Origin of the sequence: Sphingomonas sp., from assembly GCF_019746665.1 — a bacterium.
In the GTDB taxonomy this organism is placed as follows: domain Bacteria; phylum Pseudomonadota; class Alphaproteobacteria; order Sphingomonadales; family Sphingomonadaceae; genus Sphingomonas.
On sequence record NZ_JAIERS010000022.1, the window covers coordinates 1 to 48,695 of the forward strand.

44 protein-coding genes, 1 tRNA gene and 1 pseudogene are annotated in these 48,695 nt (G+C 65.9%); 25 read left to right on the plus strand and 21 right to left on the minus strand.

Translation table 11 applies throughout. From position 1 onward, the window contains the following. Positions 1 to 394: hypothetical protein (locus K2X73_RS13390; RefSeq protein WP_294111617.1), on the plus strand; the 394-nt coding region annotated here is incomplete at its 5' end. A 191-nt stretch (positions 395 to 585) separates the two neighbouring features. Here K2X73_RS13390 and K2X73_RS13395 read toward each other — a convergent pair. Further along, on the minus strand, positions 586 to 1,575 hold the full coding sequence (locus K2X73_RS13395) for an SDR family NAD(P)-dependent oxidoreductase (RefSeq protein ID WP_294111619.1): 990 nt from the start codon (positions 1,573 to 1,575) through the stop codon (positions 586 to 588). Positions 1,576 to 1,638: 63 nt separating this feature from the next. On the opposite strand from K2X73_RS13395, the gene K2X73_RS13400 reads away from it, so the two are divergent. Continuing rightward, entirely contained in the window at positions 1,639 to 2,244 is a 606-nt protein-coding gene (locus K2X73_RS13400; protein ID WP_294111620.1) for a TetR/AcrR family transcriptional regulator, read from the plus strand. A gap of 203 nt (positions 2,245 to 2,447) precedes the next feature. Here the strand turns inward: K2X73_RS13400 and K2X73_RS13405 are convergent, their stop codons facing one another. The 8 genes from K2X73_RS13405 to K2X73_RS13440 form a co-directional block, all read right to left on the minus strand. After that, positions 2,448 to 4,811 carry a TonB-dependent receptor gene (locus K2X73_RS13405; RefSeq protein WP_294111621.1) on the minus strand — a complete coding sequence of 788 codons (2,364 nt, stop codon included), beginning with the start codon at positions 4,809 to 4,811 and terminating at the stop codon, positions 2,448 to 2,450. A 253-nt stretch (positions 4,812 to 5,064) separates the two neighbouring features. Then, positions 5,065 to 6,204 (minus strand): aspartyl protease family protein, encoded by a 1,140-nt coding sequence (locus K2X73_RS13410; protein WP_294111622.1) that lies wholly within the window; start codon positions 6,202 to 6,204, stop codon positions 5,065 to 5,067. 331 nt (positions 6,205 to 6,535) lie between these two features. After that, the gene (locus K2X73_RS13415; RefSeq protein ID WP_294111623.1) at positions 6,536 to 7,165 is read right to left on the minus strand and encodes a hypothetical protein; all 630 of its coding nucleotides are present in this window, start codon (positions 7,163 to 7,165) and stop codon (positions 6,536 to 6,538) included. Between the two features lie 22 nt (positions 7,166 to 7,187). Next, positions 7,188 to 7,943, minus strand: a complete 756-nt coding sequence (locus tag K2X73_RS13420) for a hypothetical protein (RefSeq protein WP_294111624.1) — start codon at positions 7,941 to 7,943, stop codon at positions 7,188 to 7,190. A gap of 123 nt (positions 7,944 to 8,066) precedes the next feature. Next, positions 8,067 to 8,492 (minus strand): hypothetical protein, encoded by a 426-nt coding sequence (locus K2X73_RS13425; protein WP_294111626.1) that lies wholly within the window; start codon positions 8,490 to 8,492, stop codon positions 8,067 to 8,069. A gap of 41 nt (positions 8,493 to 8,533) precedes the next feature. Further along, positions 8,534 to 9,271, minus strand: coding sequence for a hypothetical protein (locus K2X73_RS13430; protein WP_294111627.1), 738 nt, complete (start codon positions 9,269 to 9,271; stop codon positions 8,534 to 8,536). Between the two features lie 97 nt (positions 9,272 to 9,368). Further along, positions 9,369 to 11,504, minus strand: coding sequence for a peptidase domain-containing ABC transporter (locus K2X73_RS13435; RefSeq protein ID WP_294111629.1), 2,136 nt, complete (start codon positions 11,502 to 11,504; stop codon positions 9,369 to 9,371). Then, positions 11,501 to 12,844 (minus strand): HlyD family efflux transporter periplasmic adaptor subunit, encoded by a 1,344-nt coding sequence (locus K2X73_RS13440; RefSeq protein ID WP_294111630.1) that lies wholly within the window; start codon positions 12,842 to 12,844, stop codon positions 11,501 to 11,503. Before K2X73_RS13440 ends, K2X73_RS13435 begins: the two co-directional genes overlap by 4 nt. Between K2X73_RS13440 and K2X73_RS13445 the strand changes: the two genes are divergently transcribed. From K2X73_RS13445 to K2X73_RS13480, 8 genes are all read left to right on the plus strand, one after another. Next, on the plus strand, positions 12,834 to 13,388 hold the full coding sequence (locus K2X73_RS13445) for a hypothetical protein (protein WP_294111632.1): 555 nt from the start codon (positions 12,834 to 12,836) through the stop codon (positions 13,386 to 13,388). The genes K2X73_RS13440 and K2X73_RS13445 overlap by 11 nt on opposite strands. A 286-nt stretch (positions 13,389 to 13,674) precedes the next feature. Then, positions 13,675 to 14,226, plus strand: coding sequence for a MarR family winged helix-turn-helix transcriptional regulator (locus K2X73_RS13450; protein ID WP_294111634.1), 552 nt, complete (start codon positions 13,675 to 13,677; stop codon positions 14,224 to 14,226). A gap of 97 nt (positions 14,227 to 14,323) precedes the next feature. Beyond that, positions 14,324 to 15,514 carry a DUF6817 domain-containing protein gene (locus K2X73_RS13455; RefSeq protein ID WP_365980691.1) on the plus strand — a complete coding sequence of 397 codons (1,191 nt, stop codon included), beginning with the start codon at positions 14,324 to 14,326 and terminating at the stop codon, positions 15,512 to 15,514. Next, positions 15,496 to 16,347 carry a Fic family protein gene (locus K2X73_RS13460; RefSeq protein ID WP_294111638.1) on the plus strand — a complete coding sequence of 284 codons (852 nt, stop codon included), beginning with the start codon at positions 15,496 to 15,498 and terminating at the stop codon, positions 16,345 to 16,347. The genes K2X73_RS13455 and K2X73_RS13460 overlap by 19 nt, the downstream gene beginning before the upstream one ends. Beyond that, positions 16,334 to 17,533, plus strand: coding sequence for an SAM-dependent methyltransferase (locus tag K2X73_RS13465; protein ID WP_294111640.1), 1,200 nt, complete (start codon positions 16,334 to 16,336; stop codon positions 17,531 to 17,533). Before K2X73_RS13460 ends, K2X73_RS13465 begins: the two co-directional genes overlap by 14 nt. A gap of 43 nt (positions 17,534 to 17,576) precedes the next feature. After that, a complete protein-coding gene (locus K2X73_RS13470; RefSeq protein ID WP_294111642.1) occupies positions 17,577 to 18,833 on the plus strand; it encodes an SAM-dependent methyltransferase in 1,257 nt (418 codons plus the stop codon). Positions 18,834 to 18,961: 128 nt separating this feature from the next. Further along, a complete protein-coding gene (locus K2X73_RS13475; protein ID WP_294111644.1) occupies positions 18,962 to 19,480 on the plus strand; it encodes a hypothetical protein in 519 nt (172 codons plus the stop codon). A gap of 154 nt (positions 19,481 to 19,634) precedes the next feature. After that, a complete protein-coding gene (locus K2X73_RS13480) occupies positions 19,635 to 20,519 on the plus strand; it encodes a retropepsin-like aspartic protease (protein WP_294111646.1) in 885 nt (294 codons plus the stop codon). On the opposite strand, the gene K2X73_RS13485 is transcribed toward K2X73_RS13480, so the two are convergent. After that, positions 20,503 to 21,459 carry an NAD-dependent epimerase/dehydratase family protein gene (locus K2X73_RS13485; protein ID WP_294111647.1) on the minus strand — a complete coding sequence of 319 codons (957 nt, stop codon included), beginning with the start codon at positions 21,457 to 21,459 and terminating at the stop codon, positions 20,503 to 20,505. The two genes, K2X73_RS13480 and K2X73_RS13485, sit on opposite strands and share 17 nt — an antisense overlap. A gap of 73 nt (positions 21,460 to 21,532) precedes the next feature. On the opposite strand from K2X73_RS13485, the gene K2X73_RS13490 reads away from it, so the two are divergent. Beyond that, the gene (locus K2X73_RS13490; protein WP_294111648.1) at positions 21,533 to 22,462 is read left to right on the plus strand and encodes a LysR family transcriptional regulator; all 930 of its coding nucleotides are present in this window, start codon (positions 21,533 to 21,535) and stop codon (positions 22,460 to 22,462) included. Positions 22,463 to 22,694: 232 nt separating this feature from the next. Here the strand turns inward: K2X73_RS13490 and K2X73_RS13495 are convergent, their stop codons facing one another. Then, positions 22,695 to 23,585 (minus strand): LysR substrate-binding domain-containing protein, encoded by an 891-nt coding sequence (locus K2X73_RS13495; RefSeq protein ID WP_294111649.1) that lies wholly within the window; start codon positions 23,583 to 23,585, stop codon positions 22,695 to 22,697. 56 nt (positions 23,586 to 23,641) lie between these two features. Here K2X73_RS13495 and K2X73_RS13500 point away from each other — a divergent pair, with 56 nt between their 5' ends. Together K2X73_RS13500 and K2X73_RS13505 are read left to right on the plus strand one after the other, a co-directional pair. Next, positions 23,642 to 24,778, plus strand: a complete 1,137-nt coding sequence (locus K2X73_RS13500; protein WP_294111651.1) for a VOC family protein — start codon at positions 23,642 to 23,644, stop codon at positions 24,776 to 24,778. Between the two features lie 157 nt (positions 24,779 to 24,935). Beyond that, a complete protein-coding gene (locus tag K2X73_RS13505) occupies positions 24,936 to 25,805 on the plus strand; it encodes an MBL fold metallo-hydrolase (protein WP_294111652.1) in 870 nt (289 codons plus the stop codon). A 590-nt stretch (positions 25,806 to 26,395) separates the two neighbouring features. Here the strand turns inward: K2X73_RS13505 and K2X73_RS13510 are convergent. After that, positions 26,396 to 26,998 carry a cation:proton antiporter gene (locus K2X73_RS13510; protein ID WP_294111654.1) on the minus strand — a complete coding sequence of 201 codons (603 nt, stop codon included), beginning with the start codon at positions 26,996 to 26,998 and terminating at the stop codon, positions 26,396 to 26,398. Between the two features lie 90 nt (positions 26,999 to 27,088). Further along, the gene (locus K2X73_RS13515; protein ID WP_365980695.1) at positions 27,089 to 28,294 is read right to left on the minus strand and encodes a PHB depolymerase family esterase; all 1,206 of its coding nucleotides are present in this window, start codon (positions 28,292 to 28,294) and stop codon (positions 27,089 to 27,091) included. Positions 28,295 to 28,468: 174 nt separating this feature from the next. On the opposite strand from K2X73_RS13515, the gene K2X73_RS13520 reads away from it, so the two are divergent. Both K2X73_RS13520 and K2X73_RS13525 read left to right on the plus strand, forming a co-directional pair. After that, on the plus strand, positions 28,469 to 28,999 hold the full coding sequence (locus tag K2X73_RS13520) for a hypothetical protein (protein ID WP_294111655.1): 531 nt from the start codon (positions 28,469 to 28,471) through the stop codon (positions 28,997 to 28,999). A 99-nt stretch (positions 29,000 to 29,098) separates the two neighbouring features. Beyond that, a complete protein-coding gene (locus tag K2X73_RS13525; RefSeq protein WP_294111658.1) occupies positions 29,099 to 29,254 on the plus strand; it encodes a hypothetical protein in 156 nt (51 codons plus the stop codon). 27 nt (positions 29,255 to 29,281) lie between these two features. Here the strand turns inward: K2X73_RS13525 and K2X73_RS13530 are convergent, their stop codons facing one another. Both K2X73_RS13530 and K2X73_RS13535 read right to left on the minus strand, forming a co-directional pair. After that, positions 29,282 to 29,473 (minus strand): hypothetical protein, encoded by a 192-nt coding sequence (locus K2X73_RS13530; protein WP_294111659.1) that lies wholly within the window; start codon positions 29,471 to 29,473, stop codon positions 29,282 to 29,284. Beyond that, positions 29,470 to 29,724, minus strand: coding sequence for a hypothetical protein (locus K2X73_RS13535; RefSeq protein ID WP_294111660.1), 255 nt, complete (start codon positions 29,722 to 29,724; stop codon positions 29,470 to 29,472). Before K2X73_RS13535 ends, K2X73_RS13530 begins: the two co-directional genes overlap by 4 nt. A 473-nt stretch (positions 29,725 to 30,197) precedes the next feature. Here K2X73_RS13535 and K2X73_RS13540 point away from each other — a divergent pair, with 473 nt between their 5' ends. Continuing rightward, entirely contained in the window at positions 30,198 to 31,196 is a 999-nt protein-coding gene (locus tag K2X73_RS13540; protein WP_294111661.1) for a BLUF domain-containing protein, read from the plus strand. A 195-nt stretch (positions 31,197 to 31,391) separates the two neighbouring features. Next, a complete protein-coding gene (locus K2X73_RS13545) occupies positions 31,392 to 31,604 on the plus strand; it encodes a cold-shock protein (protein WP_294111663.1) in 213 nt (70 codons plus the stop codon). A gap of 247 nt (positions 31,605 to 31,851) precedes the next feature. Here the strand turns inward: K2X73_RS13545 and K2X73_RS13550 are convergent, their stop codons facing one another. Continuing rightward, on the minus strand, positions 31,852 to 32,226 hold the full coding sequence (locus K2X73_RS13550; protein WP_294111665.1) for a response regulator: 375 nt from the start codon (positions 32,224 to 32,226) through the stop codon (positions 31,852 to 31,854). Between the two features lie 214 nt (positions 32,227 to 32,440). Further along, positions 32,441 to 36,517, minus strand: a complete 4,077-nt coding sequence (locus K2X73_RS13555; protein WP_294111667.1) for a hypothetical protein — start codon at positions 36,515 to 36,517, stop codon at positions 32,441 to 32,443. Between the two features lie 74 nt (positions 36,518 to 36,591). Between K2X73_RS13555 and K2X73_RS15510 the strand changes: the two are divergent. Continuing rightward, positions 36,592 to 36,678: pseudogene (locus tag K2X73_RS15510) on the plus strand (transposase); the annotation flags it as partial. A 141-nt stretch (positions 36,679 to 36,819) separates the two neighbouring features. Here K2X73_RS15510 and K2X73_RS13560 read toward each other — a convergent pair. The 3 genes from K2X73_RS13560 to katG form a co-directional block, all read right to left on the minus strand. Continuing rightward, positions 36,820 to 37,587, minus strand: coding sequence for a DUF3800 domain-containing protein (locus K2X73_RS13560; RefSeq protein WP_294111669.1), 768 nt, complete (start codon positions 37,585 to 37,587; stop codon positions 36,820 to 36,822). A 269-nt stretch (positions 37,588 to 37,856) separates the two neighbouring features. Then, positions 37,857 to 37,947: transfer RNA gene (locus K2X73_RS13565), tRNA-Ser, on the minus strand. Positions 37,948 to 38,095: 148 nt separating this feature from the next. Further along, positions 38,096 to 40,300, minus strand: coding sequence for a catalase/peroxidase HPI (gene katG / locus K2X73_RS13570; RefSeq protein ID WP_294111671.1), 2,205 nt, complete (start codon positions 40,298 to 40,300; stop codon positions 38,096 to 38,098). A gap of 239 nt (positions 40,301 to 40,539) precedes the next feature. On the opposite strand from katG, the gene K2X73_RS13575 reads away from it, so the two are divergent. From K2X73_RS13575 to K2X73_RS13600, 6 genes are all read left to right on the plus strand, one after another. Further along, positions 40,540 to 41,658 (plus strand): 8-amino-7-oxononanoate synthase, encoded by a 1,119-nt coding sequence (locus K2X73_RS13575; protein ID WP_294111672.1) that lies wholly within the window; start codon positions 40,540 to 40,542, stop codon positions 41,656 to 41,658. Next, positions 41,637 to 42,257, plus strand: a complete 621-nt coding sequence (gene bioD / locus K2X73_RS13580) for a dethiobiotin synthase (protein ID WP_294111673.1) — start codon at positions 41,637 to 41,639, stop codon at positions 42,255 to 42,257. Before K2X73_RS13575 ends, bioD begins: the two co-directional genes overlap by 22 nt. Beyond that, the gene (locus K2X73_RS13585; RefSeq protein WP_294111674.1) at positions 42,254 to 43,495 is read left to right on the plus strand and encodes an adenosylmethionine--8-amino-7-oxononanoate transaminase; all 1,242 of its coding nucleotides are present in this window, start codon (positions 42,254 to 42,256) and stop codon (positions 43,493 to 43,495) included. Before bioD ends, K2X73_RS13585 begins: the two co-directional genes overlap by 4 nt. Before the next feature lie 230 nt (positions 43,496 to 43,725). After that, positions 43,726 to 44,520, plus strand: a complete 795-nt coding sequence (locus K2X73_RS13590; protein WP_294111675.1) for a thymidylate synthase — start codon at positions 43,726 to 43,728, stop codon at positions 44,518 to 44,520. Beyond that, entirely contained in the window at positions 44,517 to 44,984 is a 468-nt protein-coding gene (locus tag K2X73_RS13595; RefSeq protein ID WP_294111676.1) for a dihydrofolate reductase, read from the plus strand. The genes K2X73_RS13590 and K2X73_RS13595 overlap by 4 nt, the downstream gene beginning before the upstream one ends. 50 nt (positions 44,985 to 45,034) lie before the next feature. Continuing rightward, positions 45,035 to 45,967, plus strand: a complete 933-nt coding sequence (locus K2X73_RS13600) for a bifunctional riboflavin kinase/FAD synthetase (RefSeq protein WP_294111677.1) — start codon at positions 45,035 to 45,037, stop codon at positions 45,965 to 45,967. A gap of 128 nt (positions 45,968 to 46,095) precedes the next feature. Here the strand turns inward: K2X73_RS13600 and K2X73_RS13605 are convergent, their stop codons facing one another. Continuing rightward, on the minus strand, positions 46,096 to 46,941 hold the full coding sequence (locus K2X73_RS13605; RefSeq protein ID WP_294111678.1) for a MipA/OmpV family protein: 846 nt from the start codon (positions 46,939 to 46,941) through the stop codon (positions 46,096 to 46,098). A 101-nt stretch (positions 46,942 to 47,042) separates the two neighbouring features. Between K2X73_RS13605 and K2X73_RS13610 the strand changes: the two genes are divergently transcribed. Further along, on the plus strand, positions 47,043 to 48,695 hold a 1,653-nt coding region (locus K2X73_RS13610; protein WP_294111679.1), incomplete at its 3' end, for a class I tRNA ligase family protein.

The window sequence follows — 48,695 nt, forward strand, 5'->3', positions numbered from 1 at the left end:
CCAAAACTCACTCGACAACGCTCACTCCCGATCAATCGGGAGGCTGAATCACATTCCCGCCGCCATAGAAACCCTGTCTATGGGTCCCGGCCCTAAACAGACGATTGACGGTATCGCGACTGTTCATGCCCTCGCGGTGAAGACCTTGAAGCATGTCGCGAGTTACTTCGACATTGCCAATGGGACGTTCAAAAACATTTTGTACCGCGGATGCGACCTGCCGCGCGACGATCCTACCCGTTTCGGTGGCACGCCGCTTGGCCGCCATATCCAAGACAAGGCCGGTCGATACCGACCCAGCGCCAACGAACAACGCGACAGCAATAGCTCCACGCTTGCTCATTATGGTCGCGAGAGTCTGCTTTTTGGTTTCTTTATACAACATGGAACCTGACCCTGGTAGTAATACTGATCATTTTAGCTGATATTAATGATCGCGCTGTCATCTAGTAATCAGCGAGTTTATAATTTTGTATAAAGCTGTTTTATTGAATATTACGTTGGATAATTCTAAAGACCGAGTATTATATTGGCAACAAAGCCCGTAGAAACACGAGTTTTGTTACGAGACGGGGGCGTCAATGCTCAAGCCAATTCTGGGCGAGCTTGATCTTCTGCAACCAGCTCTCGGCACGCGAGCTCGTCTTGCGCGGCGGGCGTTGTTTCCGGCGCACTGTGGCCCATGGCCTTGAGCGTTACGGCCGCCAAGCTGCGACAGGTGAGGACCGCGCTATCCCGCCAAAGCGCGGCGGCGGCGGCATCATCCATCGCCATTTCGGACGGCGTGGGCCAGGTAAGCCGCCCGCGCCGAAGTGCCGCGTAGACCTGGCCCGCCGGAGCGCGCGCACTCGTCGCCAGCTCCGCCAGCCCCCTTCCCGCCGCCTTTACGTCGTTCATGCCCGCAAAGAACGGCGCCAGAATCGGCAGCAGCGGCCAAACCAGATTGCGGACCAGCCATGGCTGGCCGCGAACGAGCCCGGTGCCAGGCGTCAGGCCCGGATCATAGGCAAAGACGGACCATCCCCCCGCGCACGCAGCCTCGCTTGCCGCCAGATACCGCGCGGTCATCAGGTTGCAGAGTTTTGAAGACGAATAGGCGCGCATCCCGCCCACCCGGGGAGGGTCCCGGGTTGGATCGCACTCGGGATGAGCGAGCAGCTCGGCGATCGCATGGCGCGGTGCCGGCACGCCGGTTCTTTCCCGAGGGTCATGAGTCCCGCTCGACGTGATAACGACCCGGGCACCCGGGCTCAGCCGCGGCATCAACAGGCGCAACAACAGGTGGTGAGCCAGATGGTTGGTCGCGAAAGTGGTCTCGATCCCCTCCGCGGTGCGCTTATCAGCCGTCGGAAATTGAACGCCGGCATTCAGGATCAGATGCGTGACTGGCTCATCGGGAAGCGATTCAACGAAGCGCCGGACGCTTTCGAGCGACGCCAGGTCGAGCGGGCGCGACGACCAACCCACCGGAACCTCGGCGCCGTCCCGGGCACCCATTATCTTCGTGCCGCCCAGCTCGATTTGCTGAGCGGCAACTCTGCCGAGCCCTCGCGTCCCACCTGTCATGACAATCATACGGCCAACCAATCCATGCAGTGCAAAGTTTGCACTGCATACATAATGCGCTATGGGCCGTCAATGAGTTCGGAATCCGCGAAGAGCTATCACCACGGCAACCTGCGCGAGGCGCTGCTGAGCGCGGCGCGAGAAGTGCTTGAGCGGGAGGGCGTCGGCGCCTTGTCGCTCCGCGGCCTGGCGCGAAAGGTCGGCGTCAGCGTGATGGCGCCTTATCATCATTTCCCCGATCGCAAGGCTTTGCTCGTCGCGGTCGCGATTTCGGGGTTCGAGGCGCTACAGCAAAGCAAGCTGGCGGTCACATCCCAAAGTGCGACCGCAACAGAGACCCTCATACAAGGGTCCAGGAATTACATTGCGTTCGTGATCAACAATCCCAATTTGTTTCGCCTGATGCAGAGCCCAGAACTGACCGACCGCAAACAATATCCCGATCTGCACCGTGCGGCTACTGAGCCTGCGAAAACCCTTATAAGATCGATTGAAGCACTCTCACGGGAAAATGGATATAGTTCTCTGGACGTGAATAGTTGTGCAAAAACGCTCTGGGGCCTGGCTCACGGCATAGCGATTCTTGCCCTGGACGGTGAAATCTCTGGTGAAGAGGCAATGGTACTCGGCGCCAACGGTGCGGCAGCCGTGATTTCGGGTTGGCGTCGCGATAGTTGATCAACGTTAGAAATCAGCGCGGTCCTCAACCGCCGCAATATTGCCTGAACGCCTGTATGGAAACACACTGAGCACGCCGTTCGCGGTTCCGGCCAGCACCGGGTGAACAGCGCCCCGCGCCGTTCAAGCCATGCCGGGGCATGACCGGCCCGTAGCTTCCCCGCCCGGCCATCCACGCGCTGAACAACGGGGACGGCGGTCCGTCAGCGGAACGCGCTGAGCGAGACGCCGATGATGCGGGGATCGTTGTAGATGCCGGCGCGATAGTTGGAGGTGTCGATCACGCCGATCAGATTGCGGTTGTCGGTCAGGTTGCGCGCGAACGCCGCCAGCTCATAACGGCCGAACGCCACGCCCAGCTTCAGCCCCAGCTCGTTATTGCCGTCGGAGGTATATTCGACGCTCTTGTAGAGCACATAATTGATCTTGCCCTGCAGGTTGAAGTCGGTCGCGACGAACAGCCGCACATCGCGGCGAGTCGGCAGCGGCAGATCATAGCGCGCGGTAAGGTTCAGATTGTAGTCGGGGGCGTTGGGCAGCGCGTTGCCGTCGATCTGCGCGAAGAAGTTGTTGCCCACCCGCACCACCGGGTTGAGCACGGTCTGCGAGACCACACCGCCCGCCGCGCCGACCTGGGCGAAGACGTTGCGATCGTTGATCTCGGTCTTGAGCAGGCTCAGCCCCGCGCTCAGCCGCAGGTTGCGCACCGGGCGCAGTTCCAGTTCGCCTTCCATGCCATAGCCGGTCGCGCGATTGGCATTGAACAGCACCCCGTTGCCGTTGCTGTCATTGGCGTTGAGCTGGATGTTGTCGACATTGTAATAGAAGCCGCTGAGGCTGAAGCGCAGCAGATTGCCGAGCAGCCCGGTCTTCAGCCCCGCTTCATAGCTGGTATTGGTTTCCGAATTGGCGGTGGTGAAGGGCGAGTTGAACACCGCCGAGCGGCCCTGGATGGTCGGCCCGCGGAAACCGCGCGCGACGCGGGCATAGAGGCTGACATCGTTGCTCGCGCGGTAAAGCAGGCTCACGTCCCAGCTCGGCTGCGTGTCCGACAGGGTCACCCGGCGGGCGCCGGTAAAGGTGGAGACGCCGGCGACGGTGTTCGCCGTTTGCAGCAAATTGGTGTCCTTGCTGTCCTCGGTCACGCGCACGCCGCCGGTCAGCGTCAGGCGTCTGGTGATATCGAAGCTCGCCTGGCCGAACACCGCCCAGCTGGTGTTGACGTTGCGCAACACCACGAAATTGTTCGGGTTGGGCGTGGTGCCGAGCACGTTGCTCGTCAGGAAGAAAGCGCGTTGATCGAACTCGGTCGTGTCGCGCGAATCGAAATAGATCGCGCCGACCTGCCATTTGAAGCGGCCGCTGTTCGGGCTCGCCAGACGGACTTCCTCGGTCCATTGATCGAGCTGACGCAGCCGGCCCTGCGATTGGCCGCAGCCCGCCGCGCAGATATTGGGCGCGACGCCGCCGAAATTGGCCGCCGCGCCGCCATCGGTGTCGCCCCGGCTGAAGCCCGAGGCACGCTCCCAGGCGGTGATCGAGGTGAGTGTCACCGGACCGAAATCGTAATCGGCCTTCAGCGAGGCGCCACCCGTCTGATAGGCCTGCGGATTGTTGCGCGCCTCGTCATAGGCGACGACCGAGCGATCGAAATTGGCCGGCACGGCGTTGGTGCCCCGCTGGATCGAGCCGCGATAGAAGATCGAGGCGGTGCCGGCATAATCGCGGTAATGGCCCGACAGGCGCAGGCTCAGCGCCTCGGTCGGCTTGGCGAGCAGTTGCAGGCGGATGTCGCGCTCGTCGAACCCGCCCATCACGTTGCGCCCCGGCACGGTGCCGTCGTCCGAGGGGCCGGTATAGGTGTTGCTGATCCAATTGTCGCGGTGCTGGTAGAGGCCAGACAGGCGGAAGCTCAGCGTGCCGTCGCTCGTGATCGGTCCGCCGATTCCGGCATCGGCGTTCACCGTGTTGAAGGTGCCATAGGTGAGGCTCCCCTGGCCCGCCCAAGTGGATGTCGGCTGGGCGCTATCGAACTTGACGATGCCGGCGGTGGTGTTGCGGCCGAACAGCGAGCCTTGCGGGCCTTTCAACACCTCGACCTGGGCGACATCGAAAGCGGGGTTCGATTTGAGCACGACATGCTCTTCGATCACATCGTCCTGGATAAGGGTGACGGGTTGCGAGGCACCGAGGTAGAAGTCGATATTGCCGAGGCCGCGAATGTAAAAACGCGGGAAAATGCGGCCGGTGGTCGATTCGACATAGAGGCTGGGCACCCGGCCCGAGAGCGAGAGCAGGGTGTCCGCGCCGCCCGACTGGAAATCACGAAGCGCCTCGGGCTTCAGCACCGACACCGCGATCGGCACGGCGAGCGTGCTTTCGGTGCGCCGCTGCGCCGTGACGACCACTTCGCCGCCCGCCGCTTCATCGCTGCTGTCGGCGGGCGCGGTTGCGTCGCTGGGCGGCGCGAGGGGCTTTTCCGCCGCGCGGACCGGCATTGCGGCGAGCAAAGCCATGGGCGGCACGCCGGCAAGCATCATCGCGCGCAGCCAAAGCATCTTCGTCATGCAAGCCCCCAATTCACCGATGAACCGTTCCAGCGGCGGGTAACACCGCCGCGCTGGTCGGCGAGCGCTTGCGCGCGGCATGTGACATTGTTGTTGCAGTGCAGCACGTTGGGAATATTAAACGACCCATTCGGCGCATGTTGCGTGTGTCGCCGGCGGACGTGCGACCCGACGCCGCGGGGCTGGACGGTCCATCAGGGAGCTGGGGTAAGTTTTCTGTTCGGTTGCTACGCGATGCCCGAGCCGGGACGATCTACCGAAGATAATCGCGAAACTTCAAAGTTAACGCCTCCGACTGGTTCTGCCGACGCACGATCAGCGCCAATTCGGCGGCACCATCCCCCCTGAGTTTCGCGAGCGCGGCGGGAAGATCGCCGAGGTTCGTGATCAAATCCCCGGGGCGCAGACCGGCTTCGGCGGCGGGGGAACCCACGCCAACCTCTGTAACACGCACGCCATTCGGGGCGGGATCGATCCAAATGCCGGCAAGCGAATAGGCCGGGTTGATGGGTTTGAGGTTGTTGCGGCGTATCCCGATAAAGGCGCCACCCCGCGCGATCGCAAGATCGAGGCAGCGCAGCACGGGGTAGCCCAAGATCAGCGCGCCCTCCGTATCGTCGTCCATGCGGATCACACCGTGAAGCCCTTCGAATACATGCTCGCCGACCCGGATCCTTGGCGCGGCGAACAGGCGGGCCGGCTGGCGCGCCAAACCGTGAATGCCGGCGCTCGGCACCGGCGCATAAACCTGCGCCGGATCGAGCAGGCCAAGCCGGCGCGCTTGGGAGGCGGGAATGGAAAGGGCATGGTGCGCGCCTGTGTCCCACACCATGTCGAGCGTCGACTCGCCGACGCCCACCCGCCCGAACAGCCGCGCCGAAAGCCCGGCCACCTTCGCCGGCTCTAGCCGCGCTTCGGCCATTCCATAGCGGCTGGTGTCGCTGAAACCGGCGAGATGGACCCGCCAGCGCTGCGCCTCGAACAAGAGTTCGCTATCGACCGAGGTGATGATGCCCGCGTCAACCAGGCCGTCGCCACTCAGTTGCGCCGATTCCCCCAGGCCAAAGAACAGCGCGCCTTGCTGTCGAACCGCGCCGCCCAGCAGGAGGTCGTCGACCGCGAACAACGGGAACGGCCGGCCGCCAAGACGAATGTCGCGCCGCGGCTTCAGCGCGAGCGCGTCGACCGCACCTTGGCGCAGCCCGGAGATTTGCGCACCGGTATCGACGATCAGCGAGAACGGCCCTTTCCCGTTGATCAAGGCGCCGATCGTCACGCGGCTGTCCGAAACAACGATATCGGCCTCCACCGTCCTTGGCTGCGCATGCGCGCCACGCGGCATCAACGCCAAGGCGAGCCCGCCGGCCACGCACTGTCTCCGATCTATCGACATGCTTCGTCCTCTCAGGCGTTAGGGCGTCTCCGCGCGCCGTGCCGGCTCGTCCAGGCCATGGCCGCTGCCGCCCCCATCGAAAGGTGGAACGCTGCCAATGTGCTTCATCGCCCATGCCACGTCGTAGGCGATGCTTCGCCGGTGGCACCACGCCATCGCATGATCGGATGCGCGATTTCGGGGAGCGGCGGAAAGGCGGCGCGGTTGCGCCGCCACTGGGATCGCAGGCACCCCCATGCAATCCTCGGCACGCGCGGGATCGGATCCTGTACCGCCTGGCGTTGCTTCGGCATCGCCGGACCGTCACGGGTTCCCGACGAAGATGACGCGCCTATCGCAGCCGACATTGTGGTCCTGACCCATCGGCCGAGGCCAAGATGACATGGCCCATGTCCCCGGTAACGCGCGGAATGCCGGGAAGCGTCGGGTTGCCGGGGTAACGCTTTCCATCGAATGCCAAGGCCGCGGTGTAAGGGTCGCGAATGCCGCCGCCCGCGACTCCGACGCCGAGGTCGTGGCGGCCGTTATGGATGGTGGGCAGGACGGATACCGGCGGCCGGGCCGCCGTAACCTTCCCCAACAGGCGATAGGATGGTCGTGAAGAGGCGCCGCCGGCCTTGCGGGCCAGGACATACAGGTTGCAGCCGCCCGAGCCGCACACGCGCGGACCCTGGGTGTAAACGATAACGTCGCCGTGCCCTCGACGTAGCGGCGCGGGCGCGGCGAGAACCACATTATCCGAAAAGAAGCGATCGGCGTCTGGCCGGGCAATGTTCGGCCCGACGGCGTCGACCAATGCGCGCTTGAGGCGAATCGGATCGACGCCATCCAAGTGGCTCGCCGCACAGGTCCGGTAGCCGGGCGTGTCTGCCGCGTGAATGGCGGTGGGCAAGATCGTTGCGCCACCGATGCTCAGGGCAAGTAACGCCAGGCGAGTATGATTTGCGTGCGAGCCGGTCATAATTCCTCCCGTCCGTTCAGATTCAACCACAGCCACCGTTGTTCGGTCCCGCACCCGGGGTCGAACCATATTCGGGGTTCTTGAATGCGTTCATGAGTGCCTGAACGTTCGAGCCGTAATTTCCACCGGTCGTGCCGACGTCGATCGTACTCGGATTGCCCGAAATGTTGCCGGTGCCGAAGTTGTACGAAGCGGCGGTCGCCTGGGTCAGTTGATCGTGCGTGAAATTCGGGTGATCACGCGCGAGTTCGGCCATGTTGGTGGCGAGGAGGTTGGCCGCGTAATCCGCCGACCAGGCAAGATCGTTGGCTTGGGCTTCGGTTACGCCGGGGTGGGCACCGAGGTCGATCTGGAACACGCCGCGACCCAAACCGCCACCGATCTGATTAATGTCCTGGAAGTCGCTCTCGCGGATCGCGATGGCGCCGAGAAGGGCTGGATCGATCCCATGGGCATTGGCCGCGCTTACGATCGTGCTCCAGTTGGCGATCGCCCGGTCGACGCCGGCCTCATCGGCATTCGCGGTCCGCAGGGCGCTCTGGACCGCCGGGTTGTTTTGCGACCAGTCGTGCGACGGCGTCGTCCCCCCACACGAAGGCGGGGGAGGCGAGTCACCACCGCCGCCGCCGGTATCGCCGTAATCGCCATAATCACCGAAGTCACCAAAGTCACCGAAATCGCCCCAATCGCCTCCGCCGCGATCACCGGTGACGACAATGTCACCCGTATCATCGCCGCCAGCGACAAGTTCAAGTTCCTCCAAGGTGAGTTCACGCATCGCGGTTCTCCTTTATTGAGGAGTTCTACTTATGAAACTTAGATATTGCACGCGAGCATCTTTCGATCCATCGGCATGGCCAAATACGGAATTAGGTGTCAAACTGGTCTCATATAGACTTAATCAAGGAGAGGTGGTCGTAGCCGCGGACCCTCGCCCAGTCGCGCGCCGGCTCCGACGCGCCCCACCCAGCATCAACGCGCCGCCCAAATAGGCCAGCAACAAGCACAGCGGAAAAAGCTCGAGCGTGAAGCTGTCGCGAACATAGACCGAGGTCGCGACGAACAAGGCGACGGCCGCCGCGACCAGCCCCGCGCCGGTCGCGACGAGACGTCGCGACAGCCCGGCGGCAAGAAGCGGCGTCGTCACCAGCGACAGCGCGAGCGAGCCCGTAAGCCACGACGCGATCACCGCGCCCCAGACGGTCAGCGCGCGCAACAAGCGGCTGCTGTCCGCCGCAGGGTCGCCAATGAAAACCGCCGGCGCCAGCGCGAGCAGCGCCAGCGCGAGCCCCACCAGGGTCCCAACGATGCGCAAGAAGATTCGCATGGTGCGTTCCTATCCAGTGGAGCCTGTCCAACGCGTCAGTGTCAGCGAAGGTGGCTGGCGGCACCGAGATCGGCCGCGCTCGGCGAAAAGCCCACCGCGCCCTGCGCGGGCAAACCGTTCGACACGCGATAGAAATCCTGCGCGATCGCCGCCTGCGTCTCGATATTCATCGCGGCGAGCGCGGATGGGTTCTGCGCGATCGCGGCGAGATCCTGCTGGGTATAGGTATAATAATCATGGCTGCTCGTCCCAACGGCGATCTCGTCAGCCGCCATGCGCAAATATCCCAGGCCCGAGTCATATTGATAGACATGATATGCCTCGTGAACGAGAAGATCCATCGTATCCGGGTTCTTCGAGAAATCCTGCAAGGCGAATTGAGGGTCGAAAGAAATATTGGTGCCGGACCATGTTGTGGCCGCAGCCGAGCCGAACTGCCCGCCAGCATTAATGCGGATCGCATCGATCTGGGCTGCGGTCAGATTGGTGTAGCCGGCAAGGGCGATCTTTTCATTTTGAGTAAGCGGCCGCGAGTCCCCCGGGTTCATGTGCGGCTGGTTGAGAAAGGGTTGCACGCTCTCGCCGGTGGCACTGATGCCGTGAAAGTCCGCAGGCGGGGTATCCGCGCCGCTGTCGCCGCCGCCACCGCCGCCGTCTCCACCTCCCGTGTCGCCATAATCGCCGAAGTCGCCCCAGTCGCCCCAATCGCCCGAGTCGCCGCCGCGATCGCCCGTTACGACGATGTCGCCCGTGTCGTCGCCACCGGCGACCAGTTCCAATTCCTCAAGGGTCAATTCGCGCATGTTGCTTACTCCTTGCGTTGCATGGCTTGAACCGCGCCGCATCCGTAGGGCGTCCCGCGCGGCCTAGGGACGATCAGCTGGGCACCACCCGCATCGACGGCCGCTCCCCCGCCCTTTGGCGGTAATCCTGTCCCGATCCGAGTTCATGCATTCCGTTTGGATCGAGCAGCAGGACGCGATCGACCGCCGCGATGGTCTCGATCCGGTGGGCGACGATCAGGCGGGTGATCGACATCGCCCGCAGATGGTCGTTGATCCGCGCCTCGCGCTCGCCGTCCAGATGGGCGCTGGCCTCGTCAAGGACGAGAAAACGGGGGCGCTTGTACAAGGCGCGCGCGAGCAGCACGCGCTGTCGCTGGCCACCCGATAGCGCCGACCCGATATCGCCGACATAGCTGTGCTCGCCCATGGGCAAGCGCCGCACTTCATCGGCAATGGCGGCGTGGCGCAAGCACTCCCACGCCCAATCGACATCGAGCGCTTCGTCGAAGAAGCCGACATTGTCGAGGATCGTGCCCGGCAGCAGTTCGTCGTTCTGGAGCACGACGCCAAAGGCGGCGCGGAGCGCCTTGGGACCCCAGACCGAGAGCGGCAAGCCGTCGACCGCGATATCGCCGGCGGTCAGCGGGTACAGACCGCAAATCACCTTGAGCAACGTCGATTTGCCGCAACCCGAAGGACCTACGATCGCCACCGATTCGCCCGCGGTGATCGTGAAGTTGATGTCGCGAAAAATCAGCGAGTCGGTCGGGCCATAACGGAATGCCGCGCCCGCCACCTGCAGCTGCCCCCGCATGGCCGGCAAGTTGCTCGGCTCGGACTCGATTCCCTGCTCGACCGGCGTCAGCACGACGTCGGCGATGCGGGTGTTGTAGATTTCGAGCATCTGCCACGAGACGAGCTGGTCGATCATCGTCGCGACGCGGGCGGCGAATTGTTGCCGGTAAGCAACGAAGGCGTACAGCGCGCCAACCGTGAAAGCGCCATCGATCACGCGGTTGGCCGCGACATAGACGATGACGATCAGCGTCACCGTGTCGATCGCCTGTTGCGCGACACCAACCAGCGTGGTCGCAAGCGCATTGTCCTGTTGCGCCTTGACCAGCCCCGCCTGCTTGTTCGCCCACACGCCCTCGCGCTGGCCTTCGCCCGACATGACCTTGATCGTCTGGATCGAGCGCAGCGTTTCGATGCGCTTGCCCTGCTCGGCGATCGAAGCGCGGAACTGCTCGGCGGCGTAGCGCAGCGTCAGCCTCACCGTGCCCAGCCGCACGACCAGATAGAGCAGAAAGCCGATCGTCGCGATCCCGGCCAGCTCGATCGAATAGACGAACATCAGCGCGAGCATGCTGATCGACAGGACGCCATCGAGTACCGATCCGACCAGCCCCGTGGTTATCAGGTTCTTGATCGGATCGATCGCCTGGAAGCGAGTCATCGTGTCGGCGAGCTTGCGCTTTTCGAACCAGGGCAGCGGCAGCCGGATCAGGTGATGGAACAGCCGCCTGCTCATGTCCCAGCTGAGCAAGGCGCTCAACCGCTGGAGGATCACCCCCCGCAGCGCCTGCGCCCCCGCGTTGAACGCGGCGAAGGCGATGAAGCCGATCGCCAGCGTCGCAAGCAGATAGCGATCGCCGCGCAGCGCGCCGCTATCGATCGCGCTCTGCATGTAGAGCGGTGCGCCGATCATGTAGAGTTGCAGGATCAGCGAGAGCAACAACGCCTGCAGCAGCGCCGCGCGCACCGCCGGCGACCAATGGATCAGCGCGAGCGGGCTGAACGGCGGCCGTTCGGCCCGGCGGCGGAAATTGGGCGCCGCCGCCAGTTCGAGCGCGACGCCGGTGAAGCACCGATTCACTTCCTCCCGGCCCAGGCTGACATAGCCGCGCGACGGGTCGAAAATCCGCACCTGCCGGCGCATCACCCGATCGAGCAGCACGAAATGGTGCAGCCCCCAATGGAGCACGGCTGGGCGTTGCAGCCGATCGAGCTCGTCGGGATCGCACCGCACCGCCCGCGCCGTCATGCCGATGCCATGGGCGACATCCACCATCTGGCGCAAACTCATGCCGCGGATGCTCGAGGGGTAATGCTGGCGCAGCCACGCCAGATCGATGTCGGACCCGGCGCTCTGCGCCGCCATGGCAAGGCACGCCAGCCCGCATTCGGTCGCCTCGGCCTGCAGGTTGCGGATCGCGGCGCGGCTCACAGCGCGCGCCCCTTCACCGCGCGCAGCGGATCGAGCAGCCAGGCAAGCAGCGATTGCTGCTCCAGGATGAGATCGCCGCGCAAGCGACTGCCGGGGGCGAGCGCCCAGCTGTGTCCATAAGCCGAAATCGTCTGTTGCCGCAGCGCCACGCGCACGCGGTACAGCGCTTCCTTATTCTCGCTCGCCAGCGGCAGATCCTTGGCATCGACCGGCGTGGCCGAGACCGAGCTCACCCGGCCGGTGACCGTGCCGAACCGCTCGAAGGGAAAAGCGTCGAACATCAACCGCACCTCGTCGCCGTTGCGCACGAAGCCGATCGCGCGCGAGGGCACCCATAATTCGGCCTGGAGCCGGGCTCCCCTGGGAAGCAGCGTGGCGAGCGGCACGTTGGGCGTGACCGGCGAGCCCGGCCCCACCCGCAAGGTGACCACCCGGCCCGTCTCGGCCGCGACGAGCACCATCGCGCGCCCGGCATCATTCTGGGCGCGCTTTTCGTCGAGCGCGGCGCGGCTCGCGCGCAGCTGAGCGGTCGCGGCCGCGCCGTCCGAGCGCTGCCGCCGCAGCTCGGCCTGGGCCGAGGCGATGTCCCCCAGGATTTGATCGATCTGCCGCTGCGTGTCGTTGAGCGCCTCGCGCGTGCCGAGCACCTGGGCCTGCTGATCGCGCAGCTTGATCTTTGAAACATAGCCCTGCTCGGCAAGCGTCGCGTAATTGCCAAGCGTGGTCTGATCGAGCGTCAGCCGCTCCTCTTGAAGGCCGAGATTGGCGCGCAAACGGGCCAGTTGCGCGCCGTCCGCCGTGATCCGGTCCTGCATGGCGCGCTGCTGGGCAAGGCTGGAGACGCCGACCGCGGCAAGCTGGTTTTGAACTTCGCTTGCCTGGCGCGCATTGGCCTGGTTGAGCCGTTCGCTCATCGTCCGCCCATCGTCGAGCGTCTGATCGACCGAGACGGCGAAAAGCGGGTCGCCCGCGCGCACCTCCTGCCCTTCGCGAACGAATACTCGCGTCACCGTCGCCGGGCGCTCGAACAGGATGGCGGCGCTCCCGGAGTCGGGCTGCAACAGCCCCTCCGCCGTCTCCTTCCGCGCGAATTTGGCGATCATCAGGAAAGCGAGCACCCCGGCGGCGGTCGCGACCATGAACAGGACCGATAGCCAGATCGACACGTCCCGCAGCCGCGCCGGTCGGCCATGTTTGGAGCGCAGATGCTCAAGGGCTTCGGGGCGGTAGAGCGCGGTGGCGGCATAACCCTCTGCGCTCGCTTGTGAATCTCGCAAAGGCTCGGCTATTGGCGCGGCGGGCGCGGGGTTGGCGAGAAGGACAGCGTTTTTGGTCGACATCGCGCACATCCTTCGCGAAAGCCGCATCCGCGCGGCCTCCCAGCATTTTCCGCCCTTTGTCGGGCCGGAGCAGGAGAGCACGCCGCTCAACGCCACACCCTATATCGCGCATCTGTCGGAGGCCGGGACAGAGGGATTCCTGTCCAACCGGGAAGGCTTTATCGAACAACTACGTGTCGGGCTGGCGCGACTTGCGGCGCTAAGCGCGCGCCCGGTGGCCGCTCTGCTTGGCGGCAGCGCGCTCGATGCGAAGCCCGATCCGTCGGACCTGGACTGCGTCGTCTTCTACGAAGCCGACGAGGCACACCCCCCGTCGGGTTCGGCGTTGCTCGAGCTTCAGCGCGCGCTTAAGCGGCGACGACTCGATATTCGTTTCGTACCGATCGACGGCGATCCCCTTTTATTGATCAAGATAGTATCGTATTTCACAATCTTATACAGCAAGAGCAGAGAATCACTCTCGATCAAGCGTGGTCTTGTTTTGCTTGACTGCCGCGAACCGGGAATTGGCAACGATCATGACAAAAGTGATCTTTCGCTTTAACGCGATTGATGCACGGTTGGTCGGACCAAGTTGGGGCAAGCTATTCTCGTCATTCGGTAATTTTGCGTAAGTAACGCCGTTCCGTTGGGAGAGGGCGTGATGGCTCACGACCGAGCATATGAAGCACACGCCTCGTTGCTAGCCGCCAGCCGGCCCCGGCGATTCATCTCTCGACACCCGCGGCCTTCGCCTACCTAGACCGGACCAGAGCGGCCGGGGGGCAGCTAATCACCGCCGGTCGCCGGCGGGATCTCTTACAGCAAAGGAATGCGCCGTGGCATCCATCTTGCGTCGCGCGGGCTCGACGAGCGCGCCCGTGCCGCCCCCTGTCGCAGCCATGGGTCTCGATACGCCCCTCGGGCGAACCGTGACCCAGCTGATGCTTTCGATCGAAGAGCTTGTGCAACAGGTGCCGGGTGGAACCCAGCTGCACCTCAATTCCTCCCGCCAGGCCGAGCCCGAGGCGCCGTCCGAACAAGCGGTCGCGCGGGCCAATGCCGCCCACATCGTCACCATGCGCAAGCTGCGCGAGCGTGCTTTTGGCGCCGACCTCTTTTCGGACCCGGCCTGGGCGATCCTGCTCGAGCTCTATCTTGCCTTTACCGACAATTGCGACGTCTCGGTCGGCAATGCCTGCCTTGCCTCGGCCCTGCCGCTCACCTCGGCGCTGCGCTTGTGCCAGCAATTGCAGGAACGCAACATCCTCGTGCGAAAGCGCGATCCGCATGATCGCCGGCGCGTCCTGCTGCGGTTGTCCGACGCGGCCTTCGAGGCGCTGACGCATATTCTTGCCGGGACCAAGGCACCATGCCCGATGTTGCTGCCGCCAGCGGCGTAAATCCTGGACGTTCGCTCCACCCCGACACCTAACCGCGATTGCCACAGCCGGACGGAGAGCGCTTAACGCCACCAGGACATGGTCGATGGAGCGGTAAATGGCCTCGGTCTTGGAACGGAACACGCCAAGTCTCGGCTCCGATGATCAGGAACGAGCGGCGCTCGACTTCTTGGTGAACCGCCCGGGCAGCGACGTTCGGCATTCAAACGCCACCCTGATTCAGCATCTTCAAGGCGTTTATGGTAAGCTGAAAGCTTGGCAATGCAGATCAGCACTTGCCTTGGCCGGCCTATATCATTCGGTCTACGGAACGGAGAGCTTTCATTCGCAGCTCTTCGCTGCCGACGAACGCGACACCGTCAGGGCGGTGATCGGGGTCGAGGCGGAACGGCTCGCTCACTTCTTCTGTATGCTCAACGTGCGCGGCTTCCTGGTCGAAATCGACGCCGATCTCGCCACCCCGGAGCGACAATTGCGCCACAGCGGACGGATGACCGCAGCGGATAAGCTCGATCTGCTCCATCTCTTTCTGGCCAATTGGCTCGAGCAATTGCCGCGCCTGCGGGCAATCCAGCGCGCGCAGCATCTTTCCCTGTTCCGCGGGATCATGCCGCTGCTCACCCCGCTGGCCCGGGCGGAAGTGGAAGCGACCTTTGGCTTCGACCAGCCTCCAAGGCCCAGGCGCGAGACAAGCGCGCTCACCGTGGCGGGCGGTGCCGAAACGGCGGTCGAGGTACTCGACGATTTCATTCCGCCGCATCTCCAGCAGCGACTCGCCGCACTCACCGAACGCAACATCTGGCGCTATGGATGGAAGGCGTCACCGACGCAGGACCGCCACTATTTCTGGCACTCGCATTTCGCCGGCGACAACGAGGATGGCGAGGCCAGTTGCGAGGGCGAACTGCTCGAACGGCCGCTGATGGAACCCGTGCTCGCGCTATGGCACTTCATTCGCGATACCATCGCGACCGGCCATGTGCCGGTACGGGTCTATGCCAACGGCCATACCTATGGCGGGGACGGACACCAGCACAAGGACAGCGAACGAGCCGGCCACTACACCGCGCTCTATTATGCTCATCCCGATTGGGAGGCGAATTGGGGCGGCGAGACGCTGTTCTTCGACGCGGCGGGGCGCGACGTGGTCAAGGCAGTCCATCCGCGGCCGGGCCGGCTGGTGTTTTTTCCCGGCGTGATCCCCCATGCCGCGCGCTCGCCGAGCCGCGACTGCCCCGCGCTCCGCGCGGTGATCGTGGTGAAGACCTTTTGCTCGCCCCGCGCCTGATCTTCCCGCCTGAGGCGGCCCGCCTGCCCTATGGCCGCCAGCGACGGCTGATGCCGCTGCCACGGCTCGCCGACCTGCCGGACGCGGCGCGGCACGCGCTGTGGGACGTCGACGTGCTGGCGAGCCAAGCCGCCAATCTCGCGGCACATCTGCCGAGCGCTGGCCTCGAAACGGCGCTGCCGCCCGCCAAGGCACCGCTCCACGACCTCCATCACGAGCTGTCGCCGCTGTTTCCGTTGGTAACCGCGCCGATCGCGCTCACCGCCGCGCGCCACGAATGGGCCACCCTCGCGCGCGTCTTCGCGCAACTTCACGACGCGCGGGCGGCGCGCGCGCCCGGCGCGTTGCTGGCGACCATTCACGAGGTGATGGCGCGGCTGACGGGCGACCCGGCACTGCGCGACCGCGACCGCTGCGCGAGCCCCGATCGCTTCGGGCGCTATGTTACCTATCCCGCCCCGGCGCTGATTGGCGCGCAGCTACAGCGGATCGTCGAGCGGGTCTGCGAGCCCGATCCGCGGCCGCGATCGTTCGATCTCGCGCTGCTCCTGGTCGCGATCACCAATTGCCACCCGTTCATCGACGGCAACGGGCGTCTGGCGCGCATCCTGGGCAATGGCCTGCTCAATGACTCCGCCACCGTTCCGCGGCTCTATCTACCATTGCGCGAGATCGCGCGGCTGGCGCGGGGTGGGTATGTGCTGCGCGTCCGGCTGGTCGAGACGCAGGGCGATTGGGTGCCCCTCGCCCGCCTGCTCCGCGCGGCTATGCGCCTGTGGCACGATCATCTTCTCCATCGGCTCGAGCTGGAGCGTTCACATGCACCTGGTTGAAGCGAGCGCGGCGACCGCGGCGATGAAAGCGCGCTGGGCGGAGCTTGCGCGCGCGATCGCCGCCGCACCACCACAGCCAGCCGCGCCGGTCGCCCAACGCCAAGGCCAGCTCTCCATCATGGGCTCGGGGATCGCGCACGGCCATTTGAGCATCGACGTCGAACGTCACATCGCTGTGGCCGACCGCGTTTTCTACAGCATCAACGATCACATCACGAAGAACTGGCTGCGCCAGTTGCGGCCCGACGGCTTCGATTTGGCGATCCTCTATCACGAAGCGATCGACCGGCACGCCACCTATACCCGCATGGCCGAAGCGCTGCTGCATTATGTCCGCCAGGGGGAACATGTCGCAGCCGTGTTTTACGGCCATCCGGGCATTTTCGCCGCCCCCGGGCACCGCGCCGTACAGCTCGCGCGCAAGGAAGGGCACCGGGCGCGGATGCATCCCGGCATCTCCGCGCTCGACTGTCTCGTCGCCGATCTCGGCTTCGATCCCGGGCTCCCCGGGCTGCTGAGCTATGAAGCGACCGACCTGCTGCTCCGGCGGCGGCGGCTCGATCCCAGCCTTCACACCATGCTCTGGCAAGTGGGCGTCGTCGGCGAGCTCGGCTATCGCCGCGAGGGTTATGGCAATCAGGGCCTGCCGCTGCTCGTCGACCTGCTCGAGGAGGCCTATGGCGCGGACTTCGAGCTCGTCCACTATGTCGGCGCGCAATATGCCGGCGGCGAGCCGCTGATCGAGCGCCTGTCGGTCGTGGCGCTGCGCGATCCGCATCAGGCGCGGCGGTTGACGACGCTATCGACCTTTTACCTCGCCCCCGCGGCGGTCAGCGAAACCGACCCGGCGCGCGCGCATGCCTTCGGCGCCCCGATCCGCCGGCGCCCGACCGGGGTGATGCGCGATCTGACCCAATATGGCCCGCGCGAGCGCAAGTCGCTGGCGAGCATGGCGCCGCTTGCCTTCTCGAGCGGCTACCGCGTCCAAGAGACAAGCCCGGTGATCGACTTTCTCGACGCGCTACAGCGCGACATCGCGCTGCGCGGGCGGTTCGAGCGAGATCCGGCCGCCGTGCTCGACGGACCCGAGGGCGCCCAGCTGACCGAGCGGCAGAAAAGCCTGCTGGGCACCCAGCACAACAAAGCCATCATCGCCGCGATCACCGAGCCCGGCGAGCGCGGCTGAACTTGCGCGGCCAGGCGCCGCACCCCGAGCGAAAGGAACGGCGATGCGCGCGGAGACAGTGGCTCAGGACGAAACGGCGCGGATGGTCGCACGCTGGCGGGAACTCGCCGCCGCCATCGCCGCGCGCACGGGTGAAGACGCCCCGATCATCCCCGGCGAGTTGAGCGTCCTTGGTTCGGGCATCGCGCACAACGACATCATGGTGAGCGATGAAACCGCGCTGCTGCACGCCGATGTCGTCTTCCACTGCCTTTATGACCGCGTGACCGAAAGCTGGATCAATCAGCTGCGGCCCGACGCTTATGACCTGCGCATCCTGTACAACCCATCGGTCGCGCGGCATCTGAGCTATGTCTGCATGGCGGAAGCTTTGCTCCATTTCGTCCGCCAGGGCAAAAAGGTGGTGGCGATGTTCTATGGCCATCCCGGCTTCTTCGCGACGCCCACGCACCGCGCGATCAAGGTAGCGCGCGCGGAAGGCCACCGAACCACGATGCGCCCGGGTATTTCCGCGCTCGATCACCTCGTCGCCGATCTCGGCTTCGATCCGATGATTCCTGGGCTGATAAGCTTCGAGGCATCCGAACTGGTTTACGGCGGGCGCGTCCTCGATCCGTCGCTGCATACCATCCTTTGGCAGATTGGCGCGGTTGGCGATTATGGCTTCGCCCCGGGCGGGTTCGAGAACAAGGGCTTCGAACGCCTGCTCGACCGGCTGATCGCTGCCTTTGGCGAGGACTGGACCGCGGTCCACTATATCGCCCCCCATTATGTCGGGCTCGACCCGGTGATCGAGGCGATGACGCTGGCGGCGCTGCGCGATCCTGCGGCCAAGCAATCAATCTCGGCGATCTCGACGCTCTATCTCGCACCGATGGTCGGCGCGCGCGACGGGGCGATCCGCCAGCGCACGCAGCAATACGCCCTTCCCGAATGGGCCGCCCCGATCACCGAGCGATCAGCGCCGCCACGCCATGCCGCCGCCTTTTACGGCCAGGTCGAACAGGCCGCCCTGGCGCTGTTCCAGGCGTTCGTGCCGCCCGACCATTATCGCGCGACGCCGCCCACCGCCGCGAACCAGTTCCTGCAAGCGTTGAGCCGCGACGTCGCGTTGCTCGAACGCTTCTCCGCGGCGCCCGGCAAGGTCTTGGCCGACCCGCGCTTCGCCGCGCTAAGCCCGCGCGCTCGCCGTCTGCTGCAAGTTCCCCATCCCCGCGCGATCAATGCCGCGCTGAATGACGAAACAGCAATGGTGGACGGGCCTGATCTTGAAGCAACGGCACCCATCGTCGCTGATTAGTCGAATTCGAATAATTGCATCTTTCGGTGGAGTGTTTGTTTGGAGCTTAACTCCATCTACGGCTGTTTCTTTCGTTCACCAATTAATCGTAAGCAGGTAAATCTGTTCCGAGATCAAGGAGAAGTACCATGCGGGAATTGACGCTAGAAGAGCTTGAACTCGTTGCTGGTGGCGAGGATACGGGCGACATCGTGGTGACGGGCGACACCGGCGGCGGCGGCGATGGCTACTGGGACTATTTCGGCGACTATGGCGATACCGGCGGCGGTGACGGCGGCGGCGGTGGTGGTGGCGACGTGGGCACTACACCCCCGCCGATCGTCGTGACGTCGGACGATCACGGCAACAGCGTCACCGTCCAGCCCAAATATGATCCCACCGCGCACACGGCCGACATCATCGTCACCGCGAAGAACAGCGCGGGCGATTTCAAGATCGACTTCGATCTTGCCAAGCTCGATGTCAAATCGCTCACGCTCGATATCCAGGAAGGGTCATCGACCTATACCGGTACGATCGATCTGAGCAGCGGGCTCGCCACCGGCACCTATTCGGTGCAGTTCAGCAACGGCGCGTCCGGTTCATTCTCGGTCGGCACGAACGGCAGCGACGTGTCGGTCGGCGCCGCGCTGCAGGTCCACTTCTGAACGTCACGCGGCGGTCCAAGTCAACCGCCGCGGCCTTTCCGGGTAGATTACGGGTATGACGATGCCGCGGCGGAACCGGAAGCGTTGCGTTCGCACCGCGCCCCGGGGTGGGACTGGCGACCGATGCTGGTTCCGCTGGCGGTGGTCGATCGGCTTGCTCCTTCTCGCCGCGCTCGGCGCGCCGTGCTCGGCCCAGGTGCCGGCCACCGCGCCTGCCACGGCGAGCGGGCAGCGCTTGCACTTCGTCGAGGGCAAGGATTGGGCGCCGCTGCCTTATGAATCCGCGCACGGCGAGATTCTCTTCGCCGCCGTGATCGATGATCGCCCGGTGACGATCCTGCTCGACAATGGCACCGAGCGCACCGTGATCGACCGCGATTTCCTTCGCCGGGCCGGAATCGCGGTCACGCAGAGCCCCGCACGGGCGAAGACGAGCGGCGGGGATAGCCTGGCGACGGGGGTCACCGGGCGCGATCTCACGCTGGCGGCCGCGAAGGCATTTACGCTGACCGGCACCTTCGCGACCATCGATCTGCAGCCGATATCAATCGCGCTGGGTCGCCGCGTCGACGCGATCCTGGGCGCCGATGTGCTGGATCATTTCGCGATCATGGTCCAACCCCAAACCAAGCAGCTGTCGCTCGCGCCGAGCGGCAGCATCAAGGCCAGCGCCGGGTCGGTCGTGCTGCCGCTCCAACCGGGAGGGACCGTCGTCGCGCAGATTGACGGGCAACCGGCCGTGCTGAAGGTCGATTACGGCTTCTCCGGGGTCGTGCGGCTAACCGACACGCGCTGGCGCGCGCTCTTTCCCGAGGGCGGCGGCGAAATCAGCACGCAAACCGGGGCGAATGGTGTCGAACGCCAAACCAACGCGCGCCGCGCAACGCTCGCGCTCGGCCGGCTGACCGCGCGGGAGGTTCCCGTCGAGAATGGCTATCGAACCGATCGACCGGTCGATGGGCTGGTCGGAAACGGTCTGCTCGGGCGCGTGACGAGCGTGCTGGACATGCAGCGCGCCACGCTCATCCTGGTACCCTAGGCGACGGCGGCGAGATCGGCGGAGAGAACGAAGCGATCGTGGCTGGCACGCCCACGTCGAAGGGCGTCACATCGCTCCAGAAGCGCGCGCGCCATTTGCCCGCATCAACCTGATAGGGCCGGTCCCACTGGAAGCGCATTTCCTTCAGGTTGCGCAGGAACGGCACCAATGGCGCGAGAATGTCGAGCGCGATCGGCGGAAGCGCGGTCAGCCGGAGCTTTTTGCCCGCCGACGCCGCACCGATCGCCAGGATCTCCCGCGAGGATCGGGTCGGTGCGCACGGCATGTGCCACGCCTGCCCGAACGCGTCGTCGCCCGCGTCGAGCAATGTCACGATCGCGCGGCCGATATCGGGTGTGTACGCATAATCATGCGGCTGATCGGGCGAGAACACAAAGCTTGCGCGCTTGCCTTGGGCGATCGCGGCAAGCCCGGTGGCGCCGAGGTGCGACAACGTGACCCCCGGCCCATAGAAATCCGGCGCGCGCAGCGCCGCAACCCGCACTCGGTTCTGCTCCTGCCACAGCCGCGTCGCCGCCGCCCGGGCCGCGGGCTTGCGGCCGTAATCGGTGAGCGGCATGGTCTCGACCAGCGGCGCGGTTTGCGGGCCGTACATGTAGAGATTGTCGAGAAACACGATCCGCGCGCCGCTCTCGGCACACGCGCCGAGCAGATTGCGCATAGTTTGCGGCCACACCCGCTCCCAAACGTGGCTTTCATAAGCGAAGCCGATCGTTAGGACGATTTGCGCGGCGCCCGCCACCGCGCGGCGCACTTGATCCTGTTCGAGCACATCGCAGGCGACGAAGGGCACGTTCGAGGGCAGATCGGCCGGCCGCCGTCGCTGCGCGACCCGCACGCCCCGCCCCTGGGCCTGCAGCCGGGCGACCGTTTCCCGGCCGCACGGGCCATAGCCGAACACCAGAATGTCTCCGCTCATCGCCTGTCTCCTTCGGCCCGAACCAATAGCGCCACCTTGACCATGCACCGAATGCAATGATCTAATACAGGCCATGCGTGAGAAGCATTTACGCTCGATCGACCTCAACCTGCTGCCGGTGCTCGACGCGCTGCTTCGCCACCGCAACGCGAGCCGGGCGGGGCGGGAAGTCGGGCTCAGCCAGCCGGCGATGAGTCGCGCGCTTGGCCGGCTGCGCGATTTGCTGGAGGATCCGCTGCTGGTGCGCGGACCGGGCGGCTTGCTGCTGTCCCCCCGGGCGGAAGCGCTTCAGCCGGCATTGGCGGCGATATTGACGGAGCTACGCGGCCTGCTCGCCGAACCCGCTTTCGATCCCAGTGCCGAGCGGCGGACGATGCGCATCGCGATGACCGATGCCCAGGCCAGCCTGCTGCTCGCGCCGCTGATCGCGCGGGTCACGGCGCAGGCGCCGGGCGTGCTGATCGAATGGGTGCCGATCGCGGCGGGCGTTGGCGAGCGCATGGCCAAGGGCGAAGTCGATCTGGCGCTGGCGCTCGACACCACGCCGCTGCCCGGCGGCGCGGCCTCGTCGCCGCTGATGGAGGATCGGCTGGCGACGGTCGTGCGGCAGGGCCATCCCTGCGGCGGCCAGTGGTCGCTGGCGGATTACGCGCGCTATCCCAGCGTGATCGTCTCGCTGCTCGGTGATCGCACGTCCGACATGGACGCCGAACTCGCCGCCAGCGGCATCGAGCGCCCGATCGCGGCGATCGTCCCGAATTTCCGGGCGGCCGCGGAAATTGTCGCGTCGTGCGATGCCGTGACCACCATCTCCCGCGCGTTCGCGGCTACCCTACCCCTGCCGTTGGTGCTGATCGAGCCACCGCTTGGCAATATCAGGCTCAGCGTGGTGATGATTTGGGCACGGTTTCGCGGTAACGATCCCCTGCTCGAGTGGCTTCGCGCTCAACTCGCCGCGGTAAGCGCAAGTGCCGGTGCTCAGACAGCGCCGATGGCGGTATGACGGCTGTCAGGATCACCGGGCATCGCCCCCAAGGGCTGGAAATTAGGGCGCAAAGCCGCCGACGGGCGGGTTGAGCCAGAACCGCCTCAGCGGCTCCTGGGCCAGTCTCGAGCTGGCGGCTTCTGGCCCCGCGATCCAGGAAAGCTCACCTTCGCCATAAGGGACGGAGTCCCGGTTCGTCAGGTCAGGCGCCGACGGGCTGATTGCGAGGGCACGGAATCGTTCCTCGCCTCTATCCTGTCGCACCATCGGCGAATTGGTTGAGCAGCCATTCCAGCAGGGCATCGATCTGTTTGCTCGTCCGCGTGGGGGGGCGGACGAACCAATAGCTGTAGATGTCTTCGACGGCGTCGGGCGAAAGCCGGACCAAGATGCCGGTGCGCAGCAGGGGTGCCACAAGCCGCTCCCGCGCGAGCGCGACGCCCAAACCCTGTATCGCGGCGTCGAGCGCCAGCGCGGCGTCGGGCAGTTCGAGCGCCGCGCCGTCCTGGCGATCGAGGTCGGGAGCCGTTTCGTCGAACCAGCGCCGCCATGATTGGAACGGCGTGCCGATCCGCGGCGCGGCGCGCCAGTCCGCTCCCGGCGCGATCAGGTGCGGCGCGGCGACGGGGAACAGCCGTTCGCGCCCGAGCAGCCGGCTTTCCACCCCCGGCCATCCCCCCGGTCCATAGCGGATGCCGGCATCGACGCTATCGGACGCGCCGGCGTCCAGCGCCGAGCTGACCTCGATCGCCGCGATCAGGCCCGGATGATCGCGGTGGAGCGCGGGGAGCCGCGGCACCAGCCACAGCCGCGCGATCGCCGGTGTCGTCGAAATTCGCAAGCCAGCAGCATGGCGTGGCAACACGGGATGGCCGAATGCCTCTTCGAGGATGCGCAGCGCCTCCCGCGTCCGCGTGACAAGGCTGCTCGCGGCTGCGGTCGGCATCATGCGGCGCCCCGCGCGCGCGAAAAGCGGCGCACCCGCCCAAGTTTCGAGGGCATCGACCTGGCGGCTCACCGCCCCGTGCGTCAGACCGAGCTCGCGCGCCGCGTCCGAATAGCTTTGGCGCCGCACCGCCGCTTCCAGAACCCGGAGCGCCTGCAGCGAGGGAAGCGGCGCAATTGTGTGATTATTGCTCACACTGTGTGTTCCCACTTATCGATGGCCTCACATAGCGGCGCGGCTACGATCGCGCCATGACCAAGCTCAGCTTCTATTATTCGCCCGGCGCCTGCTCTCTGGCGTCGCACATCCTGCTTCACGAAACGGGCGAGCCGTTCACGGCGCATCGGGTGACCCTCGCCAAGGGTGAGCATCTGCGGCCCGATTTCCTCGCGATCAATCCGCGTGCCCGCGTACCGGCGCTCCGGATCGGCGAAGAGGTGGTGACCGAGAATGCGGCGATCCTCGCCTGGCTCGGGGACCGTTGCGGACTGCTGCCGCCCGCCGGCTCGCTCGGTCGAATCCGCGCGCTGGAGTGGCTGGTCTGGATGGCCAGCACCGTGCATATCGGTTTCGCGCAGGTCTGGCGCGGCGCGCGGTTCAGCGATGACACCAGCCAGCACGACGCGATCCGCCGCAGCGGCATCGCGACGATCGCGCGTCACTTCGCCGAAATCGAGACGCGGATCGCGGGTGAACATGCCCTGGGCGCCGGCTATTCGGTTGTCGACGCCAATCTTCTCCCCTTCTACCGCTGGGGCAGTCGGGTTGGCTTCGACATGCGCGCGCGTTTTCCGCGCTGGACAGCGCACACCGAGCGGATGCTCGATCGGCCAGCGGTACAGGCGACGATCGCCGCCGAGGAGATCGAGATGTGGCCGGCGGCCGATCCGTTCGTCGCCGCGCTGACGCCGGCCGGGACGCCGCCTCTGGCCATTCGCGGCTATGATCATGTCGGCGTCCGGGTCTCGAACCGTGCGCGCGCGCTCCACTTCTACGGCGCGCTGGGCTTCGCGCCCGAACCCGGCGAAGGCGGCGTCGAGCGCCGCGCGGTTGGCCTGATCAACGCCGCCGGGGTCCGCGTGAACCTCATCTTCAACGGCGAGCCCGATCCGCACGGGCGCAACGTGCTGATGGACGTGCCCGAGAAGCGGCCCGGCTGGACGCATCCGGCCTTCACCGTCGAACGGCTCGATGACGTCCTCGCCTGGGCCGCCGGCCAAGGGGTCACGATCACCGAGGGGCCGGTCAGTTGGGGCCGCCGCCGCGTCTGTTTCCTGCGCGATCCCGACGGCAATGTGCTGGAGTTCGATGAACTACTGCCGCCGCCCGGCGATGCCACCAATCTCGCCGATCCTGCCAGCGCGACGGCGGATGGCGCGGCGATCTGAATACACCGATATCGGTTTCAAGCCGCGCCCGGTCGCCAACGCCGTGAACTCGGCCAGCGTCGTCGCCCTTCGGGCATCAGCGCCGAGCCGGCCACGCCAAGCGCCCGCGATACGGGAACGGCCTGGGCGAAATTCTCACCGCGAAGGAGATCGACTTATGTCCGCGACCGGCACGGCCGCACCCTCTGGCCCAATGCTGAGCAGGCGCGCGCTGGTTGGCGCCACGCTGGCCATGCCCGCCACCGCGATCCTCGCATCGGCGACCGCGCGCGCCGAGCCTTCCAAACCCGCGATGAAAGTCCGGCGGTTGCTATGGGCCGGTATTCTCGTGGAAGTCGGGGACGTGGCCGTGTTCATCGACGCGGTCCCGCCCGAAACGAACGAACCCGCGCCGACCGATCTGTTCGACACCACCAAAGGGCAACGATTTGCGATCGTGACCCATTATCATGGCGATCATTTCGATCACGATCTTGTGCAGCAGAAACTTGGCGCGAACGGCACGCTGATCGCGCCGCGCGAAGCGGCGATGTTCATGGATTTGCGGTCGCTCAAGGTTCAGACCGCCGAAACCTGGCAGCCGGTCTTCTTGCCCCGCAACGGCGCCGACATCGTCGCGTGGCCTGTCCCCGCCGTTGATGGGTTTGGCGCCCCGCAATCTTCTTGGATCTTGGACGGTGCCGGCCGGCGCATTTTCCATGGCGGCGATACCCAATGGCACGGTAACTTCACCGCGATCGGCCGCGCCTACGGACCGTTCGATGCCGCCTTCCTTCCGATCAATGGCGCGCGCCAGAATGTCGGCCGCTTTGTCGACGCCGGCATCCCCGCCGTGTTGACCCCCGAACAGGCGGCAATCGCCGCGGAGCAGCTGCGCGCGAAGCTCATTGTCCCGATCCACTATGGGGGGAACGATCCGCCATCGTACCTGGAGATCGACCATCCGCTTGAACGGTTACAGGCATCGGCGACCGCCAGAAGGCTGCCGGTGAAAACCCTGACGACGGGCGAAATCCTGACGCTGTGACGCAACCCGGTTTCAACTGCCGCCGGGCGGGTATTGCGATCCCGCGGAGACGCGGGTGTTCGCCTCGCACCGCGCGCTGAGCTCTGCAACGGAAGCGCGACGCCCCTTTATCCCTTCAACGCATGTATCGCGTCGTACCGATGTCGCGGCGGGCTGCGGCCATGATGTGGAATGGACGATTTGCGATGTCGCACCGGCATGAGCGGTAGTTAGCCAAGGGTGTGCGATTGGCCGCTACGCGCCCTGCAAGTCGCAGCTCGCCCGGCTTCACCGTAATCCCGAAAGCTGCCTCTATTCAGGTTACGAGCAGGCATTACGGGCAGTAAATAATCGGACTTCTTGCGGGAGAAATTAAACGCGCTTCATTATAAGTTACCGACAATCGTGTCAGCTCTACATGCTCAATGAAGTTTTTCTACCGCCCGATGCTTTCTCGACAACGCTGGCCCTCAGGGAACGTCGCGCAGTACGGGCCGTCGAGGCATTGTCTGAAAGGCCGGACCGAAGCCGTGTCCGGTTGGTCCTTGAGGTCGCCAGGCGCGAGTGACGAACTCGGGCCGCCGCCCTGGTGCCTGCGGACGGTCGCCTCATCACGCGAATTCGCCCCGGCGTAGCTGCCAGCGATCGACCAGTCGTAGCGCTGGCGTCACCGTAATGCCGTGCAGCAGGATCGACGCGAGCACGACGCCGCCAACGATCGACCAGAGCCGGTGCGGGTCGGGGAATGAGGCATGGTTGAGCGCAAAGGCAAGATAATAGATCGAGCCCATCCCGCGGATGCCGAAAAAGGAAATCACCAGCTGCTCGCGCCAAGGCAGCCTCGATCCGGCCAGGCTGAGCAGGCCCGCAGCGGGGCCCACGATCAGCAGGAGTCCCGCGACAAACAGAAGCATCCACCAGTCAAACCCGGCAAGCAGCCCGCCGAAGGCCACGATGCCTCCGAACAGCACCAGCAGCGACATCATCAGCAGTCGCTCCGTTTCCTCGGCGAAGCTATATAGCCGATCGTGATAATCATGATCCCGACTGGCGTTGCGCAGCGTCAGCGCCGACACGAACACGGCCAGGAAGCCGAACCCGCCCAACAGCTCGGCCACGGCATATGCGAGCAGCGTCATCGCTAGTGCGACAAAGCCGTCGCCGGTGCGTGACAGATTGGCAGCGACAGCGGCGCTTAGCGCAGCGGCAGCCATGCCGTCATCAGCACCAGCGCACCGGCTCCGGCCAGAAGAAGCACATAAAGCGCGTGCGATAGCATCATCGGCTTCCTTGGGCGATTGCGCTCAGCGCATGAGCCCTGCGGCGCGCAATGCACTCTCGATGATTTGGCCAACGCCTGCCGTGCCTGGCTGGACCCCTGACATAATGGCGCGCGCGGCTAGGGGCGAGGGCGCTGGTGCCGGGCGCGATCGGACAGCGACGGCCCGGTCGGCGCCATCTTCCTTTGCCGCTGTGATCAGGCCCCAGGCTTGCGCGATGCGGCGGGTCGATGAAATGCCGGCTTCGAGCATATAGGCACCGACCGCGCCGCACGCCTCCTCCCCGGCGGTGCTGAGCGGGGTGCCGTGGCCAAGGCCTGGAAGGCAATATTCCTCGATCGCGTCACGCCCATCGGCATCACGCCAGACGCGGCGGACATGGCTTTCGCGTTTTTCGACGACACTGGGCTCGGCGGGAACGCGATGGAGCGCGCGCCATTGCGCGACGATCAGCGCCGCGTTGGCGTGATCGACGGTCGCGTCACGATCGCCGTGCCATACCGATATTGTCGGCCAAGGACCGCGATGGTCAGACGCCGCGGTGACGAGCGCGCCGAGCGCCGCGGCCTCGGGACCGCCATGCGCCCGCATGCGATCGAACGCTTCCGGCACCGAATGGGCGGTGCCAAAGGGCAAACCGGCGATGATCGCGCCGCCGGCGAACACCTCGGGATAGGTGGCGAGCATCACCGAGGCCATCGCGCCGCCCGCCGAAAGGCCCGTCACGTAAATGCGGGTGGGGTCTATGCCATGCTCGGCGACCATCGCGGCGATCATCTGGCGGATGGACTGCGCCTCACCCGCATCGCGGCGGGTGTCGCCCGCGCTGAACCAGTTGAAGCACAGATTGGCGTTGTTGCCGCGTTGCTGTTCGGGAAAGAGCAGTGCGAAGCCGTGCTCATCCGCCAAGTGCGACCAGCCCGAGCCGTGATCGTAGCTCGCTGCATTTTGCGTGCAGCCATGCAGCACGACCACCAGTGCCGGCGACGCCCGCAGCGATGGGGGCACATAGCAACGTCCAAGCAGCGCGCCTGGGTTGGAACCGAAGGATGCGAGGTCTGTCAGCCGATCATCGTCGGCCGTGCCGCCACCAAAGACCGGCATGCCCGCGCGCAACGCAGCGAGGCGATGGAGGGTATCGTTCAATGTACGCATCGTCTGTCTCCCGGCCACGGCGAAAGCCCTGACATGCTGTTTAACCTCCCGAAAGCGGGATTTGCTGCGCTGCACAATGTCGTACCCCAAAGCTTCGCGGCAAGGCCTAGGCAGTCAATATTTGAAGATTGAGCGATTGTGGCTGGCGCTGGGATAGGGGCGCCCCCATATCGTTCCCATCGGGCTGCCCTTTTCGAGCTTGGCCGCGACTGGGGGTGATCGATGCCCCCGCTCCGACGCGGCGCCTCGATGATGCATCTTGTCTCGGCAAACCTTCCGGCGCGGCCGCCGCATCCCGCTTCGGTTGCCCGCCAGCATCACGCGCGCTCCGCGACACCCTTTCCGAGGAGATCGACACATGGCCAAGGGCCAACAACGCGGCAATCGCGAAGCGCGCAAACCGAAAAAGCCAGAGCCGCCGAAGCAGAATGCCTCCAACCCTTCGTTAAAGGGCAACCCGCCTGCGGAACCGCCCAGAAAGGGCTGAGCTCCATGCCTCCAGCGAAAGTCCCCGTCATGCAGCCATCAGTAACCTTATGCCGCGCCCAGGAAGCGCATCACGAAGCGATCGCGCGCAACGCGACGCTCGACAATGTCCGCTTGGTTGCCCAATCGGCCGCCGCCGCCTGGGCCAAGGAAGGGCTTGCGGCTCATGCGCGCGAAGAGCGCCAACAACGCGTCGTCGCGTTCAGGGAGCTCAACCGCACGTCGCGGAATCCGGCCAACGACTGGAATAGCCTCAGCGAAAATCCCGATCGGGGCTACGCCGACGCGGGGTGAGCGGCCGTATCAGCCGCATCGTCTGGCAAGCGCAAGGGGCGGGCGGCGGCCGGTTAGAGCGATGTAACCGGATTGGGAGGACAGAGCGTGGAACTTCGATTGATCATCGCCTACGGCCTGATCGCCGCGATGGCGCTGGGCGCCGTGGTCTTCGTCGCCTATCGAATGTATAATACGCCCGCGCGGGCCTACCGGCGCCGCACGCGCCAGGAACAGCGCGCTTACGATGCGCGTCGTGCGCCGACGGAACCTTGATCCAGGCCGTCGGCGCCGCGACCTCGGCTAGTCCTTGTCGTTGGCGGTGTTCGCGTCGCGCTTCGCCTGAGCAATCGCGTCGCTCAATTTGGCATAGCGATAATCGCGGTAATGGAAGATATCGGCGGGCACGCGCGTGATCCCGTATCGAACCATTTCCGCGTCGACCCCCTCTTGGCCGGTTCCGCCATCGGGGGCTTCCCCCTCACCCGCGCTCATTCGGCGGCCAATGCGTCGCTCACCCGCATCGCGGCGAGTTCCTCGGTCATCCGGCGCAGCACGCGCGTACGGTGCTGATAGGTATTGTGCCGCTCGCCCACGCGGCCGTTGCTGAAATCGCTCGACAAGGCGGCGGACATGTCGGCGAGCGCCACTTCCAGCGCGTCGGCGTTTGCTCCGGGAAGCGCCGGCGCCGTTATCGATACAGGTTGCTGGTGCTTGGCGGACATGATGTTTTGATGGTTTGGCATCGCGTGTCTCCTCCATAGAGCGGGAGCACGGACCATCTCTCAGTCGCGACGGCGCTCGGGGCAGGTGTCGCGATGCGTGCTATATGGGGTGGGGACCGCACGGTCGATAGAGGCGATGGGAATATCCGGCTGATTCTAACCGCCAACAGATGCAAACATATGCTTGGGAGGGGCGATTTAAGTCGCAATGCGCGGTCTGCGCCCTTGACCGTCACTGCGCTTGGGCAGAAGCTGCGCTGAGACTCGGCGGAAGCGGCGAGCCGCGTCGACGCCTGGATAGTTTGCCGAGAATGAAGGGCACCGCGATCCACGGGTCTGGCGGCAATCCGGCGGCGATCGGTCGAGAAACGAAATTGGTTGCCGGCAAAGGCGTTGAGATGACGGCAATCTGATCGTCACGCCGTTCGGGAGTGGGGGACTTGACAGCACAAACCGATAGCTTCGCGCCCAATCCGTCCGACTGGCTTGCCTGCTTGACGTACAAGAGTGTGGCGACCGCAGCGCCCAGCAACCACGATCTCGATCAGATGGTCGCCAAGGCGCGCGCACGGAACCGTAGCCTTCAGGTAACCGGGATGCTGTTGTTCGAGAATGGTCGGTTCCTCCAAACGCTTGAAGGCCCCGCCAAGTCGATGCGGGCGCTGTGGTCATCGATCCAACGCGACAACCGGCACGACCATATCGAAGTATTGAGCGAGCATATCGCCAGCGCCCGGTTGTTCACCAACTGGGATTTGCTGGTCGATGGTCGCTTCGATCATCTGGCGCCGGTTCGTGTCGCGGCGTCGTCCGCGCCTGCCGCTGTCGAGGCGCATATCGCCCGTCTGGTCGACCTGGCGCTCAACGCCGATGATCTTGGCCTCAACGCCGCGATCGCCGAATTCGGCGAACAAGGCTGGACGGCCGATGCGATTGTCACCTTGTTGATCGAACCCGCCGCGCGGGCGCTGGGCGATGCGTGGCTGGAAGACGCCTGCACGGAAATCGACCTGACGATCGGATTGAGCATGCTTCAGCTGGCCGGGCATACGGCCCGCCAGAACCATTCGATGCACACCATTCGTGCCAGCCGATACAGGATCCTGCTGGCGACCGCCCCAGGCGAGCAGCACATGCTGGGCACCTCGCTGCTGGCGGACCAGTTCTTCGATCATGGCTGGCACGTCGACATGGCTTTTCCGGACAGCGACGAAGCGCTCGCCAACCAGATCGAGGCGGAGCGCCCCGATGCGGTGGATATTGGCCTGTCCGATGCCTGCCCGCGGCGGCACGCGCTCGCCAATCTGCGCGCGACTGTCCAGCACAGCCGGCTGCTCGGCGCGGCGCATCCGACGGTCGTGTCCGTCGGTGGCCGGCTGTTCGCCGAAGCGGCCGCAACCGCCATGTCGGTGGGCGCGGATCATGCGCGCAAGGGCCTCGCCGGCACCAGCATCCGCATCGCCGAGCTGGTGAAGCGCAATCGAACCTCCTGAAATCGCGGCCGATCGCCTAAACGCCGTCGCCGACGCCTCGGCGATTGCAATGCGTCGCGCGGCCCCCCATATTCCAGAAGCTACAGTCGCAAATCGACGGTCTTCGGAGCTTTGCGGCCCCCTTTTCCTTCAGTCTGCACCGAGGCACCGGGCAATCCGGTTGTCGGCTTGCCCCATCAGGAAAAGGAACGCCGCATGAGCACCATTGGCACCGTGAAATTCTTCAACGCGCAAAAAGGCTATGGCTTTATCGCCCCCGATGGTGGCGATGGCGATGCCTTCGTGCACATCAGTGCCGTCGAGCGCGCCGGCATGGCCACGCTGCAGCAAAATCAGCGCATTTCATACGATCTGGAACGGGACAAGCGCGGCAAGTCGTCCGCCGTCAATCTGTCGACCGTCGACTGATCGACCGCACAGGGCGGGCGGCGCGCCTCGGGGCGCCGCCCATCCTTCAGGAAGGAAGCATCGTTGAGCACTCTTGTCGCCACCTATCGCGCGCATGCCGCGCGCGCGGCAGCGGAAGCCAAGGCGACCGATCTCGAAAATGTTCGCGAGCGAAGCCTTCGCGCCGCGCGTGCTTGGAATGAGATCGCCGATCGTCAGGACCGCTCCGATCAAGCGCGCCTCGCGCGGGAGGCGGATAGTCTCGCCGCTAGGGGCGGTCCAGTCGCATCTTGATCAGCGTCGCCGTCAGGGCAACGGGGTTGAACGGCTTGGCGAGGAACAGCGTCCCTTCGGGCAACTGACTTGGATCGGGCCGATGGTGGCCGGACACCAGGATCAAGCTGACCGACGGCCAACATTCATGGATGGCCTTGACCAGGCTCAGCCCATCCGACCCGGGCAGATCGACGTCGGAAAGCACCACGTCGATGTCGCGCCGGTGTTCGATCATCGACCAGGCGGTTTCGGCGTCGCCGGCCATCAGCGGCTCATATCCCGCATCCTCGGCCACATCGCAGGTCGCGATCAATTGGAGCGGCTCGTCCTCGACGACGAGGATCAGCGGTCGGCCTGACTCAACCATTTGCAACGTCCCGTAGGATCACGCGCCTTGTGCGTGATCGCTGCCGAAAGCGCTGGCATGGACGGTGATCCGATCGGCGAGCTGTGATGGCTCAATGCTTGGTTCTGCTGGTCGTTCCTGCGGTTGCCAAGACGTTTTCGAGGCGCAGGGCCGTCGCACACCAGAACCGCGCCGACGTTTCGAGCGCCGGATCACGGGCGCGCCCCGCTCACCGTCACGGGGCGATCGCCGCATCGGGCTGGCCCGCGAGTAGGGCGTTGATCCAGGCGAGGCACAGGTCGCGGCTGCGATAGCGGCCCCATCTTGCCACCTCTTCGCGTTCGACGATGGGGAAGGTCGAATAGATGTAGCGGATGTCGTCGCGGCTTTGCGCGGGATCGGCGGGATCGAAGACGCCGTAGAGGATGAAATAGAGCGCATCGAGCTTGGCGCGCAGCCGCAGCCGCCGGTCCTCATCCCAGATGAAGGGCGGCAGCACGTCGCCGTTCGCATCGACATGCTCCATGTCGCGCGCGAAGGGGGCGAGGTCGTGGGCGGTGTAGCTCAGTTCCAGCACCGCCTCCCGAACGATGTCGGCGGCGGTCTTGGGGCCGAAGGTGCGGGCATAGGCGGCGGGCGGGATGATGGGGAGTTGTTCGACGATGAACCAGTTGAGATGCTGGCCCTGGATTTTCTGACGTGCGGTATAGTCGAAGATCAACGAGTTGAGATTGGCCGCAAGCAGAGCTAGGCGCTCGGGATCAGGCTTTCCGGTGCCGGGATCGACCTCGATCAACGGCAACGTATTGCCTGCTGCACCGCTCGGCACGATCGCCGCGATCATCGAGCGGACATTCGTCGGTGCCGTCACATCCTTGAAGCCGAGCGTGTAGGCGTGCTGCCCAAGTCCTTCGGGCGGCTGCACCCAGAATTGCGGATCGGCCACCCAGGCTGGGTCAGCATGCTGTTCCGCTGTCGCGGGCAGCGGCTGGGCGGGGCGGTTGGCGTTCGCGGCGTTGACCACCACGCTTGCCGCGCGGTGATCGAATGCCTGCACCATCTTGCCTTCGTATAGCGGCACCCATTCGCCCGCCGCCGACTGAAAGCGGTTGCCCCCGATGCTCCAGGCGCCTTCGCGTTCCTCCAGCTCGGCGCGGGTGCGGAACAGGTGGCTGTCGTTGGTCATGTGGAACATGGTGACATAGCGCACCGGCCACGCGGCGACGGGCGTTGCCCCCGACCGATCGACCAGCACCGGCAGCCGGGAATAGATCGCGGTGGTCAGCGCCATGTCGCGGCGCGAGCGGAAGATCGGTGCGGTGCCGGTGTTCGGATTGACGCTGGCAAAATCCGCCGCGCCGATCGCGAAGGCGCGGTCGGGGTCGGTGCGCTCGCCTACAGCTTGCAGGAAAAAACCACATGACGCGCTGGCGAAGGTGCGCTTCGGGCTGGCGACCATCGCGCAGAATTTAAAGCGGCTGTCGACGTCCGGGAAGAATGGCTCCAGCCCGTGCCGGGTGCGCCGGTTCTCGAAGTCGTAAAGCGCCTTCAGATGCCCGCCGACCGCCACTTCGCGGAAAAAGGCACTGGCCGACAGGTCCGACGCGATTCCGCTCGGCGTCAGCAGCCCGACCATGCCGTTCGGTTTCACCAGCGCGTGGGCGCGTTCTACGAACAGCGAATAGAGGTTGATGTCGCCCCTGCTCAGCAACGGATAATGCCCCGATGCCCGCGCCATGCGCGCGGTGTCGGCGGCCCGGGCATCGGCTTTCTCGAAATCCTCGTACAGCGGATCGGCATCCGCCTTCAGCGCGGCGATCATCCGTCCTCGATCCGATGCGCGCTGCGCCAGCGCGATCTCCGGGCGACGGGCCGCGAACCATTCGACCTGTTGCAGCTTGATCCGGTCCCACGGCGGATTGCCGACGACAGCGTCGAACCCGCCTTGACGGCCCTTGCTCGCCCAATTGTCCCACACACCGGGAAACGCGATCTGCCAGTTGAGGAAGCGCTCCTCCTCGATCAGCGCGCGGGCGCGTTCCCAGATCGTGGTGAAGGCGGCGACTTCCTCGGGCTTCGCGCTGCCCTCCGCCGGGGCCTTGCGTCCGCGCGCGATCGGCATCGGGTCACCAAAGCGACCATCGAGCCACAGCCGCACCAGTGGCTTTTGATCGCGCGGCAGGTCCAGCCAATCGAGCGCGTGGATGAAGCTGACGAACCCGTCGAGCTCGCCGGTCATCAGCTCGACATCGTCATACATCGCCGCCGAACGATGCGCCTCGGCGATCTCGACATCGGTCAGCGCCTCGATCGTCTTCATCGCTTCCGCCGATCGCTGAGCATTGCGCAGCGCGTCGATATAGAACAGCTCGCCGCCCGCGCCCGCCTTGTCGATCGCGTCGCGCACCCACAGGCCGAACAGGCTGTCGCCGCTGCGCAGGTGATGATTGATGAACGACAGCGGTGCGCCGACCGTGAACGTGTGCAGCCACAGCGCGACCTTGGCGAGTTCGACCGCCATCGGGTTCTTGTCGACGCCGTAGACGCAGCGCTTCAGCACCATGCGGCGGACGATATGGCGATCGTCGAGCTGTTCGGGATCGATCGTCCAGTTCGCTTCGCGCGCATTGCGCTGGATCGTGGCGCGGATGTCCTCGATCTTGTCGGCGAGCGGCGAGGTGTAGTGCAGTTCGGCGCCGAGCACCGCGACTTCAGCCATCGCGTCGAGCACATGATCGGCGAGCGTATCGACCAGGCTGACGAGGAAATGGCCGGATCCCATCGCGGGGTCGCAGACGCGCAAAGACAGGATGGCATTGGCCGGGTCGGCGTCGCGCAGGGCCCGCCGCTGATAATCTTCGGCGTCCCTGGGGTCGAGCTTGCCAAGCGCCGTGCGAAATGCCTCCAGCCGTTCGGTGATGAGCGGTTCGAGCGTTTCGTCGAGGATCAGGCCGACCAGCTCGTCGGGCGTGTAATAGCTGCCGCTGTTCTTGCGCGCGAACAGGTTCGGCCGGACGGTGAGCACGCCGTTCTCGTCGCGGATCAGCTCGAATTCGAGCAGCCGTTCGTAGATCGACCCGAGCTGCTGCACCGAGAGATCGCGATAGTTGATATAGCGCCGCTCGCCCGATGAGCGCTCGTAGGACAGCGCATCGAGTGCGGGGGCCATGACGCTGTCGGGCACGCGCGCGGCGCTGAGCAACGGCGTGCCGGCGGTCGCGAAAAGCCCGCCATTATAGGGCGGGATGCCGACCGATCCGTCGCCCTTGTCGATGATCCGCGACAGATCGGCGACATGGCTCCAGATCCGCGCGGCGGAGGAGGAAAACGCATCGCCACTGGTGATCCGCCGACCGACATCCAGCCGCAGCGGGCGGAGCGCATAATCGTCATAGCGCGGGTCATTGACCGGCAGCAGGTCGCGATCCTCGGCATAGAGCAGGAACAGCAGCCGATAGAGCAGCACCAGCGCGGCATCGCGCACGTCGCTCAGCGGCGCATCCGGCGCGCTGTCGGCGATCGCGGTGGCGAGGCTGGGGAAGACGATCTCGAACACCAGCTTGGACAGGCTGGCGGCGACACGTTCTTCATAGAATGCGGCTTCGGCGCGGGCGCGATCGTGGAAGGAGCGTTGATCCGCGCCGTCGCGCAGGAACGCCTCGCGCCCGAACATGACCGCGAAGACGCGCAGCCAATGGTCACGTGTGGCGGCATCGGCGAACAGATCGTCGTCGCCCAGCCCGAGCACGCGACCCAGATCGATTTCCAGAAATTCTTCCGAAATCGATCGCGCGCCCGCCCAATAGAGCCGCCAGCGCGTGCCGTTGATGAGGATGCCCCAGCGCAGCGCGCCGGCCGTCAGATCGTCGATCCGGCGTAGATAGCGCAGCATCTGGGTGGACGGTGCAGTGGTTTCATCGCGTCCGGATGCACGGTCGAGCGGACGCGCCCAACGCTTGCTTTCGACCACCGCGAGCCCGTGCGCATAGCGCCGCCATTGGTCGCCCAGCGCATTGGCCGCCGCTTTCGCGGCAGCGTCCGCGAACAGCAGGCCATCGGGCACGTCGTCGCGCCCCGTGACAGTCAGATTCTGCTGGCGAAGCGACTCAGACCAGCCCAGGGCAGCCAGCACCGGCCAGATGAAATCGTCCTCGGTCTGGCTTTCATTCGTGCGCTGGTTCTGCGGAAAAGCGGTGGCGATCTGGTCGAGCCGCGCGCGCAATCCGGCCACATCGACGGCGCGATACGCAGCGGTGCCCGTGATCGCGTCTACGAGATAATCGGTGGTGAACAGCGCACCGGAAATGAACAACCCAGAATCAGTGACGTGCGCCCCTGGAATGTGACCGATTTTGGGTAGAGTCCGCCTCGAAGGAGTCGGACGTAATGAAGCGCAGCAGGTTCAGCGAAGAACAGATCATCGCGATTTTGAAGGAACAGGAAGCCGGGATGGCGACGGCGGATGTGCTTCAGTCTGAAGCTTCTGAGTCGGGCACCAGGTTACGATCCTGCCTTGGCTTCAAGTGCATGAGGAGTGCATCTCGCAGCGATAGCTTAGGGGGCAGGTGCTTGCTTTAGGAGTATCTGGCCCGGCCCGCGATCGGTGGAGCTTTTTCATTCCGCTGCCGGGCGTGCCTTCTTCGGAAGGCTGATCGGTAACTCCTCTTGGATCTTCCCTCCGCGTGGGATCCACATCTTGCTGTGTGTTGCCATTGCTGAAATGCGTGGGCCGAACATCTCGGACGCCCATTCCCAGTCGCGGAACTCGTCGGGCGCTACCTTATGTGCCTGTTGTCGACCGACAAGCGTGGCGATCCAATCCGCAGCTTGGATCGTCTGGTAGAGATGGCTTTCAACTTGAAATGGCGGTTCGATCAGCGCCCGAGCCGGAGTGTCTGGGCTGAACATGGTTTTCGCGGATGTCTCGATCAATTTCAATCGATCTGAGTGCTGATCGAGTATGATCATGAATTGGCTGCGCTGAGCTTGAACGTAGCTATCAAGCTGCCGGATCGCATGGGCTAAAACGGTGGTGTATAGGCCACTCGAGTTGCTCTCTTCTGGCTGAAGGTATTTCTGGCGACCGTACCAAAAGATCTTCCCGCCCCGCCGGTCCAACTCACGAAGCAATCTGGAGATTCCCTCCCTTACGTGAGGGTACTTTTTCATATTGCCAGTGGTGATTAAATCCTTGCCTTTCTTCTCCCATGTGGCCGGGTGCTTTTGCACCTTAGCAAGATCAGCAGCTAGCATTTGCCGCTTGAGCTGGAGAAAAAAGGTCGCGAAATTGCGCGCCTCGCTATGCGGGATCACATAGCCAGCGAGCCCGAATACCGGGCTCTGGTTGTAGCGCCTGTCCCTTCGAGCGACGTAGGGCCGCAATGGCCAAACTCATCTAAGAAGGCCAGATGCAATCGCGCCGACTCCAGAAACGCGGAAGCCCGCGCAAACGAGTGCACGGGCTCCGGAATTGGACACGGACATTATCCCGTGGCCGAGGTCGGATATAATTGGGGCTGATGAAGATTCAACTAAAATTTGAAAGGCACGTTTTCGGAGCGAGATTTACGAGCAAGCGAACCGGCTATCGGGGAGCGGATTAGGGAACAGACCCCCGATCGGGGTAAATCTCTAGTCTTTTCAGAGGCCGGTGGCGGAGCGGGAGGGATTCGAACCCTCGATACGCTTTTGACGTATACTCACTTTCCAGGCGAGCGCCTTCGACCACTCGGCCACCGCTCCGCATGCCGGGGGCCGAGCGCTAGCCGAGGGCGCCGGTAAGCGCAAGCAACCGCGTGCCATGCGGAAAGGCAGCGCCCCCAAGCGGGAACGCTGCCTTCGTCGTCCGTCCGCCATCATCCCCGCTTTCGCGGGAATGACGGATCACCCCTCACGCCAGGTCGAAGCGATCGGCGTCCATCACCTTGGTCCAGGCCTTGGCGAAAGTTTCGAGGAACTTCGCCTCGCCATCGTCGCTCGCATAGACTTCGGCGAGCGCGCGCAGCTGCGAATTGGCGCCGAAGATCAGATCGACCCGCGAGCCAATCCAATCGGCGGCGCCACTTACGCGGTCATGCGCGACATAGAGCTGCTCGCTCGCGTCGGCGGCCTGCCAGACATGGCTGGTGGTCGCGCTCAGCAGGTTGCGGAAGAAGTCGTTGCTCAGCACCCCCGGCCGGGTGGTGAACACGCCGTGGTCGGTGCCTGCGTGATTGGCGCCGAGCACACGCAACGCCCCGACCAGCGCGGTCATCTCCGGCGCGCTGAGCCCGAGCAGCTGGGCGCGATCGACCAGCAGTTCCTCCGCCGAACGATCCTGCGGACCGTTCAGATAGTTGCGGAAGCCATCGGCCCGGGGTTCGAGCGGGGCGAAGCTGTGCGCGTCGGTCTGTTCCTGGCTCGCATCGGTGCGGCCGGGGGTGAAGGGCAGCGCCAGTTCATGGCCGCCCGCCTTCGCCGCCGCCTCGATCGCCGCGACCCCGCCGAGCACGATCAGATCGGCGAGCGACACCTTCTTGCCGCCGCTGGCCGACGCGTTGAACTCGGCCTGGATGCCCTCGAGCGTGGCGAGCGTCTCGGCGAGCACCGCCGGTTCGTTCACCGCCCAGTCGCGCTGCGGCAGCAGGCGGATGCGCGCGCCGTTCGCGCCGCCGCGCTTGTCCGACTGACGGAAGGTCGAGGCCGAGGCCCAGGCGGTGCCGACCAGCCGGCCGATCGACAGCCCCGAGGCGAGCAGCTTTTGCTTGAGCGCGGCGATATCGGCCGCGTCGATCAGCGGGTGATCGACCGCCGGCACCACGTCTTGCCAGATATAGTCGTGCGCCGGCACTTCCGGCCCGAGATAGCGCGGCTTCGGCCCCATGTCGCGATGGGTGAGCTTGAACCAGGCATCGGCGAAGGCCTGGGCGAACTCGTCGAAATTGTCGCGGAAGTGGCGCGCGATCTTTTCGTATTCGGGATCGAAGCGCAGCGCCAGATCGGCGGTCGTCATCATCGGCGCGTGGCGCACCGCCGGGTCATGCGCGTCGGGCACCGTCCCTTGCGCCTCGGGGTTCTTGGGCGTCCATTGCTGCGCGCCCGCCGGGCTGCGGGTGAGCTCCCAATCATAGGCGAACAGCACTTCCAGATAGCTGTTGTCCCATTTGGTCGGCGTCGGAGTCCAGGCGCCCTCGATGCCGCTGGTGATGGTGTGGACGCCATTGCCGCCGCCGAAGCTGTTCTTCCAGCCCAGCCCCTGCTGCTCGATCGGCGCGCCTTCGGGTTCGGGGCCGACATATTGGCCGGGATCGCCCGCGCCGTGCGCCTTGCCGAACGCATGGCCGCCGGCGATCAGCGCGACGGTCTCGTAATCGTTCATCGCCATCCGCGCGAAGGTCTCGCGGATGTCGCGCGCCGACGCCGCCGGATCGGGATTGCCGTTGGGGCCTTCGGGGTTGACGTAGATCAGCCCCATCTGCACCGCGGCGAGCCCGCCCGAAAGCTCGCGATCGCCCGAATAGCGCTCGTCGGCGAGCCACTCGCCCTCGGGGCCCCAATAAATGTCCGCCTCGGGCTCCCACACATCGACACGGCCGCCGCCGAAGCCCGCGGTCTTGAAGCCCATTGATTCGAGCGCGCAATTGCCCGCCAGGATCATCAGATCGCCCCAGCTGAGCGCGCGGCCATATTTCTGCTTCACCGGCCATAGCAGCAGGCGCGCCTTGTCGAGATTGCCGTTATCCGGCCAGCTGTTCAGCGGGGCGAAGCGCTGCGTGCCCGAACCCGCGCCGCCGCGCCCGTCGCTGATGCGGTAGGTGCCGGCCGAGTGCCACGCCATGCGGATGAACAGCGGGCCGTAATGGCCATAATCGGCGGGCCACCAGGGCTGCGAGTCGGTCATCAGCGCGAAGATGTCGGCCTTGACCGCGGCGAGATCGAGCTTGGCGAATTCGGCGGCATAGTCGAAATCCGGCCCCAGCGGATCGACCAGGTTCGAATTCTGCGCGAGAATCGACAGATCGAGCGACTCCGGCCACCACATCTGGTTGCTGAGCTTCCACACCAACGCGGTGCGGCTGACTTTGCTGCCCATCGGGCATTTCGCTTCGACGTTCATGGGAACCTCCGCTTCTCTCCTAGGATAACGCGATCATCACCGTTACGCGCGCGCTTGTCCCGTTGAAAAACCCGCTCACTGTGATCGAAAGCCGCGCATGTCCGGTTGCCACGCGTGACGATAGCAGCGTGGCCGAGGAGGCGCCTGAGGGTCGGACGGGGCAGGCGCGCTATTTGGCCGGAAAATGAAAGGGCCAAGCCAGTTTGGCAAAGCGCGCGCGACCGGCTAACCGCGCGGCCGTGCTTGCCCGTTTCACCGCCGATCTCGACCGGCTGCGCGCCGCCGATCGCCTGCGCCGGCTCGCGCCCCGGATCGGCGCCGATTTCGCCTCGAACGATTATCTCGGCCTCGCCGAATCGCCCGAACTGCGCGCGGCGGTGGGCGAGGCCATCGCGCGCGGGGTGCCGGTGGGCGCGGCGGGATCGCGGCTGCTGCGCGGCAACCATGCCGAGCATGAAGCGCTGGAGGCCGAAGCCGCCGCGTTCTTCGGCGCCGAAGCCGCGCTGTATCTGGGCACCGGGTTCAGCGCCAATGTCGCGATCGTCGCGACTCTGCCCGATCGCGGCGACCTGATCGTGTGGGACGCGCTGAGCCACGCCAGCACGCGCGAGGGACTGCGGCTGGCGCGCGCGGAGAGCGTGGCGGCGCGGCACAACGATGCCGGCCATGTCGCCGAGCTGATCGGCGCCTGGCGCGCGCGCGGTGGGCGGGGCACGCCGTGGATCGCGGTGGAGAGCGTCTATTCGATGGAGGGCGACCGCGCCCCGCTCAGCGCGCTCGCCGAAGTCGCGGCGCGGCACGACGCGGTGCTGATCGTCGATGAAGCGCACGCGACCGGCGTCTTCGGCGCCGGGCGCGGGCTGAGCCAGGGCGTCGCCGCCCCGCACATCGCGCTCCACACCTGCGGCAAGGCGCTGGGCGCATCGGGTGCGCTCGTCACGGGGCCGCGCGCGGCGATCGACCTGCTGATCAACCGCGCGCGCGGCTTCGTCTATGCGACCGCGCCCTCGCCACTGATGGCGGCGGCGGTGCGCGCGAGCCTGAAGCTGGTCGCCGCGCCCGGGCGCGCCCAGCGGTTGGCGGCGCGGGTCGCCACGGTCGGCGAGCGGCTCGCGCGGCTCGGCCTGCCCGCGACCGATACCCCGATCCAGCCGATCATCCTGGGCAGCGACCGCGCCGCGCTCGCCGCCGCCGCCGCGCTCCAGGCGCAGGGCTTCGACGTGCGCGCGATCCGCCCGCCGACGGTGCCCGAAGGCAGCGCGCGGCTGCGCCTGTCGCTCACCCTCAACCCCAGCGACGCCGAGGTGACGGCGCTGCTCGACGCCTTGGAGGCCCAATGCGCCCGCCCACCCGCCTGATCGTTTCCGGCACCGACACCGGCATCGGCAAGACCGTGTTCTCGGCGGCCCTTACCGCGGCCTTGGGCGCGCATTACTGGAAGCCGGTGCAATCGGGGCTCGACGGGCCGGAGAGCGACAGCGAAACCGTCGCCCGGCTCGGCGCGGTGCCGGCAGAGCGCATCCTTCCTGAAGCCTATCGCCTCACCGAACCGCTCTCCCCCCACCGCGCCGCCGAGCTGGACGGGGTGACGATCGACCCCGCGCGCCTCGCGCCGCCGGCGCATCAGGCGCTGGTGATCGAGGGCGCGGGCGGGCTGATGGTGCCGATCACCCGGCATCTGCTCGCGATCGACCTGTTCGCGCGGTGGAACCTGCCGGTGATCCTGTGCGCGCGCACCGCGCTCGGCACGATCAACCACACATTGCTGTCGGTGGAAGCCCTGCGCGCGCGGGGTATCGCGCTCCACGGCATCGCTTTCATCGGCGAGGACATGCCCGACACCATCGCCACCATCGCTGAGTTCAGCGGCGCGCGGGTGCTCGGCCGGTTGCCGCATCTCGATCCGCTGACGCCGGACGCCCTCGCCACCGCCTTCGTCGCCGGGATCAGCCTTTGAGCGCGGTCTGGCACCCGTTCTTCCAGCACGCGCTCGAGCCCGCGCCGCTGAAGATCGCGCGGACCGAAGGCGCCTGGCTCGAAACGAGCGACGGCGCGCGGCTGCTCGACGCGATCAGCAGCTGGTGGGTGGTGACGCACGGCCATCGCCACCCCGCGATCATGGCGGCGATCCGCGCGGCGACCGAGGCGCTCGATCAGGTGATCTTCGCCGGCTTCACCCACGAGCCGGCCGAGGCGCTGGCGGCCGAACTCGCGGCGCTCGCCGGGCTGCCGCATGTGTTCTTCAGCGATTCGGGGAGCACCGCGGTCGAGGTGGCGCTGAAGCTCGCGCTTGGCACCGCGCGCAACCGGGGCGAGCGGCGCGAGCGGCTGGTGGTGATGGCGCACAGCTATCATGGCGACACGGTGGGGGCGATGTCGGTCGGCGCGCGCGGGGTGTTCAACGCGCCCTATGCGCCGCTGCTGTTCGACGTGGCGACGATCCCCTTCCCCGCCGCCGCGCAGGAACAGGCGTGCCTCGACGCGCTGGAGGCCGCGACCCGCGACGCCGGGGCCGCCGCCTTCATCGTCGAGCCGCTCGTCTTGGGCGCGGGCGGGATGCTGATGTACGGCGCGGACCTGCTCGCCGAGCTGCACCGCCTCTGCCGGGCGAGCGGCACTTTGTTCATCGCCGACGAGGTGATGACAGGCTGGGGCCGCACCGGCACGCTGTTCGCCTGCGCGCAGGCCGGGGTGGTGCCCGATCTGCTGTGCCTCTCGAAAGGGCTCACCAACGGCTCGCTCCCGCTCGCGGCGACGCTCGCCAGCGCCGAGATTTTCGAGGCGCATTACAGCCAGGATCGGGCGCGCACCTTCTGGCATTCGAGCAGCTATAGCGGCAACCCGATCGCCTGCGCGGCGGGGCTCGCCAATGTCCGGGTGTGGCGCGACGAGCCGGTCGCCGCACGCGTGGCGGCGCTGGGCGCGATGCAGGCGCGCCAGCTCGCGCGGCTGGCGGGCGACGCGCGTTTCGCCGATCTCCGCCGCACCGGCACGATCGCGGCGATGACGATACCCGGCCCTGAACAGGGCTATCTCGCCGAAATCGGCTGCGATCTGCGCGCGGCGGCGCTTTCGCGCGGCGTGCTGCTGCGGCCGATGGGGGACTGCCTCTATGTGCTGCCGCCCTATTGCATCACCGAAGACGAGCTGGCGCGGGTGTACGACATGATCCTGGAGATCGTGCCGGGGCGGTGAGCGCGATGACGACCATCGAAGCATCGTCACCCCGGGCTTGACCCGGGGTCGCGCTGTTCTTCGCGCGGCCAAGGCAGCGAGACTCCGGATCAAGTCCGGGGTGACACATGGAGTGGTTCGTCGACCCATAGCGGTTGCGGCAGCGCCGATCGAGCGAGCGCCCGCTTCGATCCCTCCTCGTAAACGGCGGGGATTTGGTTTCCCCGCTGGCCCGCGCTACGCTTCCCCCCATGCAAGCCTATCACGACCTGATGCAGCGCATCCTCGACGATGGCGTCGAAACCGCCGATCGCACCGGCGTCGGCACGCTGTCCGTCTTCGGCCACCAGATGCGCTTTCGCTTGAGCGACGGCCTCCCGCTCGTCACCACCAAGAAGCTGCATCTGCGCTCGATCATCATCGAGCTGCTGTGGTTCCTGCGCGGCGACACCAATGTCCGCTGGCTGCAGGAGCGCAAGGTCAGCATCTGGGACGAATGGGCCGACGAGGCCGGCGATCTCGGCCCGGTCTATGGCAAGCAGTGGCGCCGCTGGGAGGCGCCCGAGGGACCGATCGACCAGATCGCCGAGCTGCTCCGCCAGATCCGCGAAAACCCCTCGTCGCGGCGCCAGATCGTCTCCGCCTGGAACCCGGCCGAGCTGCCGCGCATGGCGCTCGCCCCGTGCCACTGCCTGTTCCAGACGCATGTCGCGAACGGGCGGCTCTCGCTGCAACTCTATCAGCGCTCGGCGGACGTGTTCCTGGGGGTGCCGTTCAACATCGCGAGCTATGCGCTGCTCACCCACATCCTCGCGCAGCAGGCGGGGCTGGAGGTGGGCGACTTCATCTGGACCGGCGGCGATTGCCACCTTTACCTGAACCATCTGGAGCAGGCGCGGCTGCAACTGTCGCGCGACCCCAACAAGCCGCTCCCCCGGCTGGAGATCAAGCGCAAGCCCGACGCGATCGACGGCTATGAGTATGCGGATTTCGCCGTCCACGATTATGTCGCCGATCCGCATATCGCGGCACCCGTGGCGATATGATCAGCTTCCACCTGGCGCGTGCCGCCAATGGCGTGATCGGGGCGGACGGCAAGCTTCCCTGGCGCCTGCCCGCCGATCTGAAGCGCTTCAAGGCGCAGACGCTGGGCCGGGCGATGATCATGGGCCGCAAGACGTTCGAGAGCTTTCCGGCGCCGCTGCCCGGGCGGCGACACATCGTCCTCACCCGCGATCCCGCCTGGCGCGCGGCAGGGGCCGAGGTGGCGCATGATGTCGCGGGCGCGCTGGCGCTGGCGGGGGACGACGCGGCGGTGATCGGCGGGGCGGAGATTTTCGCGCTGTTCCTGGGGCTCGCCGAGCGGATCGAGCTGACCGAGGTTCACGCCACGCCAACGGGCGACGCGATCGTGCCGCCCTTCACCGGCTGGCGCGAGATCGCGCGCGAGGATTTCGCGGCGGAAGGCGACCGGCCCGGCCATAGCTTCGTCACGCTGGTGCGCGGCTGAGGGCGCGCGCATCTGGCGCGCCCGGCACTTGCCCCCTATACCCCCGCGCCATGATGCGTCTCGACGGGGGCAATGCGGCGCCTGAGCGGTTGCGCGGCGGGATCGTCGCGCTCGGCAATTTCGATGGGTTTCATCTCGGCCATCAGGCGGTGGTCGGCCGCGCGGTCGCGCGCGCGCGCGCCGAAGGGCGCCCGGCATTGGTCGCGACCTTCGATCCGCACCCGGTACGCCATTTCAAGCCCGATGCCGCGCCCTTCCGGCTGACGACGCTCGATCAGCGCGCGCGGCTGTTCGCCGAGGCGGGGGCGCAGGCGATGGTGGTGTTCCAGTTCGACGCCGCGCTCGCCGCGCTGACCGCCGAGGAATTCGTCGCGCGGCGCCTGTGCGATCTGCTCGGCGCGGGCGGGGTGGTGACGGGGGAGGACTTCACCTTCGGCCGCGCGCGCGGCGGCGATGTGCGGGTGCTGGCCGAGCTTGGCGCGCGGCACGGCTTCAGCGTCGATACCGTCGCGCCGGTTGCGTTCGAGGGCGCGCCCGTCTCCTCCAGCCGCATCCGCGCGCTGCTCCAGGCGGGCGATCCGCGCGGCGCCGCGCGGCTGCTCACCCGCCCTTTCGCGGTGCAAGGCGTGGTGCAGCATGGCGACAAGCTGGGGCGCACGATCGGCTATCCCACCGCCAACATCGCGCTCGGCAGCTATCTGCGCCCGGCTTACGGGATTTACGCGGTGCGGGCGCGGCTGGCGGATGGCCGGGTGCTGGGCGGCGCCGCCAATCTCGGCATCCGCCCCAGCTTCGATCCGCCCAAGGAACTGCTCGAGGCCTATCTGTTCGATTTTTCGGGCGATCTTTACGGCGAGACGATCGAGATCGCGCTGATCGATTATCTGCGGCCCGAGGCCAAGTTCGACAGCCTGGAGGCGCTTACCGCGCAGATGGACGCCGATTGCGCCGAGGCGCGGCGGCGGCTGGGGGAAATGAACTAATATCGCCTTCCCCGGCGAAGGCCGGGGCCCAGTATCACCGGCGTTCGCTCGTCGCCCCACCACGCATAACGCGCCGCGACTGGGCCCCGGCCTTCGCCGGGGAAGACGGCGTTCGATCGCGGCGCCCGTTACTGGAAGCGGAAGCGGTAGCTGAGCGTCGCGCCCAGCGTCACCTGGTTGGCGCTGCCGAAGCGGCTGCGGGTGATCGGCGAATCGGCGGCGTCGAGCAGCAGCCGCGAATAGCTGACGAACCCGTTCGCGCTCCACTTGCCGCCCAGCCGGCGCGAGACGAAGGCGGAGACGCCGATGTCGTTCAGATTGCCGCCCGGCGCATAGGCCGCCAGCCCGCTCGTCGCCGCCTCGGCCGGAGTCACGCCGAAATAGCGGCGGTTATAGCGCTGATCGGCGAAGCGCAGCCGGCCGCCATAGCCGATGGTCCATTTGCCGATCAGCTTCACCCGCCGCAGCGAGAGATCGGCGATCAACCCTTCATGCCCGCCGATCGCCTGGCGCACCTCGACCTGCACGGTCGTGAAGAAATTGGGCTGCCAGGCGATGAAGCCACCCACTTCGGGCGCGAACGAGATGCGGCGCAGCCCCGGGAAGCGCGCGATGTCGCGGCTGGTGCGGCCGAATTCGGGGCGCAGGATCGGCCCCGCGCGCAAATGGCGCTCGTTCACCAGATTATAGCCGATGCCCTGCTGCACCGAGGCGAAGAACTGGTTCTTGTAGCGAATGTCGAGCGCGGGGATGGGCAGCACGCGCAGGCCGCTGCTCCCCGGGAATTGCGGCACCGCGAGCAGGCCGGGGCCGACATCGATCTGCCAGCCCGGCGGATAGGGGCTGAAGCTGAACCCGCCCGCCGGTCGCGCCGGGGCAGGCGTCGGCGCGGGGGCAGGCTCGGGCGCGGGTGCGGTTTGGGCGGTGGCGGCGCTGGCAAGGCTCAGGCTGATCGCGGCGATGATGATGCGCATATATCTCCCTCGCCGGCGCCCCTAGATTGGTTTTCGCCAATCTGGCAAGCCCGGCCTGGGCAGGTGACGGCACGCCCAAGAGCCGCTAGAGCCGGTGCCCCATGAGCGACGCCCCAGAAACCCAGCGCGATTGGCGCGACACCGTATTTCTGCCCAAAACCGACTTTCCGATGAAGGCCGGCTTGCCGCAGAAGGAACCCGGCATTCTCGCGCGCTGGCAGGAAGCGGGGCTCTACGAACAGCTACGCGCGGCGCGCGCCGGGCGGGAGAAGTTCATCCTCCACGATGGCCCGCCTTATGCGAATGGCGACATGCATATCGGCCACGCGCTCAACCACATCCTGAAGGACATGGTGTGCCGCACGCGCAACCTGATGGGGTATGACGCGCCGTACGTGCCCGGCTGGGACTGCCACGGCCTGCCGATCGAGTGGAAGGTCGAGGAGGAATATCGCAAGCAGAAGAAGAACAAGGACGAGGTTCCCCCGGCCGAATTCCGCGCCCAGTGCCGGGCGTACGCGCAGAAATGGGTCGACACCCAGCGCGAGCAGCTGAAGCGGCTCGGCATCCTGGGCGACTGGGACCACCCCTATCTGACGATGGACTTCCAGGCCGAGGCGACGATCGTTTCGGAGCTGATGAAGTTCGCTTCGAGCGACCAGCTTTATCGCGGCGCCAAGCCGGTGATGTGGTCGCCGGTCGAAAAGACCGCGCTCGCCGAGGCCGAGGTCGAGTATGAGGATATCGTCTCGACGCAGATCGATGTCGGCTTCGAGATCGTGGAGGCGCCGAACGCGCCCGAACTGGTCGGCGCCCACGCGGTGGTGTGGACGACGACCCCGTGGACGATCCCGGTGAACCAAGCTTTGGCTTATGGGCCGGAGGTTGAGTATGTGCTCCTAGTCGCCGCAGATGCCAGCCTCGAACTGGAGAAGATGTCCGTTGAAGAGCGCAGGGCGGTATCTTTCTCGTTGCTCGTCGGCAAGGAACTGGTGCCAGCATTCGTTGAACGGACGGGGCTAATCTGCGCGGTCGCCAAAACGATCAAAGGCGCAGACCTCGCCGGAGCCACCGCGCGCCACCCGATGGCCAAATTCTTCGAGCCCCTCCCCTTCAGGGGAGGGGACGGGGGTGGGGCCTCTCCATCGGGCGCGGCGCTTACTGATGCGCCCCACCCCAACCCCTCCCCTGAAGGGGAGGGGCTTAACGTGGACCCCACCTCCCCCCTCGCCGAATTCTTCCTGCGCCCGCGCCCCTTCCTGCCCGGCGATTTCGTCACCACCGATCAGGGCACCGGCCTTGTCCACATGGCGCCCGATCACGGGGAAGACGATTTCGCGCTCTGCAAGGCGCACGGCCTGAACCCGGTGTTCGCGGTGGAGGGCGACGGCAAGTACCGCGCCGACTGGCCCTGGCTCGGCGGGCAGGGGAGCGTGATCAACCCCAAGTTCAACGCCCCGGACGGCCCGATCTGCACCGCCTTGCGCGCGGCCGGCGGCCTGCTCGCGGCGAGCGCGGACTATAAGCACAGCTATCCGCATAGCTGGCGCTCCAAGGCGAAGCTCATCTTCCGCTGCACGCCGCAATGGTTCGTGCCGATGGACCGTAGCCTGAGCGAAGAGCCCTCTCCCCTTCAGGGGAGAGGGTTGGGTGAGGGGGAAGCCGGGCGCGGCGCATCTGCATGGGGGCGCGCCCCCCCCCCCCCCCCCCCCCCCGCGCGCGGGGCCGGCGGCCGGCGCCCCCCCCCGCCCGCG

Excerpts from the sequence above, each read along its gene's own strand:
- K2X73_RS13545 (WP_294111663.1), top strand. The coding sequence starts at position 31,392 with ATGAGCACCATTGGCACCGTGAAATTCTTCAACGCGCAAAAAGGCTAT.
- K2X73_RS13440 (WP_294111630.1), bottom strand. The coding sequence starts at position 12,844 with ATGTCGACCAAAAACGCTGTCCTTCTCGCCAACCCCGCGCCCGCCGCG.
- K2X73_RS13520 (WP_294111655.1), top strand. The coding sequence starts at position 28,469 with ATGATGCATCTTGTCTCGGCAAACCTTCCGGCGCGGCCGCCGCATCCC.
- K2X73_RS13490 (WP_294111648.1), top strand. The coding sequence starts at position 21,533 with ATGCGTGAGAAGCATTTACGCTCGATCGACCTCAACCTGCTGCCGGTG.
- bioD (WP_294111673.1), top strand. The coding sequence starts at position 41,637 with ATGCGCCCGCCCACCCGCCTGATCGTTTCCGGCACCGACACCGGCATC.
- K2X73_RS13505 (WP_294111652.1), top strand. The coding sequence starts at position 24,936 with ATGTCCGCGACCGGCACGGCCGCACCCTCTGGCCCAATGCTGAGCAGG.
- katG (WP_294111671.1), bottom strand. The coding sequence starts at position 40,300 with ATGAACGTCGAAGCGAAATGCCCGATGGGCAGCAAAGTCAGCCGCACC.
- K2X73_RS13425 (WP_294111626.1), bottom strand. The coding sequence starts at position 8,492 with ATGCGAATCTTCTTGCGCATCGTTGGGACCCTGGTGGGGCTCGCGCTG.
- K2X73_RS13605 (WP_294111678.1), bottom strand. The coding sequence starts at position 46,941 with ATGCGCATCATCATCGCCGCGATCAGCCTGAGCCTTGCCAGCGCCGCC.
- K2X73_RS13485 (WP_294111647.1), bottom strand. The coding sequence starts at position 21,459 with ATGAGCGGAGACATTCTGGTGTTCGGCTATGGCCCGTGCGGCCGGGAA.
- K2X73_RS13470 (WP_294111642.1), top strand. The coding sequence starts at position 17,577 with ATGCGCGCGGAGACAGTGGCTCAGGACGAAACGGCGCGGATGGTCGCA.
- K2X73_RS13600 (WP_294111677.1), top strand. The coding sequence starts at position 45,035 with ATGATGCGTCTCGACGGGGGCAATGCGGCGCCTGAGCGGTTGCGCGGC.
- K2X73_RS13530 (WP_294111659.1), bottom strand. The coding sequence starts at position 29,473 with ATGAGCGCGGGTGAGGGGGAAGCCCCCGATGGCGGAACCGGCCAAGAG.
- K2X73_RS13500 (WP_294111651.1), top strand. The coding sequence starts at position 23,642 with ATGACCAAGCTCAGCTTCTATTATTCGCCCGGCGCCTGCTCTCTGGCG.
- K2X73_RS13455 (WP_365980691.1), top strand. The coding sequence starts at position 14,324 with ATGGCCTCGGTCTTGGAACGGAACACGCCAAGTCTCGGCTCCGATGAT.
- K2X73_RS13535 (WP_294111660.1), bottom strand. The coding sequence starts at position 29,724 with ATGCCAAACCATCAAAACATCATGTCCGCCAAGCACCAGCAACCTGTA.
- K2X73_RS13400 (WP_294111620.1), top strand. The coding sequence starts at position 1,639 with ATGAGTTCGGAATCCGCGAAGAGCTATCACCACGGCAACCTGCGCGAG.
- K2X73_RS13465 (WP_294111640.1), top strand. The coding sequence starts at position 16,334 with ATGCACCTGGTTGAAGCGAGCGCGGCGACCGCGGCGATGAAAGCGCGC.
- K2X73_RS13550 (WP_294111665.1), bottom strand. The coding sequence starts at position 32,226 with ATGGTTGAGTCAGGCCGACCGCTGATCCTCGTCGTCGAGGACGAGCCG.
- K2X73_RS13395 (WP_294111619.1), bottom strand. The coding sequence starts at position 1,575 with ATGATTGTCATGACAGGTGGGACGCGAGGGCTCGGCAGAGTTGCCGCT.
- K2X73_RS13510 (WP_294111654.1), bottom strand. The coding sequence starts at position 26,998 with ATGGCTGCCGCTGCGCTAAGCGCCGCTGTCGCTGCCAATCTGTCACGC.
- K2X73_RS13590 (WP_294111675.1), top strand. The coding sequence starts at position 43,726 with ATGCAAGCCTATCACGACCTGATGCAGCGCATCCTCGACGATGGCGTC.
- K2X73_RS13415 (WP_294111623.1), bottom strand. The coding sequence starts at position 7,165 with ATGACCGGCTCGCACGCAAATCATACTCGCCTGGCGTTACTTGCCCTG.
- K2X73_RS13595 (WP_294111676.1), top strand. The coding sequence starts at position 44,517 with ATGATCAGCTTCCACCTGGCGCGTGCCGCCAATGGCGTGATCGGGGCG.
- K2X73_RS13405 (WP_294111621.1), bottom strand. The coding sequence starts at position 4,811 with ATGACGAAGATGCTTTGGCTGCGCGCGATGATGCTTGCCGGCGTGCCG.
- K2X73_RS13420 (WP_294111624.1), bottom strand. The coding sequence starts at position 7,943 with ATGCGTGAACTCACCTTGGAGGAACTTGAACTTGTCGCTGGCGGCGAT.
- K2X73_RS13475 (WP_294111644.1), top strand. The coding sequence starts at position 18,962 with ATGCGGGAATTGACGCTAGAAGAGCTTGAACTCGTTGCTGGTGGCGAG.
- K2X73_RS13410 (WP_294111622.1), bottom strand. The coding sequence starts at position 6,204 with ATGTCGATAGATCGGAGACAGTGCGTGGCCGGCGGGCTCGCCTTGGCG.